At 43.0% G+C, this 57,671-nt stretch carries 43 protein-coding genes and 1 tRNA gene; 16 read left to right on the top strand and 28 right to left on the bottom strand.

Features of this window, described 5'->3' with window-relative positions; all coding sequences use genetic code 11:
* Nucleotides 1-110 precede the first annotated feature (110 nt).
* Nucleotides 111-1,487 (top strand): sodium:proton antiporter NhaD, encoded by a 1,377-nt coding sequence (gene nhaD, locus AC5FX4_RS16020; protein ID WP_493607837.1) that lies wholly within the window; start codon nucleotides 111-113, stop codon nucleotides 1,485-1,487.
* Here nhaD and AC5FX4_RS16015 read toward each other — a convergent pair.
* Complete coding sequence (locus AC5FX4_RS16015; RefSeq protein WP_493607335.1) at nucleotides 1,479-2,474, bottom strand: 6-phosphofructokinase; 996 nt, start codon at nucleotides 2,472-2,474, stop codon at nucleotides 1,479-1,481. The two genes, nhaD and AC5FX4_RS16015, sit on opposite strands and share 9 nt — an antisense overlap.
* Nucleotides 2,475-2,645: 171 nt before the next feature.
* A complete protein-coding gene (locus tag AC5FX4_RS16010) occupies nucleotides 2,646-3,047 on the bottom strand; it encodes an MmcQ/YjbR family DNA-binding protein (RefSeq protein ID WP_493607334.1) in 402 nt (133 codons plus the stop codon).
* 552 nt (nucleotides 3,048-3,599) lie between these two features.
* Here AC5FX4_RS16010 and AC5FX4_RS16005 point away from each other — a divergent pair.
* Nucleotides 3,600-3,779 carry a hypothetical protein gene (locus tag AC5FX4_RS16005; RefSeq protein WP_493607333.1) on the top strand — a complete coding sequence of 60 codons (180 nt, stop codon included), beginning with the start codon at nucleotides 3,600-3,602 and terminating at the stop codon, nucleotides 3,777-3,779.
* 9 nt (nucleotides 3,780-3,788) lie between these two features.
* Here AC5FX4_RS16005 and AC5FX4_RS16000 read toward each other — a convergent pair whose 3' ends face one another.
* Together AC5FX4_RS16000 and AC5FX4_RS15995 are read right to left on the bottom strand one after the other, a co-directional pair.
* The gene (locus tag AC5FX4_RS16000) at nucleotides 3,789-6,041 is read right to left on the bottom strand and encodes a sensor domain-containing protein (protein WP_493607836.1); all 2,253 of its coding nucleotides are present in this window, start codon (nucleotides 6,039-6,041) and stop codon (nucleotides 3,789-3,791) included.
* Nucleotides 6,042-6,124: 83 nt separating this feature from the next.
* Nucleotides 6,125-8,797, bottom strand: a complete 2,673-nt coding sequence (locus AC5FX4_RS15995; RefSeq protein WP_493607332.1) for an insulinase family protein — start codon at nucleotides 8,795-8,797, stop codon at nucleotides 6,125-6,127.
* Nucleotides 8,798-8,958: 161 nt separating this feature from the next.
* Here AC5FX4_RS15995 and sixA point away from each other — a divergent pair, with 161 nt between their 5' ends.
* The 6 genes from sixA to yegD all read left to right on the top strand — a co-directional run bounded on the left by sixA (nucleotide 8,959) and on the right by yegD (nucleotide 15,591).
* Nucleotides 8,959-9,426, top strand: a complete 468-nt coding sequence (gene sixA / locus AC5FX4_RS15990) for a phosphohistidine phosphatase SixA (protein WP_493607331.1) — start codon at nucleotides 8,959-8,961, stop codon at nucleotides 9,424-9,426.
* A 395-nt stretch (nucleotides 9,427-9,821) separates the two neighbouring features.
* A complete protein-coding gene (locus AC5FX4_RS15985) occupies nucleotides 9,822-12,140 on the top strand; it encodes a TonB-dependent receptor (protein WP_493607330.1) in 2,319 nt (772 codons plus the stop codon).
* 124 nt (nucleotides 12,141-12,264) lie between these two features.
* A complete protein-coding gene (locus tag AC5FX4_RS15980) occupies nucleotides 12,265-12,564 on the top strand; it encodes a hypothetical protein (protein ID WP_493607329.1) in 300 nt (99 codons plus the stop codon).
* Nucleotides 12,565-12,584: 20 nt separating this feature from the next.
* On the top strand, nucleotides 12,585-13,241 hold the full coding sequence (locus AC5FX4_RS15975) for an HAD family hydrolase (RefSeq protein WP_493607328.1): 657 nt from the start codon (nucleotides 12,585-12,587) through the stop codon (nucleotides 13,239-13,241).
* 71 nt (nucleotides 13,242-13,312) lie between these two features.
* On the top strand, nucleotides 13,313-14,149 hold the full coding sequence (locus tag AC5FX4_RS15970; RefSeq protein WP_493607327.1) for a DNA ligase: 837 nt from the start codon (nucleotides 13,313-13,315) through the stop codon (nucleotides 14,147-14,149).
* Between the two features lie 74 nt (nucleotides 14,150-14,223).
* The gene (yegD, locus tag AC5FX4_RS15965; protein ID WP_493607326.1) at nucleotides 14,224-15,591 is read left to right on the top strand and encodes a molecular chaperone; all 1,368 of its coding nucleotides are present in this window, start codon (nucleotides 14,224-14,226) and stop codon (nucleotides 15,589-15,591) included.
* Here yegD and AC5FX4_RS15960 read toward each other — a convergent pair.
* The 4 genes from AC5FX4_RS15960 to AC5FX4_RS15945 all read right to left on the bottom strand — a co-directional run bounded on the left by AC5FX4_RS15960 (nucleotide 15,588) and on the right by AC5FX4_RS15945 (nucleotide 20,086).
* On the bottom strand, nucleotides 15,588-16,046 hold the full coding sequence (locus AC5FX4_RS15960; protein WP_493607325.1) for a methylglyoxal synthase: 459 nt from the start codon (nucleotides 16,044-16,046) through the stop codon (nucleotides 15,588-15,590). The two genes, yegD and AC5FX4_RS15960, sit on opposite strands and share 4 nt — an antisense overlap.
* 6 nt (nucleotides 16,047-16,052) lie before the next feature.
* Nucleotides 16,053-16,682 (bottom strand): LysE family translocator, encoded by a 630-nt coding sequence (locus tag AC5FX4_RS15955; protein ID WP_493607324.1) that lies wholly within the window; start codon nucleotides 16,680-16,682, stop codon nucleotides 16,053-16,055.
* Nucleotides 16,683-16,801: 119 nt separating this feature from the next.
* Entirely contained in the window at nucleotides 16,802-18,634 is a 1,833-nt protein-coding gene (locus AC5FX4_RS15950; RefSeq protein ID WP_493607323.1) for a S8 family serine peptidase, read from the bottom strand.
* Between the two features lie 264 nt (nucleotides 18,635-18,898).
* The gene (locus tag AC5FX4_RS15945; RefSeq protein ID WP_493607322.1) at nucleotides 18,899-20,086 is read right to left on the bottom strand and encodes a multidrug effflux MFS transporter; all 1,188 of its coding nucleotides are present in this window, start codon (nucleotides 20,084-20,086) and stop codon (nucleotides 18,899-18,901) included.
* A gap of 162 nt (nucleotides 20,087-20,248) precedes the next feature.
* Here AC5FX4_RS15945 and AC5FX4_RS15940 point away from each other — a divergent pair, with 162 nt between their 5' ends.
* A complete protein-coding gene (locus AC5FX4_RS15940; RefSeq protein ID WP_493607321.1) occupies nucleotides 20,249-20,713 on the top strand; it encodes a hotdog fold domain-containing protein in 465 nt (154 codons plus the stop codon).
* On the opposite strand, the gene AC5FX4_RS15935 is transcribed toward AC5FX4_RS15940, so the two are convergent.
* The 11 genes from AC5FX4_RS15935 to AC5FX4_RS15885 all read right to left on the bottom strand — a co-directional run bounded on the left by AC5FX4_RS15935 (nucleotide 20,700) and on the right by AC5FX4_RS15885 (nucleotide 43,396).
* Nucleotides 20,700-21,092, bottom strand: a complete 393-nt coding sequence (locus tag AC5FX4_RS15935) for a bactofilin family protein (protein WP_493607320.1) — start codon at nucleotides 21,090-21,092, stop codon at nucleotides 20,700-20,702. The genes AC5FX4_RS15940 and AC5FX4_RS15935 overlap by 14 nt on opposite strands.
* Nucleotides 21,082-22,113, bottom strand: a complete 1,032-nt coding sequence (locus AC5FX4_RS15930) for a M23 family metallopeptidase (RefSeq protein ID WP_493607319.1) — start codon at nucleotides 22,111-22,113, stop codon at nucleotides 21,082-21,084. Before AC5FX4_RS15930 ends, AC5FX4_RS15935 begins: the two co-directional genes overlap by 11 nt.
* A 205-nt stretch (nucleotides 22,114-22,318) precedes the next feature.
* Nucleotides 22,319-23,632, bottom strand: coding sequence for a fumarylacetoacetase (fahA, locus tag AC5FX4_RS15925; protein WP_493607318.1), 1,314 nt, complete (start codon nucleotides 23,630-23,632; stop codon nucleotides 22,319-22,321).
* Nucleotides 23,633-23,734: 102 nt separating this feature from the next.
* Nucleotides 23,735-24,781, bottom strand: a complete 1,047-nt coding sequence (gene hppD / locus AC5FX4_RS15920; RefSeq protein ID WP_493607317.1) for a 4-hydroxyphenylpyruvate dioxygenase — start codon at nucleotides 24,779-24,781, stop codon at nucleotides 23,735-23,737.
* Nucleotides 24,782-25,235: 454 nt separating this feature from the next.
* Nucleotides 25,236-26,669: a peptide MFS transporter gene (locus AC5FX4_RS15915; RefSeq protein WP_493607316.1), complete on the bottom strand. Its 1,434-nt coding sequence runs from the start codon at nucleotides 26,667-26,669 to the stop codon at nucleotides 25,236-25,238.
* Nucleotides 26,670-27,015: 346 nt separating this feature from the next.
* Nucleotides 27,016-31,080 (bottom strand): poly-gamma-glutamate synthase PgsB, encoded by a 4,065-nt coding sequence (locus tag AC5FX4_RS15910; protein ID WP_493607315.1) that lies wholly within the window; start codon nucleotides 31,078-31,080, stop codon nucleotides 27,016-27,018.
* Nucleotides 31,073-35,350, bottom strand: coding sequence for a hypothetical protein (locus AC5FX4_RS15905; protein ID WP_493607314.1), 4,278 nt, complete (start codon nucleotides 35,348-35,350; stop codon nucleotides 31,073-31,075). The genes AC5FX4_RS15910 and AC5FX4_RS15905 overlap by 8 nt, the downstream gene beginning before the upstream one ends.
* Complete coding sequence (locus AC5FX4_RS15900) at nucleotides 35,329-36,078, bottom strand: hypothetical protein (RefSeq protein WP_493607313.1); 750 nt, start codon at nucleotides 36,076-36,078, stop codon at nucleotides 35,329-35,331. Before AC5FX4_RS15900 ends, AC5FX4_RS15905 begins: the two co-directional genes overlap by 22 nt.
* Nucleotides 36,068-38,332 carry a hypothetical protein gene (locus AC5FX4_RS15895; protein WP_493607312.1) on the bottom strand — a complete coding sequence of 755 codons (2,265 nt, stop codon included), beginning with the start codon at nucleotides 38,330-38,332 and terminating at the stop codon, nucleotides 36,068-36,070. Before AC5FX4_RS15895 ends, AC5FX4_RS15900 begins: the two co-directional genes overlap by 11 nt.
* Complete coding sequence (locus tag AC5FX4_RS15890) at nucleotides 38,325-41,429, bottom strand: poly-gamma-glutamate biosynthesis protein PgsC/CapC (protein ID WP_493607311.1); 3,105 nt, start codon at nucleotides 41,427-41,429, stop codon at nucleotides 38,325-38,327. The genes AC5FX4_RS15895 and AC5FX4_RS15890 overlap by 8 nt, the downstream gene beginning before the upstream one ends.
* Nucleotides 41,429-43,396 carry a hypothetical protein gene (locus AC5FX4_RS15885; protein ID WP_493607310.1) on the bottom strand — a complete coding sequence of 656 codons (1,968 nt, stop codon included), beginning with the start codon at nucleotides 43,394-43,396 and terminating at the stop codon, nucleotides 41,429-41,431. Before AC5FX4_RS15885 ends, AC5FX4_RS15890 begins: the two co-directional genes overlap by 1 nt.
* A gap of 431 nt (nucleotides 43,397-43,827) precedes the next feature.
* Between AC5FX4_RS15885 and tyrR the strand changes: the two genes are divergently transcribed.
* A complete protein-coding gene (gene tyrR / locus AC5FX4_RS15880) occupies nucleotides 43,828-45,384 on the top strand; it encodes a transcriptional regulator TyrR (protein ID WP_493607309.1) in 1,557 nt (518 codons plus the stop codon).
* Between the two features lie 13 nt (nucleotides 45,385-45,397).
* Here tyrR and AC5FX4_RS15875 read toward each other — a convergent pair whose 3' ends face one another.
* Nucleotides 45,398-45,898 carry a hypothetical protein gene (locus AC5FX4_RS15875; RefSeq protein ID WP_493607308.1) on the bottom strand — a complete coding sequence of 167 codons (501 nt, stop codon included), beginning with the start codon at nucleotides 45,896-45,898 and terminating at the stop codon, nucleotides 45,398-45,400.
* 126 nt (nucleotides 45,899-46,024) lie between these two features.
* Between AC5FX4_RS15875 and AC5FX4_RS15870 the strand changes: the two genes are divergently transcribed.
* Complete coding sequence (locus tag AC5FX4_RS15870) at nucleotides 46,025-46,555, top strand: thioesterase family protein (RefSeq protein WP_493607307.1); 531 nt, start codon at nucleotides 46,025-46,027, stop codon at nucleotides 46,553-46,555.
* 54 nt (nucleotides 46,556-46,609) lie between these two features.
* On the opposite strand, the gene AC5FX4_RS15865 is transcribed toward AC5FX4_RS15870, so the two are convergent.
* The gene (locus AC5FX4_RS15865; protein WP_493607306.1) at nucleotides 46,610-47,260 is read right to left on the bottom strand and encodes an OmpW/AlkL family protein; all 651 of its coding nucleotides are present in this window, start codon (nucleotides 47,258-47,260) and stop codon (nucleotides 46,610-46,612) included.
* Between the two features lie 271 nt (nucleotides 47,261-47,531).
* On the opposite strand from AC5FX4_RS15865, the gene dapE reads away from it, so the two are divergent.
* Both dapE and AC5FX4_RS15855 read left to right on the top strand, forming a co-directional pair.
* Complete coding sequence (gene dapE, locus AC5FX4_RS15860; RefSeq protein ID WP_493607305.1) at nucleotides 47,532-48,716, top strand: succinyl-diaminopimelate desuccinylase; 1,185 nt, start codon at nucleotides 47,532-47,534, stop codon at nucleotides 48,714-48,716.
* A gap of 174 nt (nucleotides 48,717-48,890) precedes the next feature.
* Nucleotides 48,891-49,337, top strand: coding sequence for an Hsp20 family protein (locus tag AC5FX4_RS15855; RefSeq protein ID WP_493607304.1), 447 nt, complete (start codon nucleotides 48,891-48,893; stop codon nucleotides 49,335-49,337).
* A 93-nt stretch (nucleotides 49,338-49,430) separates the two neighbouring features.
* On the opposite strand, the gene AC5FX4_RS15850 is transcribed toward AC5FX4_RS15855, so the two are convergent.
* From AC5FX4_RS15850 to AC5FX4_RS15825, 6 genes are all read right to left on the bottom strand, one after another.
* On the bottom strand, nucleotides 49,431-50,642 hold the full coding sequence (locus AC5FX4_RS15850) for an NAD(P)/FAD-dependent oxidoreductase (protein WP_493607303.1): 1,212 nt from the start codon (nucleotides 50,640-50,642) through the stop codon (nucleotides 49,431-49,433).
* Entirely contained in the window at nucleotides 50,629-52,029 is a 1,401-nt protein-coding gene (locus AC5FX4_RS15845) for an FAD/NAD(P)-dependent oxidoreductase (protein WP_493607302.1), read from the bottom strand. The genes AC5FX4_RS15850 and AC5FX4_RS15845 overlap by 14 nt, the downstream gene beginning before the upstream one ends.
* The gene (locus tag AC5FX4_RS15840) at nucleotides 52,026-52,340 is read right to left on the bottom strand and encodes a (2Fe-2S)-binding protein (protein ID WP_493607301.1); all 315 of its coding nucleotides are present in this window, start codon (nucleotides 52,338-52,340) and stop codon (nucleotides 52,026-52,028) included. The genes AC5FX4_RS15845 and AC5FX4_RS15840 overlap by 4 nt, the downstream gene beginning before the upstream one ends.
* Nucleotides 52,341-52,520: 180 nt before the next feature.
* Nucleotides 52,521-53,051 carry a hypothetical protein gene (locus tag AC5FX4_RS15835; protein ID WP_493607300.1) on the bottom strand — a complete coding sequence of 177 codons (531 nt, stop codon included), beginning with the start codon at nucleotides 53,049-53,051 and terminating at the stop codon, nucleotides 52,521-52,523.
* Nucleotides 53,048-54,232 (bottom strand): peptidyl-prolyl cis-trans isomerase, encoded by a 1,185-nt coding sequence (locus AC5FX4_RS15830; protein WP_493607299.1) that lies wholly within the window; start codon nucleotides 54,230-54,232, stop codon nucleotides 53,048-53,050. Before AC5FX4_RS15830 ends, AC5FX4_RS15835 begins: the two co-directional genes overlap by 4 nt.
* Nucleotides 54,232-55,248 (bottom strand): phospholipase C/P1 nuclease family protein, encoded by a 1,017-nt coding sequence (locus AC5FX4_RS15825; RefSeq protein ID WP_493607298.1) that lies wholly within the window; start codon nucleotides 55,246-55,248, stop codon nucleotides 54,232-54,234. Before AC5FX4_RS15825 ends, AC5FX4_RS15830 begins: the two co-directional genes overlap by 1 nt.
* A gap of 196 nt (nucleotides 55,249-55,444) precedes the next feature.
* Here AC5FX4_RS15825 and AC5FX4_RS15820 point away from each other — a divergent pair, with 196 nt between their 5' ends.
* On the top strand, nucleotides 55,445-56,284 hold the full coding sequence (locus AC5FX4_RS15820) for a MipA/OmpV family protein (protein WP_493607297.1): 840 nt from the start codon (nucleotides 55,445-55,447) through the stop codon (nucleotides 56,282-56,284).
* Entirely contained in the window at nucleotides 56,274-56,678 is a 405-nt protein-coding gene (locus AC5FX4_RS15815) for a DUF3019 domain-containing protein (protein WP_493607296.1), read from the top strand. The genes AC5FX4_RS15820 and AC5FX4_RS15815 overlap by 11 nt, the downstream gene beginning before the upstream one ends.
* Nucleotides 56,679-56,751: 73 nt before the next feature.
* On the opposite strand, the gene AC5FX4_RS15810 is transcribed toward AC5FX4_RS15815, so the two are convergent.
* Complete coding sequence (locus tag AC5FX4_RS15810) at nucleotides 56,752-57,228, bottom strand: globin (protein ID WP_493607295.1); 477 nt, start codon at nucleotides 57,226-57,228, stop codon at nucleotides 56,752-56,754.
* Nucleotides 57,229-57,582: 354 nt separating this feature from the next.
* Here AC5FX4_RS15810 and AC5FX4_RS15805 point away from each other — a divergent pair.
* A tRNA-Met gene (locus tag AC5FX4_RS15805) sits at nucleotides 57,583-57,659 on the top strand.
* Nucleotides 57,660-57,671 lie beyond the last annotated feature (12 nt).

Below are 57,671 nucleotides of genomic sequence, written 5' to 3'. Positions count from 1 at the left end.
ATGTTTTTACTACCAGTATTTTTACTGAATAATAATCATAACGATAGGGTGGCACGGACATGGGCGGATTAGGTCACAAGTTTAGCTTGTTTTGGATTATGTTAGCATGCATGGCAGTGCCTGCATGGGCCAGCGGTAGCGAGAGAGTGGATTTAACTTCGTCCAACTTGGGCATAGTATGCATTGTTATTTTTGTCCTTGCATATGCACTCGTCATGGTTGAAGAAAAGCTCCATTTGAGAAAGTCTAAACCTGTTCTAGTTGCTGCGGGTATTATTTGGATCATCATTAGTATTTATTATGTCACTCATGATATTCCTCACGTTACGGAACATGCTTTTAGGCATAATTTATTAGAATTTGCCGAGCTAATGTTATTTTTGCTCGTCGCAATGACCTATATTAATGCCCTTGAAGAGCGCAAAGTTTTTGATGCATTAAGAGCATGGATGATCCAACGTGGGTTTAGTTATAACAGCTTGTTTTGGATAACAGGGTTTCTCTCTTTCTTTATATCGCCCATTGCAGATAACTTAACCACGGCATTATTGATGTGTGCTGTCGTCATGAAAGTAGCTGAAGGGGATAAGCGCTTTATAAATCTCAGTTGTATCAATATTGTGATTGCGGCTAATGCGGGTGGTGCATTTAGCCCGTTTGGGGATATAACCACGTTGATGGTTTGGCAAGCTGGTATGGTGCAATTCAATGAGTTTTTTACCCTTCTTATTCCATCGTTGGTTAATTACATCATTCCTGCGGCGGTGATGAGCTTATTTGTTGAGAAAAAAAGGCCTTCAGCTGTTTATGCACCAGTTACATTGCAACGTGGTGCAAGAAGGATTCTTGGGTTGTTCCTGTTAACTGTTTTAACGGCTGTGTTATGTCACAGTCTCCTACATATGCCGCCTGTTATGGGTATGATGATGGGGCTTGGTTATTTACAGTTTTTTGGCTATTACTTGCGTATGACGTTACAGCGTCAGCGTAACACGGCATTGCGTGAGGGCGACCAAGTACGGATAGATTTACTCGGTAGCATGGTGCCATTTGACATTTTCCATAAAGTTGCAAGAGCCGAGTGGGATACATTGCTGTTCTTCTACGGTATCGTCATGTGTGTTGGGGGCTTAGGCTTTTTAGGCTATTTGAGCTTGCTATCCGAAGTGCTTTACGGCGGATGGTCGGCAACGGGCGCAAACGTGTTCCTTGGGGTTGTTTCATCGGTTATTGATAATATTCCGGTTATGTTCGCTGTGCTGACTATGCAACCAGAGATGTCACAGGGGCAATGGTTGTTGATAACATTAACTGCGGGTGTTGGTGGTAGCTTGTTATCGATTGGCTCAGCCGCAGGGGTTGCATTGATGGGACAAGCAAGAGGGTATTATACTTTCTTCGGGCATTTGAAATGGGCGCCAGTCATCGCGTTAGGATATGCAGCAAGTGTCCTAACGCACATGTGGCTCAATTCAAGCTTATTTTAGATACTGAGTCAGTTGCTGCTCGTGGGCTGTGACCCATTGTTGATTAACGGGCTTAGTTGTAGATATCACTTCAGCTAAGCTTGTGTATGTTATCGCCCCGGCAACTTTGCCTACCATTACATTGTCTAGACCTTGATTGAGTGCTTCAATGGCTGCAAGCCCTAATTCTGTTGCTAAGTTTCGATCCTCAGGCACTGGCGAGCCGCCGCGTTGTATATGCCCCAAGATACAAATTGCGCTGTCAACGGCTCCTTCTGTAGCTAGGCTATCTTTTAGTGCTTGTGCGCCCCCTGGCCAGAGGTTTTCAGCCAAAACAATCAAAAAACTACCGTGAGTCTGTTGCTGCTTTTCCACTGCTTTAAGCAAGTGTTGAATTTTGCTACCCGATTGTTCGGGTGAAAAATTTTCAAAAGAAATAATCGCCTCGGCACCTGTCGCCAACCCAACGTTAAATGCGATATGTCCACTGTGACGCCCCATCACTTCCACGATAAAGATCCGCTCAAAAGCATTTGCGGTGTCTCTTATTTTGTCAATCGCATGAGTTGCAGTGCTGACGGCTGTAGCAAAACCAATGGTGTTGTCTGTGCCGCTTAAATCGTTATCTATGGTTCCTGGTAAGCCGATGACAGGTTTGTTCCAATGTTGTTTTATGGCTTGTAAACCTTTGAGTGAACCATCGCCACCGATAACAATAAGCGCATCAATTTCGTGTTTTCGCAGCGTATTACAAGCTTGTAATACGCCGTCATGTGTGTGCATGGCATGACAACGCGCGCTTTTTAAAATCGTGCCACCTTGCTGCAATGTTGGGTTAATATCAAACTCTGTGATTTCAATATATTGGTCGTCAATTAGGCCATTGTAGCCATGGTAAAATCCAACGCATTGGATGTTGTAAAAACGGCAACTTAATACAATTGCACGAATGGCTGCATTCATCGCTGGCGCGTCACCACCGCTCGTTAATACCGCAACTTTCTTCATTTTTTATCCTTGAACCCGATAGCATTGGTTTGATTATAAGTAAATGTACACAGAGCTTAAGCGTGATTACACTTTTTTTTGAGCTATAACAAATTTGAAGGTGAGTTGGAGTGAAAATTTATGAAGCAAAAGAAATGGCCCTCGCTTAAAGCGAGGGAGGCCAATCCGAAATTACTTATCGTCAGTGTTGACGTATTTTGCTAATTCTTCTTTTTGCGCAGTTGGTAGGTTATCGACAACAATGTTATACGATGTATCTATCATCTCTTTAATTTTTTCTTCAGGTATTGAACCGTCCAAAATAACCGTGTTCCACAAACGTTTGTTCATGTGGTAGCCGGGTACGATTGATGGGAACTCATCTCGAAGTAACAAAGCCTCATCAGGATCGCACTTCAAATTAAGCCACCAGACTAACTCACCGTTAGCGTCTACTTGACCTTCTTTCCCTTCTGACAGGGTTGCAAACATCTTATGCTGGACTTTGTAGACGTCTATATCTTGTGCAAACGGCTGAGTGATAAACGTAGCAGGTTTACTCTGCAAATAGTCGTGTACGCTTTTTTGATCCATTGACCGTGTCCTTGACGTAACTAAATAATTTAAAACAACATGACTTAATTTTAGCAGCTATTACGCGAATACTGTAATTGCCGTTTTAAGAAACAGCTTGAAAAATAGTCTACTTGTTACACATCCATGAAATTACTAGTGCTTGGCAACAAAATGAAATCGTTCATATTCAGTTAGTTGCCTTTTTGACACTAATTTCATGATGCGTTAGAGCCGACGTTTTCATTTTTTAGTATTGCAACTATGTGACTCTTTGAGGGAAATACTTCCTGATGAGTCCAACAAAAATGCGGCTAACGTTAAATCATACTTCTTGGTTTCAATTTTTAGTGCAGTATAGTTGCCTTGAAAATAAATATTTTAATAATCATCAGACTATCTAGTTATTCTGAATAATTCTGTTAACTAGGCACAAAATTGAGATGCTATTAAATGAAATAATACAAAATTTTGCAACAATAATTGTTTGGCTGTACAAAATGCGAGCTATTTGTTAGCATCTGCGCCCAATTTTGCTGTTCGGTGGTTTGTTCTATTATGGTGTGGTTATTGATGTCCCTCATGGGCGCTGCGTTGTTGTACATTGAAGCCGTTAGAAAGGGTATGCCAGTTAAGCGCTGGGTGATTGCTGGTGCGATGTGTGGACCCTGTGCTTGGTATCTTTTCAGAGTACATCATCGTAGGGCATGGGTTCGTACACAAATGGCACAAAGCTGTGTTTGGCGCGCGTAATACTGGTTATTAGTTCACTACAGCGAGCTTTGGAACAGTGCCTTTCTCTCTATTCTTTTGCGCTTGAAGGAAGACGGTAAATTCTTTAGCTGAAAGCGGCTTTGAGTAGTAAAAGCCTTGTGCCGTTTGGCAGTTTAGCTGCTCTAACATTTCTAACTGTTCCGCTTTTTCTACACCTTCCGCGACAACATGCAGGTCTAAGTTATGGGCAATCGTAACAATAGAGTCGACCATATTACGGCCTATATCGGAATGTAAGTCATCTACAAACGCTTTATCGACCTTTAAGGTGTTCAGTGGAAACTGCTTAAGGTAAGCCAATGAAGAGTACCCTGTGCCAAAATCATCAATGGCCAAGTGTATGCCTCTGGCACTGAGTGAGCGCATGATTGAAATTGCTTCTTGTGGATCGTCCATGATTGTACCTTCGGTAATTTCCAGCTCTAAAAAATATGAAGGAAGTTGATTTTTCTGCAGGATCACATCTATCCGCGTCGTTAGATCGGGTAAGCTGAATTGCTTAGCGGATAAATTAACGGCGACTCTGCCATCAAATAAGTCCTGATCTATCCACTGTTTAACGTCTCTACAAGCTTTATCAAGCACAACTTCACCAATTTCTATGATTTGGCCTGTTTCCTCCGCAATAGGAATAAAGACGCCCGGACTGATAATGCCTTTCTTTGGTGTGATAAAACGCACCAAAGCTTCCATACCCACTAGTCGACCTGTTTTTATGTTCAGTTTGGGCTGGTAGTAGACTACAAAGTGATCCTCTTTTAAGCCAAAGCGCATCAAATTCTCAATTTGCAATCGTTTTACTGCTTGCTCATTCATTGAATCGTTGAAAAACAAGTAGTGATTGCCCCTTTGCTTTGCATGATACATCGCGGTATCGGCATTTTTCAGCAGTATTTCAGGTGTTGCGCCATCATCTGGAAACAGCACAATACCGACAGAAGACGTGATGACCAATTCATGATTTGAGAGCTTAAACGGGGTCGCGATCGCGGCCAGAAATTGTTTAGCAGTTCTAGTGATGGTATGAATGTCGTTTGTTCCTGTCATCACAAGCGCAAATTCATCACCACCCAGTCGATAGAATGTATCCTTTTGTCGAGCCAGCTTATTTAATCTCATTGCTAACTTCGCTAGCAAGCTATCGCCCAGTTGGTGACCTAATGAATCATTAATTTTTTTAAAGTTATCGAGGTCGAAAACCAGTAAGGCATGATGAATATCTTGTTCCGCTAGCTTTTTAAGATTAGTAAAAAACAAGTTGCGGTTAGGTAAGCCCGTAGTGCGGTCTCTATTCGACAAGTTATGCAATTGAGATTGGGCTTTTTTACGTTCGGTGAGATCTGAATAGACTACGACATAGTTGGTGATCTGACCATGGCTATTTTTAATCTCGTCTATTGTCACTTCAATAGGGAGTAAAACATCTTTGTGATTACGCAGTCGTAACTCCTCTTGCCAATGTTCGGTTTCACGTAGAGAAGTGATCACTTGGTTGATATATCTTTCGTCGTATCCCGGTAGGGTGAATCTTTTACTTAAATGTTGCGCACGCGTACCGCCGAATAACCGCAAATAACTTGGGTTCACGTCAACCAATTTAAAGCGATGATCGTAAATGGCAATCGCATCCGTGAGGGACTCAACACATTTGGCGAATAGGTTGAGGCGCTCCTCGGTGCTTTTTAAATGACTGATATCGCGTACCGTACCTGTCATCCTCATTGGGTTAAGGTTATGGTCCTTCTCTATGATCTTTCCTCTATCGAGTACCCAATGATATTGGTTTAAGTTATCTTTTAAGCGATAACTAGCCTCGAAAAAGGCGCTTTTCTCTGAAAAATGCTGTTTGAGTAATTTGTTAACCGTCGGCAAGTCTTGTGGATGAATTCGCTCTGCATTGGGAATAAAGTGCGTTGACTTGCTTTTGTTGAGCATAAACTTGTCATTAATGCGCACCACTTCACCTGTTGCAATATTCCAGTCCCACAGTGTATCACCGCTGCCCTCGACCGTGCTTTTTAGCCTTTGTTCAGATTGTTTGAGTATAGAATGGGTCTTTTTTAATTTGGCATTTTTGAAAACGAGTAGAGCAATCGCAAATGAGAATAGCGCAAAAACGCTCACTAATAGCGGATCTAGACTGGAAAGCTGTTGATTAATCGTAAGTGCTAGAAGAGGTGCGCTGAGCACTGAGTTCAACAGCATCATAGCGAAAATTGTTTTTATCGTGTTTTTTTTCATAGATGCATGACTCATTGTTGCACGCCTTAATCTAAATGAAGCACGCTACAGAGTCAAAGAGATTTCGATGGTTTGTTGAGATTTTAGTTACAAGTAAGTGCAACTTTAGGATGGTCTTCTTCAAAGATCGTTTTTATATATGAAACAAATATGTCTTTTTGGAGGTTATCGATTTGTGCCACCAGTCTTTTTTGCATATCAAATTGATGATCGTCATTGGTAATGGCTATCCACAATCGTTGTGCTCTCAAACGTAGGTTTTTATCTTTTTCGGCAACCTGTAATCGTAACGCTTGTAATGCCTCTTGCCACGTTTGAGTATCTAAATTATCTAATTGTGCCACAAATTGTGTGATGAACTGTGCATGCCTGCTCAATAATGTTTGGCTGTTGTGCTGTGGTGACTGAATATAAAAAGCAATGCCCGCTCTTGTGTTAAAAGGGGCATAACCAGCGCCAACAAGATAACCTAACTGTTGTTGAGTCCTCAATGTTTCGAAGTAATTTTGGCTTATGAGCTGGTTGAGCATCATCAGAGCCACTTTTTCGAAAACATCATCAGTTAAAGCTTGGATGTAGCATACCATCGCGTGTTCACATCCATCGCGCTCAACATGTTCTTGAGTATTTGAATCCAAAACATTAAGAGGTCGCTTTAAGTCTTCCAATATTTCACTGTGCGCAAACAGTTTTCGCAGCTTTTTTTGCATTTTCAATGCATGTGGCTGTTGCCAGTTTCCGTGTAAGAAGGCTTTGATATGAACTGAGCTAAAAAACGCTGTTCGGAACTGGCAAAATTCATTAAAACTAATATTTTTGAGTGCTTTAGCAAGAGCAATAGGTTCAGGGTTCCACGGCATTAGTTTTGCGCCGAGAATACTGAATAATTCACTGACTGGTTTATTATGATTGTGATTTTTCCAGTGACGGATCAGTTGCTTTTTGTATTCAGCAAAGCGAGTGGCACTAATTGAGGTATGAAGCATGTGCTCCACGAGCTGCAAAGCAAGGGTTACCTGGTTACCTGACAGACCGGCGGTATGTAGCGTTAATCCGCCTTGGTGAGAGTTAATATGGTAGTTCAAGCCCGCTAACTCTGCCGGGTAGTATTGTTCGGCCATACTATCCATGAGCAAATCGGCAAATAATCGGGTCAGTGCCATGTGCTTAGTGCTCTTTATACTGCACAATGAATCTATCTCAATGTAAAAATGACCTTTGGTGACTCGAAACGTCGTATCTTGTTTGAACCAAAAGGCAAACCCTGGTTTGTCTTTTAAAAGCGAGGGAGTGCGTTGCTTGTCAGTAATATCAAATAGCTGGTTCTCAACCTGCAAGTAAGGATTTATCTTAGGTAGTAGCATCTCAGGCAAAGGCGTATTGATAGCTGATAATGCGTTTAGCCACTCTTGACTGAGTTGTTCAATTTGATAAGGAGTGTGGTACCACTTAGCTTTCAGTTGAGCATCTACATCTGGATGAATAAGCACCACGCGCATATTGTTAGGATGCAAGTAGCTACACAGCTTTTGGTGTATTTTTTCATTAAAACCCTGCATTAGATAATCGCCATATAAATAATCATCTGGCTCATAGTGATGCATATTTACACTAATGCTACTTACCCAATCAATTAGGCGAGAAGGCTCTTGGTTATTAAATGCAATATCTAGCAGGGTTTTTTTATCTTTATAAAGACGAGGTAACTTTGCCGTTTGCGCCTTGACTAAGGCGATATATTCAAACAGCATCTCGATGATATCTTCGTAATAGTCGATCCCTTCATCGGTGAGCGCAAAACTGACATTAAAGTCTTTAAAGTTGCTCCCACTTATTCCGCCGCCTGCGGAAAGTGCATTGATCCAGCCTTGGCCTTTAAGAATAGAATAAAGAGAGCCTTCTCCCTCATAACCGAGTAAATGCGCTAAAAAACTGACACTTTTATGCTTATAAAGGTCGTCTATGCCTGCCATAGCAAAACTAACGATCAGTTTTTGCATATGCTTGCGAGGCGCAATATGCAGTAGTAAGCGCAAATCTTGCTCTCGGTATAAAGGAGCTGCGATTTTGGATTTGGCACTTTTGGTACCCTTCACAGTTGAAAAAGCATGCTCAGCATGCATGGCTAATTCGTCAAGTGAGTGCGGCCCAGCAACAACTAATGTCATCCATTGAGCCTGATAGTGCAGATTAAAAAATGCGCGCACTTCTTGTGCAATGCATTGTGCACCATTTTTTAGGGTTTCTTTATTTCCCACGGAAAATTTGGAGAACGGGTGGGCAGGATTGACGGTTTCTTTATGAACTTGATAGATGCGGCGCCCGTCATCTTTTATTTTCATTTTGAACTCCGCATCGATAGCGTTCCGTTCATTTTCCGTTTGAGATGCGTCTAAAAGCGGTTCTATAAAGAATTCAGCAAAAAGGCCTAAAGCTTGAAAAAATTGTTCACTTGCGCAGTCAAAAAAATAGCTACTGTGTTCGGTGCCAGTCCATGCATTACTTTGACCTCCGGCTTGGCTTACAAACTGGGAAAAATAACCGGGGGTAGGGTGTTGCGCCGTACCCAAAAATAGCATATGTTCTAGGAAATGAGCCATACCTTGTCGATCACTAGGATCATCAAAGTGGCCTGCGTTCACTGTAAGTGCGGCGGCAGATTTATCGCTATGAGGATCACAGACCAACAAGACTTGTAGACCATTGTCGAGTTGGAGTCTGCGATATGTGCGATTATCATTATTACTAACTTTCAAATTGTTGCCGCCGATACAAAGAGTGTGAGTGGATGAAGTTTACAGTTAGCTAAAGCTGATTTCGTTTTATACTTATTCTGCATTTGTTTTAATATAGCGAACAAATGAGGTATTTAGCTACTGATTATCTGGCAAATTAGTAAAGAACATTCGAGAGTGTAATGAAAACGATTCTAATTATGCGCCACGGTGAAGCCGCGCCAATGCAAGTGAACGATGAATCTCGGGCGTTGACTGAGCGAGGTATCAATCAGGCGAAAGAGATGGCATGGTGGCTAAAAGGGCACTTTAAGCCACAAGCAGCGTTGATCAGCCCTTACATTCGGGCACAACAAACTGCCCAGCAAGTATTGGCACTGAATGACATCAGTTATGTTGAGATCTGTAAAGACGTGATCCCAACTGGAAATGCAGCGTTTGCTATCGATTATCTCGAAACATTAATGAGTTTAAATGCCGAACTCGACGTGTGGCTAATTGTTGCTCATATGCCAATAGTCAGTTATTTGGTTGAGCAGCTTTGTCCAGGCCACCTTCCTATCTTTAATACAGCCAGCGTTGCAGTGATTGAGTACAATGAAATAGATCAGAAGGGTCGTTTACTCAGCATGAACTCACCTTCATTGTAATAAATAGCGCTGACTGACATATTTTAAAAGATGTGATTGTGGCATTTCTGATTTGGGTAAATCAGAAATTGACTGCCATTTTTACGTTTTTCGGGTAAGGACATATGTCCTCTTTGTTGTGGTTTTTTGTTGCGAAAAGCTGCAAACGTCTTCTTTCTTGTTGCGAAATTTTGAAAAAAACTATTTTTTGTAGCGTGCTTGGCAGTAATATTTTAATTTGCTGCTATAATGAGGGCGTCTCGTTCAGCCTTACAGGTTCGCTTTGCACTCTCGGTTGTAAGGTCCGCGCAATAATTTTAAAAATGGCGCGCAAAATTGAACGTATCACGCCAACGTTTTACGGCGACCATACTACCGTTAAACAAAAGAGTGCGCATAAAAGGTTAAACCCCAACATGAAAGCAATGAAAAGATCTACGTTAGCAACTTTAATTAACGCAACGTTGCTCTCTGCTGTCGCAGGTACTTCATTTTCTACTCTCGCTGCTGAACAAACTACTGAAGCTAAAAGCAATCAATTGGAAGTGATTCAGATCACTGCACGTAAACGTGTAGAAAATGCGCAAGAAGTGCCCGTAAGTGTGTCTGCACTGCAAGGAGACAACCTAGACGCCTATAGCTCAGCCGGTATGGATATTCGTTTTATGAATGCGAAAATTCCTAGCCTATCTGTCGAGTCTTCTTTTGGTCGTACATTCCCACGCTTTTATGTTCGTGGTTTAGGTAATACCGACTTCGACTTGAACGCTTCACAACCTGTTTCACTCGTTGTTGATGAAGTGGTTCAAGAAAACCCAATTTTAAAAGGTTTCCCTGTTTTTGATATCGCACGTATTGAAGTATTACGTGGCCCGCAAGGTACGCTGTTCGGTCGTAATACGCCAGCGGGCCTTGTTAAATTTGACTCAGTTAAACCTAGTCAGTCATTTGATGCTTATGGCGCGGTTTCTTACGGTAGCAAAGGTGCCGTAGACTTTGAAGGTGCTGCAGGTACTGGCCTTACGGATCGTTTATCTGCTCGAGTATCTGTACTTTGGCAAGATAAAGAAGACTACATTGATGTAAAAGCCCCTGGTTTTGAAAAGAATGATTCACTTGGTGGCTATGACGAAAAAGCGGCGCGCATCCAGTTTTTATATGAAGGTGAAGACTTTACAGGATTGTTGAATTACCACGTACGTGATCTTGATGGGCGCCCAATTGCGTTCCGTGCCAACTTAATTGAAAAAGGCACTAATAACATCAATCCTATCTATGATAACGATGTTGTTTATCATGATGCAGCGTCTCGTTCTACCCAGCAAGTGGACTCTCAAGGCTTGAATTTGAAGTTAGAGTGGGATTTAGCGGAACATACAATCACTTCAATCACCGCTTGGGAAAGTGCAGAAATTTATTCTCGAGCTGATGTTGATGGCGGATATGGTGCAGCATTCATTGGTTTCCAAGGCCCGGGTATTATCCCATTCCCGTCTGAAACAGCGGATGCTATTCCTGATCACGATCAATACACACAAGAATTGCGTTTATCTAGCAATTTCTCGGGTGACTTTAATTATCAAGTTGGTTTATTCCTGTTTGAAGAAGACTTAACGATTGAAAGCTTCTCATACGACACATTAACTTATGATGCTGCGGCAAATAACTATGGGCTACAAAATGGTTATGCGGTTCAAAATCAAGATACATCAGCATGGGCTGTGTTTGGTTCATTTGATTTTACGTTAACCGATGACCTCAAGTTAACAGCTGGTATTCGTTATTCAGACGATGACAAGAAGTTCGATGCAAAGCGCACTAAAAGTCCAATAGGCGCTGCTGACATGCTTGTTAAAACAGCAAATCCGAGCGACAGCCACGTAAGTTGGGACTTAAGTGCGGCGTATAAGTACAGTGATGATATTAACCTATTCGCCCGTATTGCAAATGGCTTCCGCGCACCCAGTGTGCAGGGTCGTATCTTATTTGGTGATGTGGTGACGGTTGCCGATTCTGAAACTATCAACTCTATTGAAGCTGGTATTAAGTCAGATGTATTAGATGGTCAAGGTCGTGTAAACGCAACGGTGTTCTACTATCAAATGGATGATCAACAGCTTACAGCTGTGGGTGGCGGTGCAAACTTTAACCGTCTGATCAATGCAGATAAAACTACTGGTTATGGCTTCGAACTTGATACCGAGTGGGTTCTTACTGATGAACTAAACGCAACAGCAAACTTAAGCTATAACAAGACAGAACTTGACTCGCCTGGACTTGAAGTAGGCGCATGTGGCTCAGCGTGTACGATCACAGATCCGTACCGTCAAGTGGCCAACCCATTTGCAGCTGACGGTGATGGTTTTGATGAAATTGCCAATATTGATGGCAACAGCTTACCACATGCGCCAGAGTGGATTGCTAATGCGACGCTTCGTTACACTACTGAACTAGAAGGCGGCGACTTCTTTGTATATGCAGATGTATCATATCGTAGCGAAATTGACTTTTTCTTGTATGAAGCTGTTGAATTTAAAGGCGATGCATTATTTGAAGCTGGTTTACGTTCAGGTTATATGTGGACATCAGGCGATAATGAATATGAAGTATCTGCGTTCGTACGTAATTTGTTTGATGAACAAGTGGTTATCGGTGGTGTTGATTTCAACAACTTGACCGGTATGTTGAATGAAGAGCGTTATGTTGGTGCTGAGTTCAAAGTTCGCTTCTTCTAATACTGAAGCAAAATAACAAACAGATGAAAAAACCCGCGTTTGACGCGGGTTTTTTATTGTCTGTAATGAAAAGCACTGCAAGAGCTGATAAAGTCAAACAAATCATGAAATGAAGAGAATAAACATGTCTGGATTTTGGAACTACCGCGTGATCTTTTGTGAGGCAACAAAAGAGGAAGAAGCGCTTTATCAAATTCACGAAGTGGAATACAACTTAAATGGCAAAGTAACAAATTGGTCTGAAACTGGCGCTGCACCTTTTGGTCGCACAGTAGATGAGCTTTTAGCTGACACCGAACGACTCAAATCTGCATTTGATAAGCCGATTTTAAAAGTAGTTAGGAAGCCGCGCGGCTATGAATTGGTTGAAGTTGAAAGTGGTTTAGAAGCAACCGCTGAGCCGCCAGCTGGTTTAAGCCAATAACTTAATATGCTAAGGAGCGAATGATGAGTTTAGAAGCCATTTTATTTGATTTTGATGGTACTTTGGTCGATTCAGAAGCGCTCCATTACCAAAGTTGGATGCAGGTGCTGGAGCCGTGGCAAGTGCACTATGATGAGTTAAGTTTTTGCGATGAGTTTTCTGGTGTCCCAACTTTGCAGAGTGCTTTGATATTAAATGAGCGCCACGGGCTAGGTCGCGAAGCAACTTGGCTTGCTGAGCGTAAAAATCGTGTGTTTGTTGATGTTGCGCAAACCACATCGCCGAGACTAATGCCTTATGCTCAGCAAGTGCTGCGCGAAGCAAGTGATCACTTTACAATCGCATTGGTTACGGGAAGTACCAGAGCAGAAGCCTTACCCGTTTTACGTCATTATAAGCTAGATACACTTTTTACATGTATCGTATGTAAAGATGATGTTCAGCATCCCAAGCCACATCCAGAACCTTACTGTAAAGCGCTTAAACAACTCGGGCTAAAGACAACTCAAGCTGTTGCAGTAGAAGATACTCAAACGGGCTTGAACTCAGCAACGGGAGCTGGGTTGCGTACCATCGTGATCCCCAACCATCACTCAAAAGCACAAAATTTTAGTCGATCAAGCTACCAAGTAGCTAGCCTGTTAGAGGCTTGGCAGCAGATCAAACAACTCGCCTAACCAAATAATCCCCAACCTATAAAAATTTCAGCTAACCTTAAAGGCTCATAGTAAGTGCAAGGAGCCTTTAAATGAAAGTATGGATACTATTACTCATCAGTTGTATCAATTTTACGGCGTTCGGTGCTGTAAAACTTTCTCCTTCTGTAGAACTCGCAAATCAATATCGTGAAGACATTCGAATTACTGATTACCTTGTCAGTGAGAAGTTTGATGGTGTTAGAGCTATCTGGAATGGACGTCATTTAGTCACCAAAAGCGGTGCTATTATTAATGCACCAACCTGGTTTACAGCAAATTTTGGTGCAGCGCATTTAGATGGTGAACTTTGGTCTGGTTATGGTCAGTTTGCGTTTGTGAGTGCGTTAGTGCGAAAGAAGCAAGCAGAGGAACAAGATTGGCGGCGGGTGAAATACCTCGTATTCGACATGCCAAACAGCGAGTTACCCTTTATTGAGCGATATGGTAATTATCAACTTCGGGTAAAACAGATCTCGGCGCAACATGTTGTTGCTATTAAGCAATGGCAATTTGCGCAAAACGACGCGCTTGAGCATTTCTATCAAGGTGTTTTAGCGCGTGATGGCGAAGGTGTGATGCTCCATCAAAAAAGCGCACCGCACCTCGCGGGGCGCTCAAATAGAATCTTAAAATATAAGCCGTTTCAAGACGCTGAAGCGGTTGTAATTGGATACAAGGAAGGTAAAGGGAAATACAAAGGGATGATGGGTGCCCTGAAGGTAATAAATGAGCAGGGGATTGAATTCAATATAGGTTCTGGGTTTAGCGATTTTCAGCGTCAGTATCCCCCTCGCATTGGCGCCCAGATCACCTATCGGCATCAAGGTGTTACCAAATATGGTAAGCCAAGATTTGCTCGTTTTATGCGGGAAAGGCCGAAGTTGTAAATCACTTTCTCAGTTGGGCTTTTGGGGCAATTATGCTAATCTACGCGGCCTTTTTTGTCGTCAAGGTGCGTTGTATGATTGTTGGTTTTGATTATGGAAGTTCGAATTGTGCGATAGGTACTATGGTAGGCTCGCAGCAAACCAAGCTCGTTGAGTTGGAAGCTGGGCGCTGTTATTTACCCTCAACCTTATACGCACAGCATAATGCGCTTGTCGTTGATTATGTTGCTAAACAATTAGCCGGATCTGCTCAAGAGCATGACTATCGACATTCAAGAGTTGCATTACTCAACGGTATGCATGCAATTCGTCAAGATCTTGATTTAGCTAGCCATGAAACAGGCCTTTCAATTGGCTCCGCGGCTATCGAGGAATATATTGAATTTCCTGAAGATGGCTATTTTGTTAAGTCTCCTAAATCATTTTTTGGGGCTGTCGGCCTCAAGCCTCAACAAATTGCCTTCTTCGAAGATATTGCCAGTGCAATGATCATGCAAATCAAAAACCGTGCTGAACAACAACTCGGTACGGCGATCACGCACACGGTGATAGGTCGACCTGTGAATTTTCAAGCAATTGGTGGCGAGCAGAGTAACCAACAAGCCGTTGATATTCTCACGACAGCTGCAAAACGTGCTGGATTTAAAGAGGTTGAGTTTCTGTTTGAACCACTTGCTGCGGGAATTGATTACGAGTCAGGGTTGGAAGAAGATCAAAAAGTCTTGGTAGTCGATATTGGTGGGGGTACCAGCGACTGCTCATTTGTGCAAATGGGACCAAGTTATCGAGGTCATGATGACAGAGAAAAAGATTTCTTGTCTCATACCGGTAAGCGATTAGGTGGCAACGATCTCGATATTGCGGTGGCCTACCATAACTTTATGCCGCTTTGCGGACTGGGTGGTCAGCTTAAGTCAGGTTTACCCATGCCGAATCAACTCTATTGGCAAGCTTGTAAAATTAATGATTTGCACCTTCAAACAGAGTTTTACTCACAAGCCAACCACCGTCATCTGCAAGCAATGCTCAGAGATGTGTGTGAGCCGAATGAGCTGGAAAGGCTAATAAAGATCCAACAACAAAAGTTAGGGCACCAAGTGGTTCGCCAAGGCGAGCTGAGCAAAATAGCGCTTTCTAGCGAGCTAAGCTATGGCGCTTCTTTGGGCTTTATTGAGTCAGGGTTGAATAGTGAAGTGACACAATCACATTTACAGCAGGCGGTGTTTGATAGCCTAGAGCAAATTTGTACGCTTGCGAAGGAGGCTATTACAGCCGCGCAAGCGACACCGGATGTGATTTATCTCACAGGTGGCAGTGCTCAATCACCTTTGCTAAAAGCGGCTTTACAGCGAGCACTTGGTGATATACCCATGTTAAACGGCGACAACTTTGGTAGTGTGACCGCTGGGTTAACGAAGTGGGCGGCGCAAATTTATCGCTAATCTAAACGTGTTGCCAAGTAGCCTTGATAATCGGGGAGTTGGCGCGCAATTTCTTGTGTCATCAAATGAGAACTCAGCAAGATATCGGCAGTGACTTCATTACAGGCGACAGGAATGTTCCAAACGGCTGCTAAACGCAATAAGGCTTTAACATCGGGATCATGTGGTTGAGAAGCCATGGGGTCCCATAGAAATATCAGCATGTGAATTTCATGCTCAGCTATTTTGGCGCCAATTTGTTGGTCACCGCCCATTGGGCCACTGAGTAATTTTTCTACACTCATGCCAGTGGCTTTTTCAATGACATGCCCAGTTGTACCCGTAGCAAAAAGCTGATGTTGTTGTAATGCGCTTTGGTGCGTTAAACACCAGTTCTTCAGTGCTTCTTTTTTACCGTCATGGGCAACCAGTGCAATGTTCTTTTTTGCAGGGAGCATTTGTGTTGTGGTTTTCATTCAGCCTCACACTAATAAGTTAATAGCTAACGCGATAAAAATAACCCCCGATACCCGGTCAATCCATACTGGAGCGCTAGGGTGACGACGGAAGTAATTAGCAATTTTGTCGCCGCCATAAATATAAGCGCAGTCGATGGGGAAAGCTAAAATAGGGTACAAAAGACCAAAAATGGCAAGTTGTAGCGTAGGAGATGAGCGGCTCGGATCAACAAATTGGGGAATAAAAGCGATAAAGAACAGCGCTACTTTGGGATTGAGTACTTCAGTCATCATAGCTCGTACAAATACGTTCCCCGGTTTTTTGGTGCTAATGTGTGGCTTATCATCACAAGAGATAGATTTCTTGAAGGTATCTTTGAGTGTGGTAACGCCTAAATAAGCTAGGTACGCTGCGCCTAAGTATAAAATGGCGTTAAATGCCGTAGTGGATGCTTTTAATATTGCAGATAAACCCACCACAGCAAAAACCGTGTGAATTACGCCACCCATTGCAAAACCTAATGCGCTTTTCATGCCGGCAACTCTACCATGCGTAAAGGTTTGTGCCATAAGAAAAGCATTAGAAGGCCCTGGAGCTACTGCAATGACTGCACTTGCGATAAGAAATGAAATAACCGATTCTGGGTTAAGCATAGAATGAGTTTCAAAAATTCGAATATGCTTTCTAGTTTATGCTGTTTTATGAATGAAATATAGGGCCTTAAAAAGGCAAAAAGAAAGCGGGCAATGCACCCGCTTAAAAATAGGTTGGGTTAGAACACAACAGTTTGAGTGTCAGAACATACAGTAGTACTGCCTTGTTCGCATACTTGGTAGATGTAGCTGCCGCCGCCTTTACCACTGATGCTGTCCGTGTAGCTATTATCATTGCTGGTTGTGACAATATTGCTACCATTGCGATAAATATCTACTTGGCTAGTGCTCGCACCTTGCCAGTTTAGGTCAACGTAGTTACTGCCTTTTTGCTTGTAGCCAGATGCTGTTAACTCGATGCTACCGTTATTTGGATCACCGCCGTTATCTCCACCCGCACAACCATTTGCGCTAAGGTAAGCGTCTGCGTCAGCTGCTTTCACAATACCATAGCCAAAGTACACATCTTTACCAGCGGCACCCGCATCTTCTGCTGTTGCTTTAAGTGCAGCACGGATCTCTTGACCAGTACACTCTGGGTGATTTGACCAAACAAGCGCAGCAATACCTGAAACCGCTGGAGTAGCCATTGATGTACCACTCATGAAGCCGTAGTCACTGGTACCAATATCAACGGTTGCATTGCTTGCTGACATCAGTGTTGCACGGTCTTCAAATGCAGCGCCCACAGCTGGAATGCTGGTTGTATTCGTATCACCTAATGTGCCGTATAACATGCCTGCTTCGTTGTTTACAATGATTGCACCGATACCACCTGATGCTTCACAGTTTGCTACTTTGTCGTGGAAAGAGATGTTACCACGGTCAATGAGACATACTTTCCCAGCAGCACCTGCATCTGTTGCTTCTGCAGTACCCATGAAAAATAGGCTACCAGAAATAGTACCCGAGTTTTCCATCGCAGAGCTTGCGACCATGTTGCCATCAATAGTTAAGTTTGCTGATGTTGCCATACCAGCAGGGTAAGTTGAAAGTGTATCAACACCACCTGCAGTTACTTCAACACAGATAGTTTCATCTTCAGTTGCATTTTTACCTCGACCGCTCGCACAGCTAGGGAACTGAGAGAAATCAGCGATTTGGTTGTTGTTGTCATTCGCACCAATCATCATGACTGATGGGTAACCTGCGGGATAAGAACGTACATCGTTACCATCGTTACCTGCAGCCGCTACCACAAGACCACCTGCTGCTGAGAACTGCGCAAATGCATTTGATTCAGTATTATTAGAACCACCGCCACCTAAACTCATGCTGATGATGTTGGCGCCGGCTTGTGAACATAGGTTTGCCGCGTGAGCTAGGTCAGATGAATAACCCCAACCCTCAGCGTTAAACACTTTGATGATGTGCATAGCAACGCCCGGAGCCATACCAACCACACCAATGTTGTTATCAGCAGCACCGATAGTACCTGCAACGTGAGTGCCATGCGGCCCGCCATGCTCATTCCAGTTACCTGTACCAGAGTCATTGTCACCCGTGATATTACCCCAGATAAAATCAGGGTTTGAGCTATCTAAACCAGAATCGATCACACATACTTTCATGCCAGCGTTTGCGTCAAAAGTGACTTGATCCGCTTGTGATTGATATACAGCATAAGGAGTGAGTTGTTGAGTCATGGCATCACCCGCATCGTCGTTGTAGATGCCAAGTGGTACGCGTTTGAAGTCTTGTTCAACGAGTTTGATATGTGGATTGTTCAGCAAGCCCTTTACTTGAGAAAGATCTTTGCCAGAGAATGTGGCTGCAATAAAGCCATCACCATCCACATGCAATTGAGCGCCTAATTGTTTAGCTAATGCTTTAACAACGCCTTTGTTATTGTTATCTACTTGGATGATATAGCGGTCATCGGTTGCTTGTGCGTTAGCTGCGGCACACATACCTGCAAACATCAATGCTGAAGTGAACTTGTTTAGTTTCATTATTATTATCTCTAGTTCGTTAAAATGAGTGAAGCGAATGTTAACCAAAACAACATTTGGTTAACGGGGAAACAGATTAGACCGAAATGCACAACAAGGTAAAGAATAATTTATTGCTTTTTTATAAAAATTCTAGAGTTTTTATTTATGTGGATATACTATTTTAGTATTAGGGGATGTCTAGGTGCTTACATGGTTTACTATTATAGATACATGATTTACAAAGGAAATGATAACTATACGTATTTATGTGGGAAGTGCAGTTTAAGCTGCACTATGGAATAATTGTTTCTTTTTACCTAATAATGTTACAAGAAATGGCAACATAACTAATAAGTGAAGTGCAATTTGCATCGGGGCGGTTAAGTTGAGTTGCTGTGTTAACAATGCTAAAACGCCAGCACCGCTCATTTGCATGACACCAATTAATGCAGAAGCAGTACCCGCTTGTTTAGCAAAACCAGATAACGCTTTGCCCGCAGCGGAACCTAGCGCAAATGCAAAGCCAATAGATGCAATATACATTGGTAGCATCAGTGCGGCAGGATGTGAAAAGCGCGTCGCCCAAAGCATCAATAGGCCCCCAACACAAAACAGGCTAAGGCCTACGATCAGCGAATTACGGCTATGACGCTTGATAAAAATTGGTGCGATGAAACTGGCAACGATACTTAATACAGCATTGCCAGTAAACCAAGTCGTAAACTGTGAGACCGACCCACCTAGTGTATTCATGATCCAACCCGGTGCCGTTGTCACAAACACCAACATGGCGGCCATGCCAAACATGGTGATGGCTGCATTAAATGAAAACTCACCGCTGCTGAGCATAGGCATAAAGCGGCGAAAGTCGAGAATGTGACCTTGATATATGCTGTCTTCAGGCTTAGTTTCTTTGAATATTACCAGTAGTAGTAAAAGACCAATCAGTGAAAAGAGCACTAAAAACGCAAAGTTGCTGCGCCAGCCAAATTGTATGGTTAGCCAAGCACCGAATATTGGCGCGAGGGCGGGTATGAAGCACACAATGCCATTGAGGTAGGTGATCATCTGTCCGCTGCCTTTATGTCCAAAACTGTCTCGCACGATTGCAAATGCCGCGACAAATGTGGCACATGCCCCCAACCCTTGCAGAGCTCTGGCTGCCATCATCCAGTACCAATCGCTCGCCAAAAAGGCCATAACTGCTCCGGCACAAAACAAAAGTGCACCAGCACATGCAATGGGTTTTCTACCATATTTATCAGCCAGTGGTCCGGCGACCAGTTGTCCAAGGCCCACCGTTAACATGTAAATGCTTACGGTTTGTTGAATCGATGACTCAGGTACATTCAACCCTTCTTGCATCGCACTAAATGCAGGCAAATAAAGATCGATCCCTAAGGGGCAAAAGATGACTAATAGCGCCAGAATGAATACAAGCGACTTACTGGTTGATTGAGATGATTGCATGACGACTCCTTTTGCGCGTTATTGTATTTATCTAATTCAAAATGAACAGGACAAAGCGCCGTATCACGTAAATAAAAACAACAAATCATCAATTCGGCTATTTTACCAACAGGTCGGATGTGTTAGCTTTATCAAAACAAAATAACAAATGAGGTTTAAACAGTGACTGCGCCATTACTCAAAATTTATAAAAGAATGCAGTGGCTGCCATTCGGACAATGGCTTTTCAGTAAAGCGGTATGTAGAAAAGCGCCTTACTTCGGTTCAATCAAACCAACCATTACAAAGCTTGAGCCGGGCTTATGTAGCGCGACTATTCCAAAGCGAAAAGCGGTATTCAATCATATTGGTACTATCCATGCGATAGCGCAGTGTAACTTAGCTGAATTGTGTGCAGGAGTGATGGTAGATGCGACCGTGCCGCATAAAACCCACCGCTGGATCCCAAAAGGCATGACTGTACAGTATTTAAAAAAGGCGGAGACCGATTTACGGGCTGAAGCGAAAATTGATTTGCCAAGAGAGTGGCGAGATAAAGAAGATTTAATTGTGCCAGTAGAAGTATTTGATCAGCATGGTGCGAAAGTATTCCATGCTGATATCAATATGTACATTACTGCGCGGTAGTTTTGTCTTTGATAGAGGTGATGTTGGTCACCTCTGTTTTATGAGTGAGTTTGCCTTCAATTAAGGCTCCCGCTTCGATACTTAAGGTATCGTGCATCACATCACCATGTACTTTGGCGGTTTGTTCTAGCATCACTTTATCCGCATCGATACAACCATTGACTGTGCCTTTTATTCTGACGTTATGTGCTTTTACGTTGCCTTCAATGATGCCGTGTACACCGACGATTAATGTGTTGATGATTAAATCACCAATCACTTTGCCGTCGACTTGAAGCTCACCTTCACAGCGGATCTGGCCTTCAACAACGGTGTTGGGCGAGATCAAAGCAGGAATGCTTGATGCTGATTTGTCGCCATTTATTAAGCTACTGAACACGATTAATCACCTTAGTTAATTTCACCGGATTGATATGTTTGCCGTTTTGCAGTACTTCGTAATGTAAGTGAGTACTTGTACTACGTCCAGTACTCCCCATCAAGGCAATCACGTCAGACTTATCAATTTGTTGGCCTTTCTTTACTTTTATGGTGTGTAAATGACCAAAACGAGATACTAAACCGTGTGCATGTTGTATTTCAATAAACTTACCATAGCCACCGTTTCTGCCTGCGCGCAAAACGGTGCCAGCAGCAGGTGCTGTGATCTCGGTCTTGTGCCAACCCGCTAGATCAACACCTTTGTGATAGGCGCGTTTTCCGGTAATAGGATCCTTTCTAAAGCCAAATTGACTAGAAATATAATAATTGTCTTTAGCAACTGGCATTGAGTCAGGAAGGGTCGTTAGAACTTGCTCTAGGTTGTTTAAGGCGACCAGGCTATCAATGGTGCTTAAAAAGTCTTCTGGAAGCTGCTCAAGTTCTAGCTGATGGTATGGACCACCTTGCGCAAGGCCTGAGTCTTTTGATGGCGCGATCCCGACTTCGGCAAGACTGGCTGTGAGTCTGAGTGAACGTAACTCAATTGACTCGGAAAGGGCGCTTAACAGTCGATGTTGGCTTTGCTCTAGCTGCTGAGACTGCGACTGAAAGTCACCATGAATTTGTTGCTCATCTGTCGATGGTATTGAGCCGTCATCAAGCTCATTACCAGCGTCATTTTGTTGTTCGGGTGCAAGCGTGCTTTCACTGAGTGAACTGGGTAGCGCATCCACTAAGTTTTGCAGTAGAGTTTGCTTTTCGGTTAGCTCATTCAGTGTTTCTTGCTGTTGTGCTAACTGTGCTTGCATTTGCTGCTTTTCAGTCAAAAAGCGTTGCTGTTCGGCGCTCGTTTGTGCTTGCAAAGAGGAAATTGTTTGCTGCTGTTTGGTGACTGATTGCGCATTCAATACCGCCCAAGTAATGGAGACCACTACTAAGGTAAGCAAAACAGGCTGTATCCAGCTTGGTACGGTAAGCATGTATATCTCACCGTTTTGGCGTATTAAAATTTGCCTAGGCTGGAATAATGTCTTATATAGGCGATTGATTAGCTTCAACATATAAATAAAATTTCTTCAACAACACTTCACAATAACAAGATTTAGGTAAAAATCCAGCAAATTTGCATAATAAAAAGGTGTGCTAAATGCACACCTTTGATTTTCATCTGCTTTTAATTTGGGATTATTTAGCAGGAAGAACTGTACCTTCTACAGAACCAAAACCGATGCGGTTGAAGCCGTCTGCTTCACACCAGCCACGCATAATGACTTTGTCACCGTCTTCTAGGAATTTACGCTCTTCACCATTTTCTAGGGTGATAGTTTCTTTACCGCCGCGAGATAGCTCTAGTAATGAGCCTGCTTCTTCGTGTTCTGGTCCTGATTGAGTACCTGAACCTAGCATGTCACCTGGTAAGAAGTTACAGCCGTTTACTGTGTGGTGTGTAACCATTTGCGCCACTGTCCAGTAGCTGTGCTTGAAGCTAGACTCAGATAGTTTGGCTGGGCCTTGCTGTGCATCACGCATTTTTGCTGTTTCAAGCAACACATCCATTTGAATATCAAATGCACCCGCTTCGCGGTTATGCGATGACTCAAGGTATGCCATTGGTTGTGGATCTTGTGCATCACGGTGCCACTGAGTGCGGTAAGGTGCTAACGCTTCTGTAGTCACAATCCAAGGTGATACAGTCGATGCGAAGTTCTTCGCAAGGAATGGACCTAATGGTTGATATTCCCATGCTTGTAGGTCGCGTGCAGACCAGTCATTGAATAGACAGAAACCAAATACATGGTCTTCTGCGTTTTCAATCGCAATTTGTTCACCAAGCTCATTACCCTTACCTAGGTAAATACCAAGCTCAAGTTCGTAGTCAAGACGCTTACAAGGGCCAAATGACGGTGTATCAGCATCAGGCGCTTTAGTCTGGCCTTTAGGGCGGTGGAACGTTTGACCAGACACATCGATAGAAGATGAACGACCATGATAACCAATTGGTACCCACTTGTAGTTTGGTAGTAATGGGTTATCTGGGCGGAATAATTTACCAACCGCAGTTGCGTGGTAGATTGATGTGTAGAAATCAGTGTAGTCACCGATGTGGCATGGCATTGAGTATTCAACATCAGCCTGTGCAACCAATGCATTTTCAAGTGTTGTTTGGTGTTCTGAGCCCTCACGTAGCGCACGTGATAATGCTAAACGTAGTGCTGACCAATATTGTTGCCCAAGGCCCATGAATTCATTCAATGCTTGTGCATTTGCTGCTTCGACAGCAACTTGTGCGTCATCAGAAAAGATATCAGCGCTCGAGACTACGCCAAGGTCTAAAACTTGATCACCAATGGCTACGCCACCACGGAACTCTTCATTGCTGTCTTTACGACGAAATACCGCAAAAGGTAAGTTTTGAATTGGAAAATCTGTGCCTGCTTGGTTCGCACTTGCTACCCAGCTTTTTAGATTAATATCATGAGTTTCGTTAATAAAAGACATTGCCTTTCCTTTTTACTTTTGGTTAGGGCTATTTTGCCTTAACTAAAATGGAAAAAGCAGCTTTTAAAAAGCTGCTTGTGAAAATAATAACTTTAATAAAGCTTAGATAACGCCGCGACGCTCTTGATCTCGTTCGATAGACTCGAATAGCGCTTGGAAGTTACCTTCACCAAAGCCGCCATCGTCAACACGTTGGATCATCTCGATGAAGATTGGACCAAATAGGTTTTTCGTAAAGATCTGTAGTAGGTAGCAGTTTTCGCTTTGGCTATCTACTAAGATTTGATGCTCTCTGATCTTCTCTTTGTCTTCTTTAACCCAAGGTACACGGTCAAAAATAGTGTCGTAGTAGTGTTCAACGATGTCTAGTGTTGCAATTGTGCTCTTATCTAACTGATCAAGTGAACCCACTAGGTCGTTAGTTAGGAATGCTAAGTGCTGTACACCCGGACCATTGTACTCGTCTAGGTACTCATCGATCTGGTTGTTGTTGTCGTCTTTACCTTCATTAATTGGAATAGAGAAGGTACCGCAAGGCGACTTAAGTGCGTAAGATAACAAGGCCGTTTTTTGACCTTTAATGTCAAAGTAACGCACTTCTTCAAAGCCAAATACATCTTTGTAGAAGTTAGCCCATGTTTCCATGGTGCCTTTGTAAACGTTGTTAGTTAAATGGTCGATACGGATGAAGCCCTTATCTTTAACAATCTTTTGCTCTTCTAGGTCAACAAAATCATTTGCATAGATTGAGCCTTTATCGCCAAATACATCGATGAAGTAAATTAGGCTGTCACCGATACCGTAAATCGCTGGGTATGGTAGGTCTTTGTTTGCAGCTTCAGTAGCAGGTTTTGCACCGCGCTCTACAGCTACTTCAAACGCTTTTTGGGCGTCTTCTACACGCCAGCCCATTGAACAAATTGCAGGGCCGTGGCTCTTAGCAAACGCAGCAGAGAAGCCTTCACGCTCGTTATTTAGTAAAAAGTGAATGTCGTTCTGGTTGTAGTAAACGATGTCTTTATCTTTAAACTTTTTAAGTTTTGAGAAACCAAAGTCGGTGAATACTTTATCCATGTAATCCGCATCTGGTGTTGCGTACTCGGTAAATTCAATACCAACTAAACCTAGTGGATTTTTTACTTCACTCATTGTCATACTCCCGCAATTAAGCAAATTGGGTTGCTTGTTAGATTATGTTTTTCAGTGAGCAGATGATTAATCAAAACTCTGCAAAGAGGAAGAGTCACCCTCTATTTAGCAGACTGGGGCTTTGTAAATTTAGTTGCACAAACTGAATAATGTGTGCCGTTTGTGATGACAAACGTGGCAGGAAAGTTATTTAAGAGAAGAATAAACACACATACCGTTCACTTTATCTTTATTTAATATCTAGATTTGTCATTTAATGTATTGATATAAAAGGATTATTTTGATTATGATTGCGAGGGAGTATTATTGGATATAAGTGCATAAGCTTTATGCATTTAGAGAATATAACCTGCTGAGTGTAAATATAACTGTACGGTGGAGGTCATGGTGTGTGGCTAGATACAAAAAAACCGTGTGGCTAGCACACGGTTTTTAGTGAAAATAATCGCTGCGATTATTGTTTTACAGCGGCTACTTCTAATTCTTCAGCAAGAATATGCTCTTGTGTATGCGGCTCACTAGGACCTTCAGCGCCGTGCATCCAGTCAACAAGCTTATCGCTTAGTAAGTACATTGCTGTAGCAGATAATAACGCAGTTGCACCTAGGCCGATAAAGATACCCATTGCATTGCCAACTGCTTCGTGGCCTTCACCAATGAATGAACCAACCACACCTGCGATTTTATTCGCAATCGCTGTACACAGGAACCAAATACCCATTAGCAATGAAGCTAGGCGAAGTGGCGCTAACTTACTTACCATTGAAAGACCGATTGGTGATAAACATAGCTCACCAAGCGTATGGAATAAGTAGAATAGTACTAACCACATCATGCTGATCTGCATTGTGCCTTCACCAGAACCTTCAGTGATTAGTGCAAGCATCATGGTTAAGAAACCCAGTGCTAGGAAAACTAACGCAATTGCGAATTTTACTGGTGAGTTTGGTTCACGCTTATCAAGCTTCAACCAAATCATCGCAACTAATGGGGCAAAGATGATGATGAAAATTGAGTTTAGAGACTGGAACCAAGACGCCGGGATCTCCATACCCATGAGCATACGGTCAGTGTAATCGTTAGCGAAAATGTTCATCAGACCACCAGCTTGCTCAAAACCCATCCAGAAGATGATGCTGAACACACTCATGGTAAAGATCACTTTGATGCGATCCTTTTCAACTTTTGTTAAAGGTTCTTGCTTACCTGAACTTGATTGAGCCGCAGATAGTTTTGCTGCAGGAACAACACCAATATCGCCTAAGTATTTTTTGCTTAAAGAAAGTTGTAGCACAACGGAAATAATCATACCGATACCAGCGGTGATAAAGCCAGCCTGCCAGTTAACAGCCGCCGCAATACCACCCGCAACAAGAGGACCTATTGCGCCACCCATGTTGATACCCATATAGAAGATAGTAAACGCACCGTCACGACGCTTATCGCCTTCTTCATATAAGTCACCAACCATAGTTGAAATGTTTGGCTTGAATAAACCATTACCAATACACAGCAATGTGAGGCCTAGATAGAAAACGTTTTCTTCCATGCCTGTGACAAGTGCGTGTGGAATACCCATAATGAAATGGCCTGCAGCCATTAAGATACCACCGATAATGATGGCTTTGCGTTGACCTAGCACGTTGTCCGCTAACCAACCACCAAATAATGGGGTTAGGTACACAGCCATGGTGAAAGTACCGTATAGGCTTAGAGCATCAGCATTAGACCAACCAAAGCCGCCATCTTGTGTCATAGCAACGAGGTATAAAACTAAAATGGCGCGCATGCCATAGTAACCAAAGCGTTCCCACATTTCTGTGCCGAACAACAGGAATAGGCCTTTAGGATGTCCTAAAAACTGACCTGTATTAGGTGTTGAACTCATATGTGCTTCCTAATTAAATCAATTGTGTTGTGTGGCCTTATAATTGTCTTTTACGTGCAAATAGTTATGCATTTGAACGGGTGGCCGATTATAGTTACGTGCTCAATTTTCGGTGTGTAGAGACCGACTATCTATGCATTTAAAGTGCGTCAGTATACCCATATGAATCGTATTGGGGAAGTAGTATGCGCTCAGTTAAGGGAAAGATGTTTAAAAAATGTTTCATTGGTATATTTTATACAATTGTGTTTGGCGCTATTTTTTACAACTAACCTTAAGATATACCTAGAGAACATAGGGTTATTTCACATCTTGATTTTAGTGCTTTGAAACAACAATATGCTGATTACTTCTGTTTAGCTGTAAACCAACCAGGCTTTTGACTTTGGTTTAATTTAGAAAGCTCTGTTTTGGCTCTTTCCAAAGTAATATGTTGGCTCGCGATGTCTTGGTAGATCTGTTGGGCAATTGTTTTTCTTTTCACTGCAGCGCCAGCTTCTAAAAAAGACTCAATGACTTGCATAAAAAAATCTCTAATAGGTCGGCGTTTTGCATGTGCAGAACTATTATTTTTCGGACTTTCTTTTTCTAATTTTGTTTGGATAAGATTTAATTGAGCTTGGTGAAACTCATTTTGAGCGTGAGGCGATTGACTCAGTTTATTGACTAACAACATAAGATAACCGCGCTCAAGAACGCCAAACTGATCATAGCTGGCTAATTGTGAGAGATAGCTGTTGAATAACGTGACTGTGATATGTGCGTCACTTAATTGCTCTCCTAAGAAATACACTCTCTGCCATTGTCGCCAGCTCTGCACATAATTAAGTCCAACCCCTTTGATGTTCTGCATACCCACGATAAGTTGGTGCTGGTTGTTGCAAGCTAAACTTTCTAACGTTTGGGTTAAGTTGTCACTACTTATATGGGCGTCGTGGATCAAGATGGTTTTTTGAACAATCAATTTGTTGATGCACTCAATAATTTTTATCTTGTGCTCTTTCAGGCTGCTGAATTGTAACAACGCATCAGCGTGAAGAAACTGCATAAATATTTGTTTAAGATACTGCTGTTGTGTGCTCGTCAGGTTTGATCGCGTTTGCAGGGCTTGATCAAGTGCAGCCTCTGATTCAATGTCATGTGCGAATAAAGGATTTTCAATAAGCGATACATTAAGACGTTTTAGCAATTGCTGTGTGTCTTTTGGGCAATTAAAGCGCTTAAGCAATTGTGAAAGTGACCCTTTGTCGTTGTTGTCGATGATATCTGTGAGTTGCTCATTGACCGCTTGTTGGAAGAAGGTATAGAAACCACTCACGTTAGTACCTACCACCACCAGATAATCAAAGCACAAGTCTTCAGCCATGATGCGAGCAAAGACCTTGGAGCGTGCAACGCGGTCGTCTCGATTATTGATCAATGCAATGGTTTGAATATGAGGTTGTTCAGAGAGTTGGAACAGCGCTAAACGTTGCCAATTTTCAATGGTCGCAAGGCGCTCGTTGGCCGACATACTGTTGACAAATGATTGCCTGATGTGGCCAATTTTTGCTTTTGTGAAGTGCTGCAACACACCAATATCGGGCACGATACGCTCAGCGGTTTCTTTGTAGACGAAATCTTTTTGAATGCCTATGTACTGCGCCATTTTGCATACCAGAGCAATATTGTCTGGGTGTTCGTCATAAGGATAGAGGGCGCGAATATCGGGTGTGATCTGAAAACCATCACCCCAGTGAACTTGGATCAGGGTGGAGTTTTTTTCTTTGGCAGCTTCTTCCAAAATTGGTGCCATGGTTTGTTCGCTGGTAAATACCTGCGTATTCTCACCAACGAAAGCTGCCATTTCTCGCGCTACATCTACGCCACTTGGCCCTAATATATCTTCGTGGTCTGGGTAAGCATTGGTAATGGTGACAAAGTTATCTTTCATCCAGCGACGTAATATTTTTACGTAACGGGGCGTGAGTCCCATGCACTCCCATAAAAATACATCGGCTTTGACGGATTTGGAAAACGCTAAAATATCGCTTTGCTCCCAGATGGTCGCTTTGTTAAAGGGGCGGAAGATGGGTAACTCAAATTGTTCGCCAGAGATTTTGCTATAAATTAAAGAGGCCTCACAGCCAGTGGTTTTGGTGATAGTGCGCAATGCTAATGCGCTAAATAAGGCAGCTTTTAAACGTTCAGTGCCCGACTTTCCTCGCGTACCCCAACCCCCAATTGTAACCGGAATGGCTTTGCGGTTATGAATGATTTTTCGACTTGTATAAAGATGTCGTCCCCAAAAATACGCGCTGAAGCTGACAACAAAAAACATCAGTTGCGATAAGGTATTTTGATAAACAGAGTACGCATATTCTTTAAAACTACTCGCGATTGTTACCATACTGGGAATAAGGCTCAGATTGGTAAACAGCGACTTAAGTTGAGGGTCTACCGGAAAGGCGCATTCAAGCACTGACGAGTAGGCTTTAAACTCAATTTTAAATCCAAGTTTGGTAAGCGTTTGTAAATACCGCTGCTGTGCAAGTTCATTGCCTTTACGTAAGGTATCTAGCGCTCTGAAATGCCATGAGATATGCCAATAAGCACGCAGGCGTGCAAATAAGGATGTTGGTTTGGTGATTAATAAAATCCCATCAGGCGTGTAACTGTGAGCTGGGCTTGGTAAATGATCTTGGCTTAGTATCGAAAGAACATAGTCGAGCAAGGGTAAATGGGGTCGGGCGCTGTGTTCATCCAAATGGTATAAAGCTTCGCCTGGTACATTGGTCTCACTGATCTCGGCTATGCTACAACTTGGTACATGTAACTTTGCACTGGGCCTTTTGGTTTTGGTGTGGCTAAACCCTTGTCGCTTATCGGTACTTGGGTTGCGCAGTTCGTGCAAAAATCGCCAAAACCTACGTGCCTCGATATAGCCTCGTCTGATGTGCCAGCGCTTCTTAGACCATGAAGCATTGAAACCCAGTTGTCTTTGGGCGAGTAAGCTTAACACTCGGCCTAGTGTATGTTGCTCTAATTGGGGATCGACCTCAATGAGATCTGACCCCTCTAATTGCGACTTAATATTTGCAATAAGCTCCTGATTATAAAAACTTGCTAACTGCTCTCGTGTGCGCGCAACGTAGCGTTTAATAGCGATTTCTTCCGGTTGGCTTAACACGTCATTCAATACGCTGATAAATAACCGAAATACTTCGTCTGGTTGATGACTATTGAGCTGCATGTTGAGCATTATTCTGGGGGTTTGCTCTAATACAATGCGCTTTATAGCTAAACTGTTGGGCTTTAAAAGGGTGGTTTGCCAAATGTTAAATGCAAAATCATCGTCACAGTAACGTTCATGCGTGAGCTGTTTTAGGACGGTAAAGCGCACCGCATCACATGACTCATTCTCAAAACGGGCGCGGATAATTTGTTTGGCTAGGTTATCTGGCATACTTTGCGTTTGTTCGATCAAAGCCTGTCTGACTCTTGGGTAGCTATGTTCACTGAGTTGCTGCAGTAAATTGATGTCTTTGTCTGTTAGCTTAGTTTGGCGTGTAATGACTCTGGGCAACGCCGCGAGTATAAATAATTGATCGTTTTTCAGGCTTGCATCGTCTATGGACTCGAGCAACATGGCCCACATATGACCGCGGATAAAAGTAGGCCGCTGGTGGATGAGGATCTCTAATATATCGATAATGGCGTTATATGGTGTATCCTCATCTTCCAATAGTTCCACTAATCTCGCAATGAGATCTCCACTGAGTTCAGTATCTATATCATTGTCTTGAATGAGTGCTACGAGGTTAACCAAAGCGCGAATAATGCTGTGTCGAATGTGCGCGCTTTGGCTCTGTGCAAGCAAGCGTAAAAAAAATGGTTGTAGATCAAGTGTTCGCCAGGTTTTTTCTAATTGTGCTTTGTTATGCTGCAAATAGCTTTGGCCTAACGCTCCTAAACGAGCAATGAGAAACTTGATACTTTGTTCAATAGTTAAAACCTTGGTTTGGTATCTGTCTCGCATTGCGCCTTCGTCAAACCAACGCGCGAAAGCCCGTTTGTCGGCTTTTAGTTGTTGCTTTGATGCCCCCAATTGCTGGGAATAATTAAGAATGTGGATTTTTTTTTCAAGTGCTAAGTCAGTTTTAGAAAGTCGAGAAACAAATAACTGATAGTTGTGTTCCAGCTCGAGTATGGTGGTTTGTTGTTGCTCAATTTTATGGCGTATAAAAGATATGGATTGCAAGTGCAGCCACGACAGTAAAGGTTCGTCTTCTGGCTTGTTCATAAGCAATGGCCAGTCACATAATTCGTCGAGTAACTTTTGATATTTGTGATGATATAGATTGAGCCAAAACCGTTCGGTATCTGCAAATAACAGCTGTTCCAGTTGTCGCTTTATATGCTGTTTATTCATTATTATCCTGTGATATTAGCGCTATATCTGATAAACGTTTAAAGGGTTGCTCACTAAAACTATAGGGCGTAAAACCGGTTGCTCGAGTGTTTCCGATGCGTAATTGCAAGGCAAAAGAATGCTCATCTAGGCGCCAATTTTTTTCCCAGCTGAGTTCTAGTTTCGCCGCAAAGCGCTGATTAAGCGTGAACCACTTTTGCCAACTCAGTTGCGTGACAGGCTGCCAAAGTGCTTTGCTCCTATCATCATCGGAAAAGGCATATTTGCCGACAAGTTGCGCTGCGAATATATTGCCCTCATAAAATTGCCTTGCCAGTAAGGTGATCCGGCTGTTATCTAAATGATAGCCGTCTTTATTACTTGTTGCCTGAATTCTCATGCCAACTTGTTGATCTACATAAGGTTGGGTGAGATATTGATAACCCGCTTGCCAACCATACTTATGTTGCGCTTTATATCGAGATAAAATTGCGGGGGCTATGCTACTAAAAAGCCTCAGGTCGTTAATATCAGCGCTACTATAAAAGTACTTAGGTTGCCACCACCAACGATGTGTTGCAGCACGGTTGTTTTGCCAACGTTGCCCAATTAAAAAGCCGACTTTTGTAGAATAAAAGCTTGATGTCGTGTCTTGAGCGGGTTGCCAGTTGATCTCTAAGTCGCTTTGCGTGTACCAGTCGCTGTGTGGTGATAACCAATCGAGTGCCGCACTGAGCTGGTAGGTTGAGTCATAATGGTCACTGTTTTGTTTGGCAAGACCTAGCTTGTACCAAAAGTCATGCTCGTTATATCGCGCGGTCATACCGAATGTGGTGTAGTCAACCTGAGGTAGTTGATCTTCAAAATCGCTGGCACCTTGTCGTTCCGTCGTCAAATACCCTTCGATATTCACGCGCCTTTTTTGGTGTCGCGTTGTAGTGGTCAAGGTGTTTAAAGAACCGCTATCTGTTTTAAAGGGCGTGTTGGTGTCTTTGTTTTCAACAGTTTTGCTTGTTTGGTGAATAGGTAACTTGTGATTATTTGCACTAAGCTGCCAAACTTGGACTCGCAATCCTTCAGCATCAAGTTGAGGTAGCTGGTGATGCCCTGCTACATAGCTTTTGAAGACTTCGGTGCGCTTATCTTGGTACATATATTCTATTTTTAACAAGGCGTCATTTTGTAGGTCCAAGATGATGGGGTGGTGTTTATCAGCGGTATAAAACCGTTGTTGTTCCTTACTCTTAATGGCTTGCCAGCCATCTGTACCTTCGCTTAATACTTCAATGGTTAATAAATGAGACAAGTATGGTTTGTCCCAATGTAGTGTGATAGTGCCAAAGCTTATTTCTTGCTGACTCAAAACATGCTCAACAGGGACTTGTTCAGTGAGGGAATAAGTACGGCTGTTATGCTGGCTCTGTATAATGACCTGCGCATGTTGTGCGCCATCTAATTCGGCCGAAGACAGTGATAGCCTTAGCTTTGATTGTTTGGGGATAAACTCACTAATATCTAATGTCAATTTCTTGAAAGGTCGCAGAGCAATTCCCGCTAAATTGCCATTTTTAGTCGTATGTCGCGTTACTTGGTCTGACACACTGCGTTGCCTGTTGTTTTCAATTGGTAGCAAGCGGGTCCCTAAAAAGCTGGTATAGGTTGCCATATTTTGCCATTGTCCGTATTGGCTCACGCGACGGTGCAACGTTTTAAGATGATTGGCGACGGGATGTTGCCCCAGCTTTACAAATAACGAAGTAAACTCTTGAGCCGTAAATTTATTTTCACAAAGACGATGGAGCGCATTGTTTAATATCATCGCCATAGTTGCATCAGGCTTGCGCAATAAGTCGGCAAAGCTTTGTGCAAAGTAAGCCGGTGATAAATCATTGTCAAAAAGTACTAACGCTGATTGCGGATCTAATGCTCTGAGCGTTAAAAAGCTGATTTCAGAACTTTTAATCGTGATGGTTTCTCCTTGTTTTAGCGTCACAAAGCCACTGGCTGCAATCGATAAGCTTTGACCTGTTTGTTCAACGGTGGTTGAGGGAATATCGGCGTATATGGGCATTATGCTCATGGGTTGTTCAGTCGAGTTGATATATAGCCAATTGGTTTTAAATGTGTCAGGCGCATGGGCGATTGAGCGAGCAGTCACTTTTAATGTTAATGGGCTAAAAGCGGTTAGGGTAATGGCTTGATCGTGGCTCAATCTAAAGGCTTGGTATTGATGTGACTCACTGTCGAGTGCGACTTGGCCATAGTGGATTAGTTGGTAGTTGGGTTTTTCCTCTAAGTCCACATTTGATAAGTACTGATATCCGAGTGACTGATAGATTTTATGGCTTTCTTTGGTGTTTGGTGGAACATCGTGAATGTGCCATGCAGCCAGTAAAGCTTGCTGATTTGCATAATAAAGTTGTGATAAGTGTGTTGCGCACCAGTCTGGTCTCGTTTTTAGTGAGCACAACCCGATGAGTTTATAGTGTTGGTTTGCGGCTTGATACCGCAGCAAAAGTTGCTGCTTTGCATATTCATTTAATTTTGCATTGCTACTGATTAAATTACTACTTTTTAATAATGCCTCAAGATAGCGAGTCGCAATATTTGCTTGCCCTAATTGCTCTAACGCAGCAATGCGCAGTTGCCAAGCCTGCAGAGCCACTTCACTTAGTGTGCTTTGCACAAGTTGTTTCGATATTTGCATGGTTTGTATCGGTGCCGTTCTGAGCGAACGCCTTGCTTCAGACAGGAGCTTATCGGTCTCATGCTGACTCATGTTTTGCTTGTAGGGGCTTGCTTGGTAATTGGGTAATGCGTTTAAGTACTGAGTGGCGGCTTTTGCTTGATAGTTGGCTAAAAGCGCTCGGATAGTTGGGGACTTATCTGCCAGTTTAGTTGGTCTTACATAAAGCAGCTCGTTGTTGACCAGCGGGCTGATGGTTGTTTGCCGTACGGCAACTTCTATCTCGGTGGGCGTTTGAAGCGTGAGTTGTGTGGCTTGTTGTGTGTTGAATGTGAATACGCTGAATGCCTCGTGTGGCTGAATGTGTAGTTCAAATGTTCGTTCATCCAGTTGAACTTTTAACTTACCTTCATGTTTAACACGGACATACACATTGAGATTGTCATTAAGTGGTGCCTCGTTATTGAGTTTGAATGTCAGTGTATTTTGGATTGTATGGCTGAGAATCGATTGCCTCACTAAGGTGGGATAAACCTGTTGCTCAGAATGTCTGACACCCGATTGTATGTGTGTTTGTTGATACCGCGATTTAACGACTTGGTCGCTCTCGGTAGGGTTTAAAAAAAGGTTTTGTGTCACTGAGGCACGTAATTGCTGGTGGCGCTTTTTGGCCAAGGCAGATGCTTTGGCATAGTCGAAGTTATTTAAGATACTCAGATCTTTGTTGCCATAAATTGTTTGCAAATCGTTTTCTAACGCGTCAATCCAGTAGGGTTGCAGCAAGGATTCTGGATCTTTTTGTGCACTGTCAAAGTCTAAAAATGCACGTTGTGCTTGCTCTATTTGAATAAGTGCCCGTGCATCACTTTGAATAGTCAGTTTGCTATTGTCGTTTACCGCCAAATACTCAATGCTACTAATGCTGATTTTCTGTTTTTTATATTCAAGGGCTTGTGTATCACTCAACGGTAAAATGGCCGAAGGGATCTCATTAATAGACAAATAGATTTTGTTTGATTTACTCAATTGGGATGGCGTACCGAGTAACTTTCTGACCGATATTTTGAGTTTGGCAGCATCGTCAAAGCGAATTGATAGCGGTTTATTCTCTTCGACAAAGTAATACGTGTTTGTTTGATGTGGGCTTTGAAGATGCAGAGCTTGCGATGGGAGCGCTAAGTGGTGGTTGTATAAGTCAGGGGGTATTTGATAGTGGCCTTGTACTATTGCAATTGTTTGTGAGGTATCTGTTTTATTCTCGACATGAAGCACGCGGTTGTCATTTGAAGCGTTGATACGGCAAAACTTGCCCGTACAGACAAGTTCTTCGCGAACAATACTTCTTTTACTATACGTATTATAACTTTGCCAAAGGCGTAAATTGGTTAGCTGCGTGGTGGGTATATCAAGCCAATGACCAGAGGGCAGATAGACGTTTCGTGCTTGTTGGCTTTCGAGCGTGAAGTCTGTGTCTGCAATTTGCCACTCGTTTTGCTCTTGCTCTGGAACAAGCAAATAAGGCGCATGCTCAACCGCATGAGAAATAGCGAACGCAGAGGTTGCATAATATACAAAACAAATGATTAGAGCGCGGATCGTAAGCATGTTGTCAGTTGTTCCATCATCAGGTTGTTATTGATCAGTTTTTCACGCATCGGCTTACTGATCTCAATGTGATAAAACGATTTTGCCATTACATACTGGTGCAAGACGTTTTTTATCCCTCCTAGTTCTGTCACCTGCAGTGGATAACTATAACTGTGTGGGCTGAGTGTCTGTAAACACGCGGTGAGTTGCTGTAATGAACTATCAATGTGCTTGCCTTGGCTCACAATAAAATCGGCTTGCTGTCCGATAGGTGTTTTTCTTTTATTTTGACTGAAACCATGTATTTGAAAGATTTTAGTATCCACAAAACGAGACTGAAATGCCACTATGGCATTGTGGTGTAAGCTGGTTTTGCGTTTAGATAAATCCATTGGCTCAGAGTCTTCGCTGTCACTGTAGCGTTGGTGCGAGTTTGTCACCAGTACCTGACATAGCGATTGATAAATAGGTTCGCCAATCTCTAAGGTGAATTTGTCATAAAATTGGTGAGGAACGGAAACAACACAGTGCTGCCCTTGTTTCTTATACCAAAGGTGGTTGCCGCCATATAACGCGGAAGAGGCTAGCAGGCGATACTCATTATTCTCGCTGAGAAAAGCCCAAGGTGGTGCCTCATGGGGAGCCTGAAACCAATCCACTAGCTCGGTTACAGAAGGAAGATGCGCGTTAGCCGTTGATTGGGCAAGGCACAAAATCATTACGCTGAGTATAACGTTAGCTTTCATCAGACCACCATTTGAGTTCGGGAGTGGGATGCTCGTATTCATTGAGTATACTGAGCCAGATATCTTGTTCTGACTTTAATATTAGCTGGTTTAATTGGCTTATATCGTGACCAATTGGAATCGTCATCGTTGTATAGGCCTGTAAATGCCCAATATTGGGATGCAGCATGAAAGCGTTGGTTTTTTCACTCACTTTAAGCGCAACACGACGTTTTAATAAAGTATATTCCTGTGCGAGGCTCGGTTGACGAAAAGCATCCAGTTTGGCACTGACAACCACAGGAGGTGTTTGCTGTTGCGTTGAGAAGGCTTTAATTATGATACTTTTTGGAGTCGTGGAATAGGGTAGCGAAAGTGGCTCGTTCTTTTTCATAAAGTAAAGCCGTTGTTTGGACCAAGGCCGTTCATCACCTTGATTGATAAATACCTGAGTGTCGTTTGCAAGTCGCTGTGTCTGCGCAAAGGCAAAAAATTGTTCTGCGCTATATTCCCGCGTGAATGGAAATTTCTGGTTTTTGACAATAATTGCGGTTGCCGAGGTTTGGTTTTTGGCTAAGTTAGCGCGGTCAGTGACGATTCTAAATTGAAAATCTTCGGGCGGAACATGCTGCGTGTCGTAACGCTTTGGCTCATTCACTAAAGCGATATTGGATAACGGCAACGCAGCGAAAAGCAGCGCACTGCGATAATGTGTCTGTGATGTTTTTTCTTCGGGTGGGGCACTAAACGAACGCACTTTCAGAATATTTTCTGGTTGCGAGAATGCCTGTGCATTTGAGGCCTTTTGTACAAACCAAGCGGGAATATATAAAAAGTCTTCGGCTTCTGGGTCGCAAAGTTGCTCACAATAAGTGGTTTGATAATTGAAGTGCTCGTTTCTTGCTTGTAATCGAATCGCACTGCTTTTGTCTGTGGCAATGTCTATTTGCGTGACAGCGTCGGGTAATGAGCGTAGATAGAAAATCTCAGAGTCATAAACGGTGCTGCGCGTTGTATCGCTATTGATTGCGCGTTCATAGTGAGACGGGGTTGCGTTCAGCGCTAAGTGGAAGGTTTTGACGACTAAACCTTGCTCATCGAGTAAGCGTATTGTGGCTTGTGTATTCGGCGCGCCTTTAATATCAAGTTTTAAGTCACTATGCGGTTGTACAGCATATTGCACGGTGTTTTGTTCGTGAGTTTGATAATACAAGCTATGTAGCGCAAAAAGGGGCTGTAAATCTTGGTTGTACCAAGACGACAAAACAGGAGATGTTGACTCAATGACGATTAGACCCGGTTTTATTTGGTTGAGTTTGTACTGATTGGCGACCTGAGTATGCTCAGCGGTGAGCGTTTTTGGAGCAGCAAACTTTTTAGGGTCATACCAAGTGAGTTTTAATGCATCGAGGTGTGCTTCGGTCGAAAAATAGAAGTCTTGTTGCTGATAAACATTGACGGATGCTGTGAGCGTATTTGAGCTAAGAAATGCATCGGTACTGAGTTGTTCGGATGAAAAATCATAACTGGCGACATGATAGGGCAGTGATTCGTACAAAGTACCTTGAACGAAGTCGACTTCAGGAATACCGAGTGGCGCAAGTTTTTGCCAGTCATATTGCACTGCGTTGGCGATTTCACTCTCACTCAGTGCGTAAGGACCTAGCGTGTGATATTGACTGATCCTATCTCGCCACGTGACAGGATATTTTTGCCAAGTGCGCTGAATATCTGGCTCATTGGTTTTAGTTTTGGCATGTAATCTAACAACGACCCCTTTGATTGAAGGGTCTTCGGTGACTAAGTTGAGTACAAGCTTGTTCGCATTGTTAAACACGTGTTGGCGCAGGTAAAAAGATTGGCCTGACGAAACATGCAGTGTTTCCCGATTCTCCATTATTTGTTTTGTAAGCTGATCTTTATCAGCAACAAAGCGAGCTGCATGATGATAGCGATCGCCAGAGAGTAGTTGTTGATTGTCATCCCATAGTTCATATTGAATTGCGTAATGTGCGCTGCTATCGAGGGGGTGTTCCGCGCTTAAGATAGCGTTGGATAATATTCGGATCTCAATCGCTTGGGAGGGAGAAAAGGTATAAGTTAGAGGTCTATCGCTTTCTAGCCAGTGTACCGTTGAACGCGTCTCTTCGCCTTGTTTTTGTAGCAAAGGTTTCGCTGAGGACAGCCAATAAAATAGTTTATATGCTTGCCAGCTGAGCGTGCCGACTATGAGCAATCCAAGAACCAGGCGTATCAGCCATTTTAAATTATTCATATGCGCCTCGTTTTGTGGCGTCGATAAAGGCCTGTCTGTCTATGGTGAGCTGCCTGTTCGGCAAATAAATCATCGCCAACCTGTGCTGCTCTTTTACAACTAATGCAAGTTCGTTATACGGATAGATTGAGGATGTACTTAGACTGCATGAAGAGAAACTGCGGCATATATTCGCAAGCGTTGGCAAATGCAACGATTGACGATATAGCTTAATACTTGCATGCATGTGTGCATGTTGAGTATTGGTCAAGGCGAGCCAGTCGTTCTCGGTTAGTTTTGACATAAAAATAGCATCACCATGATGCGACGTTGAGATGGCTCCTAGCTTTTGCGCAAGCGTGCGCTGCGATGTTGCAAAATGCTGCTTGTAATCGGCAGCGAGCCACAGTGTTGCTAATTCACTGTTGGCAGAAAATAGATCATAACCAGTTTGTGGGGAAGCACCGATCTCGAGTCCGCGAGTGGCTTGCTGCCCACTGACTATTTGATGCTCGACCCCCAATTCAGTTAACGCATTGCGCAAGGTATCCAGCAAGACTTGATGCTGTGGGCTCGCTGTTGTGTGCGCAAAAGACAGTGCACTAGGTCTTATTGAAGACGGCTCACTGTGGCTTCGTATTTGAATACTCATGCTATTTTGCTGTGCGTAATGGCGCAGTAAACTTTGATGAACAACATTAAATAGCGAGGCGCTGTTAGTTGGATTCACCACATTTGCTGTGGGTGAAGCATAAGGGTGCGCACCGGCAATAAGCATGGTTTTTGCACTTGTATTGGCAAATAAATGCGCGGCAAATTTTAACGTGTGGCTTTCAAAAAGGGGACGAGGCACTTGAATAGAGAGTAAATTTGCGCTGCCTAAACGGATAAAATAAAGCCCTTGTCCTTTCTCATAATAGTTGGCACTTTCTAGCGGTGACAACATAACAAGTTGCTCATCCATATTCCGTACAACAGATAATTTGTAGCCGACAAGGCTTGCCACGGAATTAATGTGATCGAATTGAGTTTGGAGTTTGTTAAAGTCTGAATGGTGACTCAAATTATCAGCAAGGCGATAAAGGGGCTTGAGTATTTCAAACTCCCATAACGCGGCCTCATTGAGCGTCGGAGGGGTGTATTGGCCGCTCCCTTTTGCACTGATGTGTGTTGTAAATTCAGTGATGATGTCTTCCATTGAGTCATCAAGTCGTTCAACTGTTGCGAGCGTTTTTTGGCTATCAGAGAGCGAGGTTACAGCCAATAGACGGGTGTAGCTTTTGTGGTCGATAAACACTTCCAGCATTGCATGTTGATACGTCGGGTAAGGCAAGCTTGTGTTTGCCGCTAAACCAAAATGATGGTGCTTACAGCTCAGCATGTCTGAGAGTTGTGTTTGTCCAATAGAGTGAGGTAACTGATTAAAAACCCAAAACTGACATGGGTCGTTGCGTTGTGCTGATGGCAAGCTTTTACGACTTTTAGCCGTTAACTCGCGAACCTGTAATAGTTCCGAGGTTTCCAGTGCTTCAAGAAATGCTTGATAAAATATACTTTGTGGTTTGTAGGTATCGCTCTGGGTGACAGTCACGTTGTTCCCTAAAACGAGCGCGTTACTGTGTAAATGATGGAGTAACATCGCGGCGACATCTGCAGCCGAACGCTCCGAAGCAGGGTGTGGCACACTGATCACATGATTGGCTTTAGGGTGTTTTGCAATAATAAATAATCCTCTAGGCGCGTTTTTTTGGTTGTCTTGAATGTAGAGATATTCTTGGTCTTGCCGTAGAGAAAACCCGAGCGAGTCGAGCGCTGTGGCAACCGTGTTGTGTACCTCATCATCTTCTCTATGTTCAATCAGTAATTCAATCACGCGCTTAAACTGGGCAACTTGCATTGCATTGCTGTATTGGCCGACGGCAGACCCTTCGCGAGCAGCTATGTAGAGCAGGCTTTTATAGGCGTTGATTTGTGCCGAAATAGATAGAGGTTGTTGCTTTTCGATGGCAGGTTGGACGCTTTGGGCGGCGAATTGTGAGGGAATAAACATAATTAAAAATCCAATTAGAATAGCTAATGCCCCCCCTAAAATAGAAGTTTGAAAGGTTGCCCTGATGATGAGACCAAGCGCACTCTTTTGGTAAATTTTCAGTGCTAAGAGCGTCGATAGCATGTAACCAAAAGCGAATGTATCGGTGACTTTTATGTTTGGGTAAAAATGCACAACACCGTAATTCAAGGCAAGTTTATATAAAAAACCAATGTTGAAGAAAAACAGTAATAACCGAGCGCCTTCCAGGTTTGCCTGCTTAAGTCGTGTGAATTGTAGTAGGCTGGCGCCAATAATAAGAATAACCGAAGTCTCAATAAATGAGGTAAGGAGCTTACTGGGTTGAAGTAGCTGAAGTGCCAGTAAAGCGGGTAATAGTATGCCGTTGAACTCCCAGCCATAACGAAGGTTTGCTCTGGAGGCGATAAATGCAGTTAGCACCAGAATGATATACGCTTTGGGCGCTGCGACGATGGAAGAGGCGACCGCTTCATACATGATGGCTAGATTGGCGATACTGAAATTGGTAAAAGGCATGAGTACATAACGCACCAGCAAATAAGTGATCAGTAGCTGAACGGCGGTGACTTTTACCCCGTACCTAAAGCCACTGTTCCACATTACATTCGCAGTTAAAGCGATGATCACCAAACCCAAACTATGTAGGTCCGATGCGTAATCAAAGCTGATATCCCATAGTTTCATTTCGTCAGCGACCAGCGGCCAAAATGCACTGTCCATAACTACTCGAACCAAGATGCTGATCAAAATAATGGCAAAAAAGCGGTCTCGGCCAAACATTTGAGCATAACCAAGTCGCTCCATAAGCGTTTGTGCACTGAGACGCATTAAGCCATACACTACAATAGCTTCAATCAAGATCACAGCCGCCGAAGTCGGACTGACAATGAGTAAGGGAACAAGGTAGCCAGGCACTACGAGCCCGGTCAGCGGAAAACCAAACCTTAAGTTAAGAAAGCAGACAACCGCAATTCCAACCCAAACGGTGGTGATAACTGATTGTCCTAATCCGCCTCCGCTTGGAAAAATGCTCAGCACCCAATCCACTATGCATCACTCCAACTATCGGTATCTGAGCCATTGTTAGGCAAGGTCACTGGGCGTAGTTTTGCAACGATATTAGGGTCGTCTTGCGTTGCCAATAAATAGGTGATGTCGATAAACTCAAATAAGATGCCCGAGACTGAAAAAGGAGAGCCAGTCTGACTGCTAGTTTCAATCTTATCAACGCTCATAACGGTTAAGATATATTGATGAGTGCCAAACTCAACAAGACGTGTAAACCGGCCTTTGTGCAAGGTGAGATAACGCAGCTTTCCTTTTGTGGTATCGGCATTGAATTGACAGCTATGCATGAGTAAATCGAACGCAGACATGCCGAAAGTTTTTAAATTTTGCTTTGCTGCCAACTGTTCAAAAGCTTTGTTCACTTCAACAACTTGTCCAAATAAGTTAAACATGATCACCGCACTATTCAAATGATTGAACAGATGCTCTAGAGTTGAGAGTTTTTGCTCCATGCTTGCGATGGCCGATTGCACTTTTCTGCTTGGCGATTCGGATAAGTTTAAGGTCAGTACCCGCGTTAATGTTTGGCTTTGTGATTGCTGTATTTGCGCCGAGATATGATAGTGATAAAGCAGCTCGCCTATCTGACTGGCGAAACGATTTACGTTGTGGATAAACGCGGCTTCGTTAAAACTCTCCTGTCTGTTGACCGTCATGACCCAAAAGCCACGAATATCACCGGCATACATGAGCGGCGCTATGTATTGAAGTTCATTACTATTGAGACCCTTAAAAAATGGACGCGCTATTTTTATGGCACCTAACTCTTTAATGGCATCGCTATAAGGGGGGCGTTCATAATCTCGTCTCAATTCCTCTATGTCATTCAGTTGACAGTTAATTGCTTGGATTTCATAAAGGCGATGATCGCTTTCGACGCGCGCTAAAAACATGCCTCGATTTAAACTGAGTTGCTGATTGACGAGGCTGAGTACCGACTCCCAAGGGCTCGACTGTTCAATTATAGATTTTGGTAAATAGCGCCCAAACATACGCTGATTAAGGTTATTGATGAGCTTCGATAAGTGACGATCTTGTTTGTATTTGTTGTGCAAGAGTACCGATGCGAGGGATAACCAGGTTAATAAAATCAGTTGCACAATGGGTATCAGCGTATTGGCAAAGACAACCAATAAGTAGCCAATCAATAACCACATGATACTAGTGAGCAACGCGATTGCGGCACCTATATCGATAACGTATTTTTGCAGTACGAAGAGCAAAAAGATGAAAAAAATGACTTGCAGAGTTGCAGAAAGTTCTGGAGATAAAAGGCTAACAAATATCTGTTTATCTAAATTGTGCAGTAAGTATGCATAAAGGAATACAGGGTTGGTGCTGTGGCTGAGTTGTGGCGCATTAAATGGAATTTCAAACCCACCATGACTTTGTGTTACGAGTATAATTTTATCTGCAAATTGTTCTTTGAATATATCATCTGCAAGTACACGTTGACTTGTAAATTTGGGCAATGCACTGAATGGCAAACTGAAATCAATTAGACGCTCAGTCATGTTTTCAGTGCGTGTGAAGAGCGTTTGTAGCCAAAGATGACAGTGGTTTGCTGGTGGGTTGTAAACAATGTATTCATTAAGCCAAGGAGAGATTAGAGGGGGGCAGTTTGCGGGAGACGAGCCAACAAACAACACGGACGGGCTTTTAAGTTTGCTGTCTAATGTAGATGAAAAAACCACGACAGCTTTGGGGGAGAGCGCCTTCACCTTTTCAATGAGCTGATGTTGCTCTTGAACTAAGTCATTTGTTTCAATCACGACAATATTCGTTGCCTGATTTTGCGTATGTTGAGCGATAACAGCATATACAGGTCCATTCCAACTTCGTAGTACACCGTAAAGCGCACACACCACTATGGCTATAAAGGTGCCAGTTAATAGCCAAAAAGAAGGTGTTTTTCGCAGAATAAAGAGTTGTTGTTTTACCGACACGCAATGCCTCGTAGCAATAGGGCCCACTAATAAATGACTGTTGTTGGACGCAACGGATATTTTTATATTTCTATAAGCGTAGGATAAATCGGGGAAAAATCACTAAAATGAGCAATGATATTGAACATATGTTCTCGGTTTTTAAAATGGCTTGAGCCTGCAATAAATACGGGTGAGATTTCCGTGATTGAACTCTGTGCTTAGTCGCTTACAAAGTGTGGGGATAGGTAGTATCGCGTCAATTGTTATGGCTAGCACTTTGTTCAATGCTTGTTCTTTTCTAATGCTATTTTACTAATCTAAATTTTGAGATATATCATTAAGCTGATTAAATCGGCTGAATCGTTCAAAATAGTTTACATTTTTCTAGTCCAGTCGCTATTCTTGGAGTATGATCTTGCTAAGTTGTGACATGCTCTTTTGAGGAACAAATGCGTCTTGAAATTCATTGTGCGGACCGTATCGGTATTGCTCAGGAAATACTTAATATCTTGGTAAGCTACCAAGTGGATCTAAAAGGGATAGAGGTTGATTCGGTTAATTGCCGGATGTATGTGAGTTTTCCTCCAATTGAATTTGAGCAATTTCAAAAAATCATGCCTGAAATACGCTTGATTGATGGTGTAGAAGATGTACGAACAACCGCATTTTTGCCATCAGAGCGTGAGCATAATGAACTTTATACACTCCTAAGTGCGTTACCGGATGGCGTTATTTCAATTGATGCTAAGGGTTGGGTTCGTCACTGCAATGATGCAGCGTGCAAAGACCTTAACCAGCCAGAAACCGAAATCATCGGCGCAAACATCAATAATTTGCTTAAAGGCTTCAATTTTACTCGTTGGTTAGAGGGCAAAGAAGTACTCGGTCAAACGACGCGGGTTGAAGTGGGTGGTGAGGACTATATCGCCGATATTTTGCCTATTTCTGTGCCACAGGGTAATGATGAAGATGTGTTGGCTGGCGCGGTTATTAATATCAAGTCGCAAAGTCGTTTAGGTCAGCAAGTTAGTGCGTTTCGTCGCTACGGTCAGGAGAGTTTTGCTACCATTCACAATTACAGTACGGCGATGCGTAGAGTCGTACGCGAAGCGCGCAAAATGGCGCAACTTGAAGCGCCAATTTTGATCACGGGTGAAACAGGTACGGGTAAAGAGTTATTAGCGCGTGCTTGTCACTATGCGTCTAATCGTTCATTAAAACCCTTTATTGCGCTTTCTTGTGCATCGTTACCTGATGATGTTGCCGAGTCAGAACTATTTGGCTATGCCGGATATGAAGATAACGCAGCGCCCAAACGTGGTGTATTAGAGCAAGCGGATGGTGGTACAGTATTTTTAGATGAAGTGGGCGAAATGTCTAAGCAGCTTCAGACCAAGCTACTGCGTTTTTTACAAGATGGCACGTTTCGCAAAGTCGGTGATGAAAACGAAGTAAAAGTGAATGTTCGCATTATCGCTGCAACACAAAAAGACTTGCCTGCGATGGTGCAAGAGGGAAGCTTCCGAGAGGATTTATACTATCGCATCAACGTGCTCACGTTAGAAATTGCGCCGCTTAGAGATAGAAAAGCAGATATTGGTCCACTCGCTGAGCACTTTATTCAAAAATATGCGCAGCAAAATGGTCATCCTGCCCCCAAATTGGCTCAAGATTGTTTGGAATTTTTAGAGCAATACCCTTGGCCAGGTAATGTGCGTCAACTAGAAAATTCAATTTATCGCGCAGTGTCGCTGTTAGATGACCAAGAATTACGCGTAGAGCACATGCAGCTACCCACATTTACCCATGACTTGGGTTATTTGGAATCTGATTTTGAAGGTTCATTAGAGCAGGCGGTGAAGCGCTTCGAAGCGACACTACTACGCAAGCTTTACCCTGCGTATCCAAGTTCTAGACAATTGGCCAAACGCCTTGGTTTAAGTCACACAGCGGTGGCGAATAAACTGCGTGAATATGGCATCAATCGTAAGACTGTGAAGGTATAATTTCTCATGGGCATTAATTTTTAATGCCCATATCTTTTGTCACACCATCTAATTTAATATTATCAATGCCATCTTTTTTGAACGTTATTTCGATACTGATATTGTTTCGCGCTAAAAAGTAATCCACTTTATTAAAGGTAAGCAAATAGTTGCCTTTGACTTCGTCGTCATAATCCTTTTTTTGTAGCGCAATCCGGTGTTTGCCAATCTGCCAATCAAATCCTTCAATAAAGCCCTTATTGAATTCCTGGATCCAAACTTTACTGTCATCTTTGCTTAAAGTTAGGGCAATGGAGTATGACTCTGGTAATTCAGCCATATTGTAAGTTTTGCTGCCAATACGGAAATCTTTGGATTTTTCGGTCCACGCAAAGCCAAACTTAAAAGGCTTTTCAACGCCCGTTGGGTATCGCAATGTACCTGCGCCTTCGAAATCAAAGTCGGCAAAGCTAAGGTGAGAAAAAAACAAGGAAAATAGTCCAAAAACAGCGGGTGCTAGGTAACGGTTTTTCATTGTGATCAACTTGTTAGGCTTTTTTTGAAGACTAGTTGAGCAAGCGAAAGTTGGCAAGTTAATCTTGCTCCATAAGGCTTGTATGTTAGACTGCCAAGTCTATTTATCTGGTTGGACCATTTAACAATGAACCTCTATTTTCGATTGCTGTTACTGTTCTGGAAAATAAAAAGAAACAAAGAATATCAATCACTCCTCGACGTGGTGGATTGTGAATTTAAAGTCATGCCAAGCGATTGTGACATTAACCTGCATTTAACCAATTCACGTTATTTGGCGTTTATGGACTTGGCAAGAACTTGGATGACCGAGCGCATCGGTTTGTTTTCTGCAGTTTTAAAGCGTCGTTGGTTTCCAATCGTAAATGCCACCGCCATCACCTATATCAGAGATATTAAACCTTTTCAGTCGTTTACTGTGAGCACTCGTTTGGTGGGGTGGGATCATAAATACTTCTATATTGAACAAAAATTTCATTCTGAGCGTGGGTTACATGCCATTGCTTATGTGCGTGGTGTGTTCAAAAAGAAAAAAGGCATTGTGACGGTGGAAGAAATGTTAGAGGTGGCAGGCTTTAAGGGTGAAACACCGATTCTTCCTGTCGAAATAATGCATTGGAAAGCCATGCTAGAAGAAAAGAAAAGTAACAATAAATGATAAAAGGCCACGGTGTGGCCTTTGGGATTGAGAAAGTAACTGTGTGAGTAAAAATTAAAACTTGTATTTAACACCAAACATGGCAACCACAGGGTCAAGCTCAACGTCTGAAGTCAGTGTTTTTACGCCATTTGCGTACACGGTTGCATCTGTATTGATATCCATTTTAGATACCATTGCGTGTAGGCCCCATTTTTCGTTTAACATGTAGTTAAAGCCAACTTGAAGCGCGATGCCAAACGAGCTATCTAGGTCTACTTTTACATCTTCTGTGCCAAGTGTGGTACGTAACGCAGGTGTCGCTTCTTCATCAAAAAACACGGTGTAGTTAAGACCCGCGCCTACAAATGGGCGAAACTTTTCTTCAGCGCCAAAAAAGTGGTATTGCGCCAATAATGTCGGTGGTAGATGCTTCACTTTTGCAATCTCAGCACCTTGTAAGCCGCCAGCACCGTTTACTGTGTGTGAGAATGGTGTTGCCGCGATTAATTCAAAAGTAATGTTATCTGAGTACTGATAGTCAAACGTTAAACCTAACTGTGTATCTGAATCTGCCACTAAGCCTAGCGCTTTGTTTTGCTCAATGTGAGATGCTGTATCGCTAGGATTTACGTTGATAGCACCTACGTTGATACTAAATTGTGCCTGAGCCAAAGGCGCTGTTACCAATAATGCTGATAGTAATGCAGTGCTAAGTGTTTTCATTGTCATCTCCTGAACCTATACGAGGTATATCTTTTTGATGGGTTCATATTAATTGGCGGGGAAAATAAAAAACTGTTCTAGATCAAATTTTGAGAATGGAAAGTTCAGAAATTTTTGAAACTTTGATTTAGATTAAGTTTTATGTGCGAACCACTGCAACTAAGCCCAATAAATATATTGGCTTGTCATAAACTTGACTTGTAAATGCAATGAAAGCGCAACTTCAGAACGCTGTAATATCAACAGTATGTTCTATTAAGAGCCGAAAATCATGGCACATCAACTAGCAACGCGTAAATCCCTTGAATTAACAACCATAGAAAAACTACAAACGCTTATTCAAGCACCTTCGATCACGCCCAGTGACGCAGGAACTTTGTCTTGGCTATCAGCCATATTAGAAGCACAAGGCTTTGAAGTGCTATTAAATGAAGAAGTACATGGTGTTAAGAATTTGGTGCTGAAGCGACATTTTTCGTCCGGGCCAAGTTTGGCCTTTGCTGGCCATGTTGACGTTGTGCCAGCGACCGATCGCGGTTGGGATGTATCGCCTTTTAGTGGTGATATTGTCAATGGTGAGATCATTGGTCGCGGTGCTGCTGATATGAAAGGGGGGATTGCGGCCATGCTCAGCGCAACAGAAGCGTTAAACAAGCAGGCAGGAGCGTGTCAGGGGACCTTTTATTGGTTACTCACTTCAGATGAAGAGGGTGAGGCTGAGTACGGCTCAAAAAGAATCGCGCACTTTTTAGAGCAGCATAATATCACCATTGACGCTTGTTTAGTGGGAGAGCCAACGTCAGATAAAGTGGTTGGTGACACCATAAAAAATGGCCGCCGTGGCGCTTTGTCTGGACGCATTCAGGTACGTGGTAAAGCCGGACATGTCGCGTATCCAGAAAATACCGTTAATGCGGCACATTTGGCTGGTGAAATCGTTTCGGCGTTGACGCAATTAGTATGGTGGAAGGATGAACCTGGTTCAAAAACACACTTGCAAGTCACTGGGATCACAGTGCCAAATATTGTTGATAATCTAGTGCCTAGTGAATGTGAGGTTACTTTTAATATTCGATATAGTCATGCTTATCGTGGCGAGAGTGTTTGCGCGCTGGTCGAGTCTGTGTTGGAGCAATGGCAGCACCATTTAAAATTTGTTTGGGAACGACCCTGTGAACCTTATTACACAGGCAGCCGTAGGCAAAATTGTTTTTTAGCGTTGGCTGAAAAGGCGATCCATCAGGTAACAGGGCAATATCCTGCGTTGAGCACATCCGGTGGTACATCAGATGGACGCTTCTTTGCGAGTGAAGAGACGCAGGTTGTGGAATGTGGTGTACGAAATCATACTATCCATCAAGTGAATGAGCGTGTCCCTTTATCTGATTTAGAAAAAATCGAGGAAATTTATCTCAATGTTTTACAAGAGTTTTTTGTTAAAAGAAACGAAGTTTAGAAAAAAAGTTCGCAAATATTCTTGAAAATTAATCGACAGACCATAAATAGTTTAGTGAAGACGCCGTAAAGGGTTTTTACTAACTAACATTATGAATTTATTAAACAAAAAGGTTGTGACTGGTTCAATCAGAAGAGTCATAGACCTATATCGCTTAATTATGAGGATATTATTATGCGCACAGTAGACCTATCACCGTTATACCGTTCATTTATTGGCTTTGATCATTTAGCATCATTGATGGATGCCGCAGCACGCACTGACAAACAGCCAAGCTTTCCACCGTATAACATTGAAGCGCTAGACCAAGACAAATACCAAATTACCATGGCTGTTGCTGGCTTTAGCGAGCAAGAGCTAAGTATTGAATCAGAAAATAATACGCTAAAAGTGGCGGGTACTAAGGCACAAAAGAGTGCGCAATCGGAGCGAAAATTTATCCACCAAGGCATTGCCGAGCGTAGCTTTGAGAGAAAGTTCCAGCTTGGTGATCATGTAAAAGTGATTGGTGCGGAGTTAGAACATGGCTTGCTCGTGATTAATCTAGAGCGAGAAATACCTGAAGCGCTTAAACCGCGGAAAATCGAAATTGGCGCGGGCAAATTGCTCGATAACAAATAGCGTAAGTAAGTAAGTTCCAACCAAACTCCCTGATAAAAGTAATGACATGCCGCTAATCGCTTTAGCGGCATTTTTTGTTTTTAGTGAATAGCATTAATTTGATAAAAAGCGCGAAACGCTAAATGGTGTAAGGTCGAGTGTGGTTGGTTTACCCGTCACAAGCTCTGTAATGAGCTTGCCCGTGATGGCAGAGGTCAGAATGCCCGTTCTAAAATGTCCACACGCATTTAAATAACCTTCAACCCCAGGTGTTTTGCCAAGAATAGGCAATTCGTCCGGTGTACCAGGGCGTAAACCAGCCCAGCAGCGCTTAATATTACTTTGTTTTAATATGGGTAAACACTTGGTGGCGCCTTGTGATAATTCACTGATCTTGTCGAGCGAATTGGTGACATCAAAGCCTTTTTCTTCTGTTGATGAACCAATGAGTATCTCTCCGTTGTCTTTTTGCGCTATGTAACAGTCGCTTGTGCTCACGCAGCCTCGGAGTATCTTTGGCATACGTTCAGATAACACGATTTGCCCTTTGACAGGGTAAACAGGCATGTTCATGCCCGTGGCTTTTTGAAATAACTCATTGGCCCAAGCACCAGATGCATTGATAAGCGTATCGCATTTATATGTGCCTGAGTTCGTTGTGACACCCACAACACGGTTGCCCTGTTTTAGTACATCACGTATTTCAGTATTTAAAATAAGCTCAACGCCATTTTGACGCGCGCCTTCGGTGTAAGCGTCTACTAAACGATAGGGGTTAACTTGGTGGTCGCAAGTAAAGTCGATTGCTCCAATGGCGTCTTTCGTAATATAGGGCTCTTCTTCTTTAAGTTGCTCAGCGCTGAGCCAGCGAACCTGATCTTTCAAGTGCGGAATGCCGCTCAGTATTTGGTCAGCGTAGAGTTTGTCTTCATGGTTGTACATGACGAATTTAAGCCCAGTGCGCTCAAATTTAAAATCGACACCATGCTTGTCTAACAGCTCTTTGTGCAATGCTGGATACATGTCGTTGGACGTCAGCGCAAATTCAAAAAAACAATCAGGCAATTGGTGCGGGCGCATGACTGGGATTTCTTGTCCGTTAGCTTCGCTTTGTAATTTAGACAGTGTTTTGAAAAAGATAACCCCACAGCCCAAACCCACAGACTCACCAATCGCCCATAGCCCGCCAGCGGAAGCACGTGAAGCATTACCGGGCTTTTTTATATCAATTAAAGCAATGCGTAAATTAGTATCGCGGCTTAGAAAGTATGCACAGGCGGCGCCAATTGCACCACCTCCGGCTATTACAACATCATACTGCTTCATGGTTATCCTCCAATAATTGAAACGGAATTGGGTCAAGGGGGAAACGTGGCTTAATAGTGCCAATGTTGTCGTAAATGCCGGCCTGGTGGAGGCGGTCGATGGCATAGCTCGCGCAAGTTTTACCTTGGCAGTCGCCCATACCAATGCGCGTGCGCATTTTTAAGCTTGTAATATCTTTCGCTCCTTGCTCAATCGCTTGATCTATTTGTGCTCGCGTGGTTTGCTCGCAGCGACAGACAATGGTATCGGCTTCTGGTAGGTCGAGTAAGCCCGGTTGGCGTGTGCTAAAGCGATCAAAGCCACAGCGAAAACGCTTAATTCGCTCTAACTTTCTCATGATTTTTCCAGCATGTTGCGCCGCTTGCTTAGGGGTAATGATGGCACGGTTTTGCGCTATTCTTACTGCTGCAATTTGTCCTTCGCAAATGGCGGCATCGGCGCCAAGCAAACCATTGCTATCACCTACAATATAGGTGTTAGATAAGTTACTTTGAAACCACTGATCAAGCTTGGGCACATAACCGCTGATTGTGTTATAGCTGTGCTCAACCCCTAACAACATGGCAAGTTGGCTGCGAGCAACAAAGCCGTACCCAACACCTATTGCGTCAACATCGAGGGTTTTGCTCTGTGAATGAAGCGCACGCCAATTACTATCGTACGGCGCCACTGTAATGTGCTCTAAACTTTGCTTGCCATGCGCCTTGACGATGCCCCAACCATAGTGAAATGGGATACTATGCTTTTTAAGATAAGCCATCATGCTCAGCCCTGATAGCGTTAATTTAGGCTTATTTAATAAAGCAATGGCTTCTTTCGCGAGTTTGTTAAACTGGCTGGCTTCGTATACGCCAACAACATCCACACCTGCTTTGTGTAGTTGGCATGCCACCAAGGGTAATAATGGCCCTGTACCGACCAATGCCATTCGAGCGCCAGGTTTTACAAGGCCACTTTTGATTTGTAGCTGCACGCCACCTAACAACATCACGCCGGGAATATGCCAGCCAGGAAAAGGAATGCTGCGTTCATGACAACCCGTTGCTAGCACCAATTCATCATATTTGAGACTGGATAGCTCGTTGTTTTTGTTTAGCAACAGTTTGTTGCTGCCTTCGGGACCTAATACTCGGGTGTTGGTCATGAGTTGAATATGCTGTGCTTGGCTTTCAAAACGTGTGCGTAGCGCTGCCATTGCGCGTTGCAGGTTATCGTCGAGATGCGGCAAACTGTTGGTTTGGCGCAATGGGCCACGATAGATAACGCCACCGATTTTTGGGGCTTCGTCTACGACAACGCTTGGTATGCCATATTTGCCAAGTTGTGCTGCCGTTGCGGTACCTGAAGGGCCTGCACCAACAATAACCACAGGAGTTTGCGTATTCATTTTATGCCCTCCTGTACAAATCGGTTTGTGAGCGTTTCAACTTTCATATTGGGTTGCACCAATGTTTGACATGCGCGCTGTTTAAATTGATCGTTTACTTTGACATGGCAGCAATGACACACACCCATGCCACAATATGCGCCAGAATGAGCATCATGATCATTGTGCATGATGGCTTTATGGTCCGTTGCCAGTAGCACACTCAGTATGGTTTCACCTTCACTGGCAGCGACTTTGTTATGATTGATCTCTATTTCAAAAAGGGAGGATGATAATGGTGTTATATCCTTTGTTCGTTTTAACGTTTTCATTCTTGCCTCGAATAAATTATCTCAACTTAGTGTCCTTGGGTGAATAACTCACCCTAGTCGGCAGAGTATAGATGAATAACGGGGGTAACAAACGATATTTTTACATAAAGTTAACTTTTTGAAGGTTGTTTGATCTAGATCTATCTTATTTAACTATGAGCGAAGAATGACGACACTCAATCATTGCGCGTCTAATTGCTGTTGTAATTGTTCGCTCATTGCTTTGATACCGGCTATTTTTTCCTCTGCAAAGGTTAACTCTGCTTGGCTAATGCCTTCCTTTTTCCCTCGCTCCAACAGAGCTTCTAAGCGCGCTACTTTACTCTTTGCGGCAATGATGAATTGCTGTTTGAGCTTTTTCTCCTGATTGTCGCCAAAGGCTTGATAGCTATCATAGTCGTCTAAATCACCTTGATATGTGGCATTTTCAACGGGTTTACCAATGGGGGGAATATCGTCATCGGTTGCTGCAACTGGCGTATCATTTATGGCGATAACCTCTTCTGTATGGTTCATGACAGTAGGCGTATTGAGGCTGATCTGTGATTGTGCTGTTGTCTCTCGCTGAGTTTGTTCTGCTTGCGTTTTGGCACGCTGGCTGCTCGCAGCAAACTCTTGCTCCATAGAAGGGGCGCTCGACTGTGCAAAGTACGCTGCGCCGCCAATTATGAACATTGTTATAATAGCGCTAACAACGTACCGTTTTTTCATAGCGGTACACCATTTTCAGCAAGCCATTGCGTTTTTAGTTTTTCATAAGCCTGTTTAGCAAACTCTTCGGTTAATGCGAGTTTGGCTTGATATTTAACCGTTTCACTTTCAACGGGATAATACGCGTAAAAGCGCTGCCTAGTTTGCGCGACTAACCACTGTCCTTTGGGTGTGCGAATTGGCTTAGATAACTGCTCAGGGCGTAGGCTGAAGGCAAGCTGTTGCGCCCATGTATTTTGTTTTTGACGTTTAATAAGCCCTTGATTTTGTGCAAACAAGTCTTGCACATTAAAGTGCAGCGTTGCTTGTTCAAAGCTGTGTGTAGTGGCAAATTCTCTAAATTGCTCCGCTTTGTTCTTATCTGTAAATTGCACTGCATTGGCTTGTACTTTTTCGATGTATTTAAAGCGTTCTTTGTTGGCTTTGAAGTAGTCGTTGACAACTGAGCCTGTAATGCTTTGTTGTAGCTGCTCTACGTATTCACTACGTTCGCCATGCATGCTGTGTATGACGCCAAAGTAATTCTGCATTACGGGTCTTAGTAACTCGCCTTTAGCTATATCGTTGAGTCGATGACGTGACAGCCCCTGTGAGCGCATTTGTCCTTCCAGCTTTTGCATGGTTAGATTGAAGTGTCTGTGTTCGCTCACTAATGCCCTAAACAAGTTGATGTCGCCTTGATGTAGCTTATAGCGATTTTGCATGGATTGCTCTTGCATCAAGGTTGCTAGGGTTAATGGGCCATTGGTTAAATTGCTTAAGTCAATTTCCTGCATTTTTGCTAATTGCGTATGTGAATACACATTGTTGTTTGGATAACTCGGTAAGCTTTTTTTCAACCATGCAGCACTGTATGGTGTCCACGCTTTGTCAGTGAGCTTGCTGGTCTTCGGGAGTTTAAAGCGTTCTTTTAATAGTGATAGCATATATCGGCGAGTATGATAGTCAGTACTAAAGCCGACCATAGACTGTCTTTGCAAAATCTCTGGGTGGCGCGTTTTGGCTTGTTCTAACAGAAAACTATTTTCAAGTAGACGCGCTTTGGCTTGCTGCGTAGTAACGCTAGGATCTTTATTTTTAAGAGCGAGTTGAACTAACTCTACCTCAGCGTTAGGGAAGATGACTTGTGCAAATATTGGCAAGCTTAAGCAGCTTGCCAATAGAATAACCAACTTACGCATTAGCGTGCCACCATGGCATGGTTCAGTAAATGTACAACCATTGCAATTGCATGCGGGATCACCAGTTTTGCTGTGTTCAAACGGTCGTAGTGATCTTTTGAGTTAAGCACGATGCCACCTTGAGAATAAGAAAATGAGCCGCCTTGTGTAAGTAGAGGGCGAATGTCTTGACTGTTTGCCGAAAGCGGCGAAAACGTGTCTAGTGCCTCTTTTACTAGCTGCGCATTGTTTAGACTTTCTTTATCGTAATAATCTTTGACCCAAGACTCCCAACTAGCGTGGTTCAGATCCGACGTGGTCCATGTATGGTGAGGCTGCAACAAATCTGTGGTGTGAAAAACGAAACCAAGGATCTGTGGATTACCGCTTTGCAGGTACTTTTGATACCAATATTGACCTAGGTTATCGATAGGCTGAAACGGCATTTCTTCGAAGTCGTCATACATACTGTATGTTGAGTGGCTATCAACTCGGTAGTTTGCTTCAGTAATGCCGTAGCTGTTGTATTGAGTGTCATCGGCTCTAAACCAACCAGTTTCGCCACCACGACCGTCATCTAAGTAATCACCTTTTAACCACGTCGAAGCAATCGAATCGACAGTTCCCCAAACTGTGAGCTTTTCCCAGTTGTAGCCACCAAAGTCATTGCCATGTGCATCTGGGCCTTGCGTGTGGTTTTGGAAATGCCAATAACTTGTGTATTTTACGATGCTTTCTGCCGCACCCCAAAGTGGTGCTTGTACGCAGTCACCGGTAATGGCACCACAAAAAAAGGTATCTTCGAAGTCATCCACATCAAAAGCCGCTTGGCCCAGTAAATTCGCCAGTGCATTTATGCTCATGTTGTTAGCTTGTGCGTATTGCACTAGCTTATTGTATTGCGTGGTATTTGGGTTTTGCGCCATATAGTTGACGGCGTCTATCACAATACGCTTATGCGTTTCTTGACTAAAAGCATTCGCATCAATTGCCGTAACACTTAACAAAGGTAATGCACGCAGTATTAATTTTTTCATAACAATCCTTGGGTAAAGTAATAACTCTAGTTCAAAAGGCGTTATTTGACACACTTTTTGTTACACTTAGGTTGCATTAATATTAAATGTTTTTGTAACTCATTGTATGAAAACTGTGATTGTTGAAGCGGGTCTGGTCAGGTATTATTAGGCATCAATTTCGGCACAACGTAATGCAAATAAGAAAAATCATGTCATGAGAAAATTATTTACACTCCTGAGCTGTTTGATAGCAGCGCTATCTTGGGGAGTCTATGCAGAAACACCACAGCACGCGCCTTTTCAAAACTTAGAAGAGGACGAACTGTATTGGCAATTAAGCCTTGGACTATATGGCGTTAAAACGCAGCTGCCAGAGTTAGTTGGTGCAGACTCCGACTTCAGTGGCATAACTGTGCTTGCAGATATCACCGTTGAATACAAAAATTTCTACCTAAGGGCACGTTCAGGTGACTTTTTTGGTGGCGCCGATGTCGGATATCAGCTTTGGCAAAGTGACGACACAGGCTTTGATTTAATCGTGGGGAGCTATGAGCTACCTTTTAGCGAAACAGGATATGAGGATAGCGATAAAATCGTCCCTGAGCTTGCCGGTATCAAAGAGCGTGAGCAAGATACATCATTAGGAGTCGCTTACTATAGAACCATTAACGATTACCAAGTTATTGTCGAGTTAGTGTATGACGCGCTCGGTGAGAGCCGTGGTTGGGTGTTACATGCGGAATCAACTAGAACATTTGAATTACGCAATTGGGATCTATGGTTGAACTTTGGTGTAAATTACTATTCGGGTAATTTTATCGATTATTTCTATGGCGTTGATAGTGATGAGCAAACTGCATTTCGACCTATGTACGAATTAAGTGGTGGCGCTTCGGTTTTTACTCAGCTCCAAGCTAACTATCCGATTTCACAAAGCTGGGTTTTCAGTGGTGGTGCATCATTGTTAGTCGGAAGTACTAATGTAAAGAATAGCCCGTTGGTTGAGTCTCAACATGCCAGTGTTATTTTTGCGGGAGTGAAGTATGTATTCTAAATTCATATCCGCAAAACTTTTACTAGGATTAGTAGCTACAATTGCAACCTGCCAAGCTCACGCTAAAAGTGAGAACTCAGGTCAAATATTGAATGTAACACCCAACAAGTGTGTTGCACTGACTCAAGGAAGAACCTGTTATGCAGATGTCGAATTTAAAGTTGTAACGCCAAAGGTAGGCGACTATTGCTTACGTGAGGGGTATTCAAAGAAAATCCTACAATGTTGGGCGAATACACAATCATTCTCGTACACGCTAAATTTTGGTTCAGAACAGAGTCTGAGCTATGAACTTATTTCTCAAGCACAAAGAGATGTGCTGGCGGTGACGACCATCGAAGTCAACTGGGTACATAAGGTACAAACCAAAAAGCGTCGTTGGCGTTTGTTCTAAGCCCTCAAAAAAGAGAAAGCGCTCTTGTGAGCACTTTCTCAGCGAAACCATATGGTTAAAAGCGAACCCGCGACTAACGAGTTACATTAGACACGCGTTGCTCTCTGATCTGCTGCAAGCTAACAACATTACAGATGTTGAATAACTCTTCTTTGATTATATTTGCAAATATGTGCAACGCCTTACGCCACGCATTTCGTAAAGCAAGCGTAAATTGTGCGCCTAAGTGTAATTGCAAGGTACAGATCATCGCGTTACAAAGTACGGAAATATCACGTTCACTGGGGTTAAGCATGGCCAGATTTGGTGCACATTTTTTAATGAAATGGGCTAATTGCTCTTGTTGTGGTAACAAGTAAACCGCTTCTTGTATAAAGCGGCTAATCGACTGCTCTACACTGAGTAATTGTTCATTGTTTCTAGGCAGCAATAATTGCGTATCGTAGCGATTAACTTGAGTTTGTAGGCTTACACAAAAACAGTGAAAGTTTGGTTGAATGATAGATAGAGATTGCGTCAATAGTTGATATTGATAGGGAGAAATACTCATAATCGCCTCTTCGTCGATTAAGAGCGCATCCGTTTGCTCGGTTAGTGCTGCTTAGTGCCATTTTTTATTTCTAGATAGATGACACCACCGTTTCGCTTATAAATTATCTAGGCTAATTTATTGCTGATAATTTTGAGTATAGCGCTTATGTGGAACTATGCGAGATAGATTCTAATATTGTGCGAATATACTTATAGCTGTGCGACTTATCTGCAATTAATGTTGTGCACACCAAGCCGCTGATTACCTGCAAGTGCCCGAAGACTCTATTTAATTGGTTGTGAAGGTTGCTTATTAATGGAACTGTCTTTATAATACAGCGCATATTTTGCAGTACTCACTGCTTATTATTGGCGCGGGATGGAGCAGCCTGGTAGCTCGTCGGGCTCATAACCCGAAGGTCGTCGGTTCAAATCCGGCTCCCGCAACCAAACTTAGAATGT

The sequence above is a fragment of the Pseudoalteromonas sp. ATL1 genome, from assembly GCF_058933015.1.
Note: the sequence above shows the minus strand (reverse complement) of the source record. Positions and strands in the feature narration are given on the sequence as shown.

Coding starts and splice junctions, on each gene's coding strand:
- AC5FX4_RS15905 (WP_493607314.1), bottom strand. CDS start 35,350: ATGCTTACGATCCGCGCTCTAATCATTTGTTTTGTATATTATGCAACC.
- AC5FX4_RS15915 (WP_493607316.1), bottom strand. CDS start 26,669: ATGAGTTCAACACCTAATACAGGTCAGTTTTTAGGACATCCTAAAGGC.
- AC5FX4_RS15855 (WP_493607304.1), top strand. CDS start 48,891: ATGCGCACAGTAGACCTATCACCGTTATACCGTTCATTTATTGGCTTT.
- nhaD (WP_493607837.1), top strand. CDS start 111: ATGGCAGTGCCTGCATGGGCCAGCGGTAGCGAGAGAGTGGATTTAACT.
- AC5FX4_RS15960 (WP_493607325.1), bottom strand. CDS start 16,046: ATGAAAACCACAACACAAATGCTCCCTGCAAAAAAGAACATTGCACTG.
- AC5FX4_RS16010 (WP_493607334.1), bottom strand. CDS start 3,047: ATGGATCAAAAAAGCGTACACGACTATTTGCAGAGTAAACCTGCTACG.
- sixA (WP_493607331.1), top strand. CDS start 8,959: ATGAAAACGATTCTAATTATGCGCCACGGTGAAGCCGCGCCAATGCAA.
- AC5FX4_RS15820 (WP_493607297.1), top strand. CDS start 55,445: ATGAGAAAATTATTTACACTCCTGAGCTGTTTGATAGCAGCGCTATCT.
- AC5FX4_RS15810 (WP_493607295.1), bottom strand. CDS start 57,228: ATGAGTATTTCTCCCTATCAATATCAACTATTGACGCAATCTCTATCT.
- AC5FX4_RS15875 (WP_493607308.1), bottom strand. CDS start 45,898: ATGAAAAACCGTTACCTAGCACCCGCTGTTTTTGGACTATTTTCCTTG.
- AC5FX4_RS15980 (WP_493607329.1), top strand. CDS start 12,265: ATGTCTGGATTTTGGAACTACCGCGTGATCTTTTGTGAGGCAACAAAA.
- AC5FX4_RS15825 (WP_493607298.1), bottom strand. CDS start 55,248: ATGAAAAAATTAATACTGCGTGCATTACCTTTGTTAAGTGTTACGGCA.
- fahA (WP_493607318.1), bottom strand. CDS start 23,632: ATGTCTTTTATTAACGAAACTCATGATATTAATCTAAAAAGCTGGGTA.
- tyrR (WP_493607309.1), top strand. CDS start 43,828: ATGCGTCTTGAAATTCATTGTGCGGACCGTATCGGTATTGCTCAGGAA.
- AC5FX4_RS15850 (WP_493607303.1), bottom strand. CDS start 50,642: ATGAAGCAGTATGATGTTGTAATAGCCGGAGGTGGTGCAATTGGCGCC.
- AC5FX4_RS15975 (WP_493607328.1), top strand. CDS start 12,585: ATGATGAGTTTAGAAGCCATTTTATTTGATTTTGATGGTACTTTGGTC.
- AC5FX4_RS15970 (WP_493607327.1), top strand. CDS start 13,313: ATGAAAGTATGGATACTATTACTCATCAGTTGTATCAATTTTACGGCG.
- AC5FX4_RS15950 (WP_493607323.1), bottom strand. CDS start 18,634: ATGAAACTAAACAAGTTCACTTCAGCATTGATGTTTGCAGGTATGTGT.
- AC5FX4_RS15895 (WP_493607312.1), bottom strand. CDS start 38,332: ATGAATAATTTAAAATGGCTGATACGCCTGGTTCTTGGATTGCTCATA.
- dapE (WP_493607305.1), top strand. CDS start 47,532: ATGGCACATCAACTAGCAACGCGTAAATCCCTTGAATTAACAACCATA.
- AC5FX4_RS15945 (WP_493607322.1), bottom strand. CDS start 20,086: ATGCAATCATCTCAATCAACCAGTAAGTCGCTTGTATTCATTCTGGCG.
- hppD (WP_493607317.1), bottom strand. CDS start 24,781: ATGAGTGAAGTAAAAAATCCACTAGGTTTAGTTGGTATTGAATTTACC.
- AC5FX4_RS15870 (WP_493607307.1), top strand. CDS start 46,025: ATGAACCTCTATTTTCGATTGCTGTTACTGTTCTGGAAAATAAAAAGA.
- AC5FX4_RS15840 (WP_493607301.1), bottom strand. CDS start 52,340: ATGAAAACGTTAAAACGAACAAAGGATATAACACCATTATCATCCTCC.
- AC5FX4_RS15955 (WP_493607324.1), bottom strand. CDS start 16,682: ATGCTTAACCCAGAATCGGTTATTTCATTTCTTATCGCAAGTGCAGTC.
- AC5FX4_RS16000 (WP_493607836.1), bottom strand. CDS start 6,041: ATGAAAAAAAACACGATAAAAACAATTTTCGCTATGATGCTGTTGAAC.
- AC5FX4_RS15900 (WP_493607313.1), bottom strand. CDS start 36,078: ATGAAAGCTAACGTTATACTCAGCGTAATGATTTTGTGCCTTGCCCAA.
- yegD (WP_493607326.1), top strand. CDS start 14,224: ATGATTGTTGGTTTTGATTATGGAAGTTCGAATTGTGCGATAGGTACT.
- AC5FX4_RS15835 (WP_493607300.1), bottom strand. CDS start 53,051: ATGAAAAAACGGTACGTTGTTAGCGCTATTATAACAATGTTCATAATT.
- AC5FX4_RS15930 (WP_493607319.1), bottom strand. CDS start 22,113: ATGCTTACCGTACCAAGCTGGATACAGCCTGTTTTGCTTACCTTAGTA.
- AC5FX4_RS16015 (WP_493607335.1), bottom strand. CDS start 2,474: ATGAAGAAAGTTGCGGTATTAACGAGCGGTGGTGACGCGCCAGCGATG.
- AC5FX4_RS15845 (WP_493607302.1), bottom strand. CDS start 52,029: ATGAATACGCAAACTCCTGTGGTTATTGTTGGTGCAGGCCCTTCAGGT.
- AC5FX4_RS15985 (WP_493607330.1), top strand. CDS start 9,822: ATGAAAGCAATGAAAAGATCTACGTTAGCAACTTTAATTAACGCAACG.
- AC5FX4_RS15910 (WP_493607315.1), bottom strand. CDS start 31,080: ATGAATAAACAGCATATAAAGCGACAACTGGAACAGCTGTTATTTGCA.
- AC5FX4_RS15865 (WP_493607306.1), bottom strand. CDS start 47,260: ATGAAAACACTTAGCACTGCATTACTATCAGCATTATTGGTAACAGCG.
- AC5FX4_RS16005 (WP_493607333.1), top strand. CDS start 3,600: ATGTCCCTCATGGGCGCTGCGTTGTTGTACATTGAAGCCGTTAGAAAG.
- AC5FX4_RS15815 (WP_493607296.1), top strand. CDS start 56,274: ATGTATTCTAAATTCATATCCGCAAAACTTTTACTAGGATTAGTAGCT.
- AC5FX4_RS15830 (WP_493607299.1), bottom strand. CDS start 54,232: ATGCGTAAGTTGGTTATTCTATTGGCAAGCTGCTTAAGCTTGCCAATA.